This is a genomic window from Kitasatospora sp. NPDC058218 (assembly GCF_042882445.1).
Classification (GTDB): domain Bacteria; phylum Actinomycetota; class Actinomycetes; order Streptomycetales; family Streptomycetaceae; genus Kitasatospora.
Genome location: NZ_JBHVWC010000028.1, coordinates 3330 through 58997 on the forward strand (window position 1 = coordinate 3330; position 55668 = coordinate 58997).

Sequence of the window (55668 nt, forward strand, 5' to 3'; positions counted from 1 at the left end):
CGGCAGCGTCACCGCCGGCGCCACCGCCACCCTGAACATCACCACCACGGCCTCGGTCGCGGCAGGGACGTACCCGCTGACCGTCACCGGCAGCGCGGCGTCGGGCTCCCACACCAGCAGCTACTCGCTGAAGGTGACGAGCACCCAGCCCGGCAACGACTTCTCCGTCGCGGTGAACCCGAACTCCGGCACCGTGGCCGCCGGTTCATCCACCAGCGCGACGATCTCCACCGCCGTCACGGCCGGGTCCGCGCAGAGCGTCAACCTCACCGTCACCGGCGCCCCGGCCGGCGTCACCGCCACCGTCACCCCCGGCAGCGTCACCGCCGGCGCCACCGCCACCCTGAACATCACCACCACGGCCTCGGTCGCGGCAGGGACGTACCCGCTGACCGTCACCGGCAGCGCCACCTCCGGCAGCCACACCGGCGGTTACACCCTGACGGTCACCGGGGTCACCCCGCCCGGCGGCCTGGTGAACGGCGGCCTGGAGACCGGCAGCCTCGCCCCCTGGACCTGCCAGAGCGGCGGCGCGGTGGTCGCCACCCCGGCCCACTCGGGCTCCCACGCCCTGCAGGCCGCGGCGACGGCCGGCCAGACCGGCCAGTGCGCGCAGACCGTGACGCTGTCGCCCAACACCTCGTACACGCTGAGCGGCTGGGTCCAGGGCAACTACGCCTACCTCGGTGTGAGCGGCGGTGCCACCGCCAGCACCTGGACGAACGCCTCCGGCTGGACCAAGCTGACCGTCCCGTTCACCACCGGCGCCTCCGGCACCGTGACGGTGTACCTGCACGGCTGGTACGGCCAGGGCAACGTCTTCGGCGACGACTTCAGCATCGCCTGACCCCGTCCGCGACACCCGACCGTCCCGCCGGGGGCGGCGCGACCTCCCGTCGCGCCGCCCCCGGCGGCCGTTCACGCGGGGTGGGGCGGTGGCGTCGCACCGGTCACTTCCGCCCCATCGGTCATGTCATAGGATCACCGACCATGACGGACGGGGCGGGGACGACGGGCAACACAAGGGCACCTGACGGGGCATCCGCCCCACCACCGGTCGGGACAGCGCCGGCCCCGCCGCCCGCCGGCCCGGCCGCCCACGCGCAGTACACCGGCGGCTCGCCCTACCTCACCGGGCCCGCCTCCCCGCACACGCCCGACTGGGCCACCATGGCCGAGCGGCACGAGGAGGAGATCCGACGCAGGAAGCGCCTGCGGGTGATCGGCGCCAGCGTGCTCGCGACCGCCCTGATCGGCGGGATGACGGCGACGGCCATCAAGGTGTCCGGCAGCGGCCGGGACGACCGCCCCACCGGCACCGTCACCCTCCAGCCCGGACCCACCACCGACGCGACCACCGCGACCACCGGCCCCGCCACCGACGGAACGCCCGCGCCCACCACCGCGCCGACCGGAACGCCCTCCCCCGGCGCCTCCGCCACCGGCAGCCCGTCCGCGACGCCCTCCCCCGGCAAGTCCGGCGCAAAGCCGAGCGGTACGGCCACCACCCCCGGCAAACCCGGGGCGAGCACCTCCCAAGGCGCTCCCCCGCCCGCCGTGCCGCCGGCCGCACCGCCCGCCGGTGCGCCCGCGCCGACCAGCAGCGCACCGCGCGATCCGCTGACGGTCATCTCCGAGGCCGCGACCGACACCGCCGCGCTCGACCCTGGCACCCTCTTCGCCGCCCCGAGCCTCACCATCGGCGGCCGCACCTGGACCCGGATCGCCACCGCCGCCACGGACACCTGCTGGCAGGCCACCACCGGCGGCCTGGGCGACGTGGTCAGTGGCCAGTCCTGCCGGAAGCTGCTGCGGGCGACGTACACCTCCGGCGACAGCGCGGTCACCGTCGGGGTGGCCGTCTTCGACCACAAACCGCAGGCGGACACCGCCGGCCAGGCCCACAAGGGCCAGGTCCAGGGCCTGACCACGCCCGACGGCATCGCCTGGTGCGTGACGGCCGGCTGCGCCAACACCCATACGACGATCGGCCGTTACGGCTACTACACGGTCTCGGGCACCTATCGCCCCGGCGGCACCACCCAGGACGCCGCCGCGACGGCCGCCGGCCCCGAGCTCGCCGCCTACGCCCGCGCCCGCCTGCTCGCCCGGGGCCAGGCCGCCGTCGGCGTCTGACAGCGACGCGATCGGCGACGCGCCCCTGCTTACCGCCTACACCCATCCCTCGTCGAGGTGGATCGTCCAGGTCCCTCCCACCGCCCTGTTCAGCTCGACCAGGGCCGCGACGTCCGCGATGACGGCCGGCGCGTCGGACAGCCGCAGGGGGGAGACCGGGACGCCGTGCCGGGTGTAGGTCGGCACCTCACCGCTGCAGTCGAAGGCGTGGAGCGGCAGGGGATCACGGCCGAACCATGCGGGGCGGTGTTCCTCCGCCCACGCGGCAGCCGCGTCGACGCGGTCCACATGTGCCAGCAGCTGTTCCGGGGCGGGCCCGCCGCAGAACTGTACGAGGAAGCCCTCGGCGTCGACGGCCCACCAGTCCCACGTGAATCCAGGTCGGGGGTGCCGCAGGATCGTCGCCATGGCACCACCGTATCCGGGCCGTCTCCGGGCCGTCTCCGGACCGGCGGCGGTGGGCAGCCTCAGGCGGCCCGGCCGACCGCGACGGGGCGCGCGGGGCGGCAGAGGGCGAGGTAGGAGACGGCGGACAGGACGGCACAGGCCAGGACGACCACCGCGAGGAGGACCGCCGACGGGCTGCCGCCGAGGCTGCTGAGCGGTGCGACCAGGGCGCCGCAGAGGAAGGTGCCGGTGCCGATCAGGGCGGAGGCGGAGCCGGCGGACCGCGGGGCGACCAGGCTGAGCGCCTGGGCGGCCGAGTTCGGGAGGATCACGCCGAGGCTGCCCATCAGGACGAAGAGCGCCGGGCAGACACCGGCCAGCCCGAGGTCCCAGACCGCCGTGAGCAGGACGAGCGCCACCCCCGCGGCGACCGCCGTGCCGAGGCCGGCCAGCATCAGCGCGCGGGCCGTGAACCGGCGGGCGAGCACCCGTCCGTTCAGCTGGGTGACGCCCACGATGGCGAGCGAGTTGAGGCCGAACAGCAGGCTGTAGGTCTGCGGCGAGACGTGGTAGACGTGCTGGAGCACCACCGACGAGCCGCTGATGTAGCCGAACAGCGCACCGAAGGCGAAGGTGCTGGTCAGGACGAGGCCGAGGAACGGCAGGTCGCGCAGGAGTCCGTTCATCGTGCGCAGGGTGGCGACGAGCCCGCCGCCGTGGCGGGCGGTGGGCGGCAGGGTCTCGCGCAGGGCGGCGAAGGCGACCAGGGTGAGCAGCAGGCCGAGCGCGGTGAGGGCGCCGAAGGTGCCGCGCCAGGAGGTGACGCGGAGCAGCTGGGCACCGACGATCGGGGCGAGGATCGGGGCGAGGCCGGATATCAGGCTGATCGAGGCGAGGAAGCGGAGCATCGCGACGCCCTCGAAGCGGTCCCGGGCGACGGCCCGGCCGATGACCAGGCCGGCCGCACCGGCGGCGCCCTGCACGAAGCGGGCCGCGATCAGGACCGGCAGGGTGGGGGCGAGGACGCACAGGACGCTCGCCAGGGTGTAGACGACCAGGCCGACGAGCAGCGGCGGGCGGCGGCCGAAGCGGTCGCTGAGCGGTCCGAAGATCAGCTGGCCGGCGGCGACCCCGAACATCGAGAAGGTCAGGGTGAGCTGGACCGCGGCCGGTTCGGCGGCGAGGTCGTCGGCGATCGCCGGCAGGCCGGGCAGGTAGAGGTCGGTGGTGAGCGGGCCGAGGGCGACCAGACCGCCGAGCACGGCGACGGTGCTGCGGCCCGGGGCGGCTCCGGTCCGACCGGAGCCGGCGGCCGGGGCGGGGGCGGTCGACGTCTCGCCGGCGGGACCGGCGGTCGGACCAGGCATGGGGCTCCTCACGGGACGGGCGCTGGGTTTGTCCACGCTCCGTCCTACCCCAGCGGCCCGCCCGGGCGATACCCGGGGTGGGCCGCGCGGCCCACTCCGGCCGGTGTGGGCCGCCCGCTACGCGGCCGCCCGGCGGCTCAGTGCCTGGCGGCCGACTGCGCCCGCAGGGCGGCCTGGACGGCGGCCCCGTCCTGCCAGGCGTAGAGCTGGTTGCCCGTCAGGGTCACGTCGTAGTGCCCGCACGAGCCGCTGATCTTCGAGGAGACGCCCTCGGGGAACCAGCCGGCCTTCATGGTGGCCGGCACCGGGTGGACGCCCCTGCCCGGCTGGGCGGTGACGCAGCCGGCGGGCAGCCGCCCGTCCGGCAGGGTGGCGCGCAGCAGTCGGTCGTCGCCGGTGGTGGACATCAGGTAGTGGACGCCGGAGGCGTTGTCGGGCAGCCAGGACGGTACCGCGTGGCGGTCGGCCTTGGCGGCGCTGCCGGTGGCGTAGGTGGCCTGCTCCTGGTGGCGTCCGTCGTACCACTCGGAGACCCGCGGGCCGACCGCCACGGCGGCGACGGCGACGGCCATGCCCGTGCCCGCGACTCCGAGTACGACCTTGCTCAGGATGCCGTTCATGCCCGCCCTGCCCTCTCCCTGTTCGGTCCCGTCCCCGGTGCCCGGCGCCGCGCGAACGGCGCCCGGTCCACCGGGGTGTCTCCATCCTGACCCGTCGTGGGCTGCCGCGGCGTCACCACGAGGTCGCGACCGCACCTGCGACCTTGGGGGTACGGTCTCCACCTTCAGGGGTACACGGGGCGCCGCCGTCTCGGGGTTCACCCCCGGTACGGCGGTGCGGGCGGGCCGTTCGCGGGCCCGACGGGCGTCAGCGGCCCGCCGGAACGGGTGCGGCGACCGGGAACGGCCGGCCGTCCAGAGTCCAGTGCGGGTCGATGGGCCGCCCGAGGGAGGCGTACACCTGGGCGGCGACGTCCGGGTGGCGGATCTCCCCGGTGGGCGGGGCGGCGGGGATGCCGGGACCGGCGCAGGCGACCCAGGCGGTGCGCTCCTCGGGGGTGCGGCCGCCGTGCCCGCCGGCGTCGACATGGCCGTGGTCGGTGACGACGATGACGGTCCACGCCTCGTCGGCGTGGCCGGGCCGGCCGCGCACCGCGTCGAGCAGCCGGCCGAGGCGCTCGTCGGCGGTGCGCATCGAGGCCCGGTACTCCGCGCCGCAGCCGAGGAAGTGGGCGGTCTCGTCGACGGCGCCGAGGTAGACGAAGGAGGCCTCCGGGTCGGCCGTGGCGAGGACGTGGACGGCCTCCCGGGTGACCTCCTCGTCGACGGCCTCCCAGGCCTCGGGGGTGTCCTCGGCGGGGGCGACGTAGCAGAGCCGGCCGGGGGCGCGGAACAGCGGGCCGCCGGACTCGTTGATCACCAGCGGGTCCCAGCCGGCGGCCACGAAGGTGCGGCGGCGGTCGCCGCGCGCGAGGCGGGTGGCGAAGTCGGGGAAGACGTCGAGCCGGTTGCCGCCCAGGTGGTTGCCCCAGACGCCGTGCTTGGCGGGCTCGACGCCGGTGACGATGGTGGCCCAGCAGGGGCCGGACATGGTGGGCGTGGACTCCGCGACCGTGACGGGCGCCAGGAACCCGGCCCCGGACACCTCCGCGAGCCGGGGCATCGGGACCTCCTCCAGCAGGTCGAACCGGACGCCGTCGATGCCGACGACGAGGACCCTGGGCCGGGGCGGCAGAGCTGTGGACATGGTGGGGGCGGTTCCTTTCACGGTGCGTCCCGGTGGCGCCCGCGCGGGCGCCACCGGTCGCGTCATGCTGCCCGGCCCGCCGGACCGGCCGGTGTCGCCGGGTGGAACGGCGGGTGGCCGGGCCGTGTCGGGCCGACGGCCGGGCTCACCCCGGAGCGCCCCCGTGCGGGCCGTCCGACCCGCCGCCACCTCGGACGAACCGCCGGTCGGCCGGGCGCAGCGCGGCGGCCGGGCCCGCCGCGCGCAGCACGACGTCCAGCGCCCGGGCCGGGTCGGCGGCGTAGCAGTGGGCGAACCACGGCAGGTTCGCCTCGACGACGGCCCAGCGCTCGCCCGGGTCGTACGGGTCGAGCAGCGGGCCGACGTCCAGCACCACGGCGCTGGGCAGGGTGTCGCCGACGGCGGTGAGCAGGCGGCGGGCGAAGCCGGTGGCCTCGTCGGTGAGCGGCCCGGGGTCGAGCCGGCCGAAGCGGGCGTAGCGGCTGCCGGTGACCACCTCGCCGTCCAGGACGAACAGCCGGTACTCGGCGCCGAACGTCACCGGGTCGCTGACCAGGACGGGCGTGTCGGGCCCGATCCGCTCGCCGTGCCGGGGCAGCCGGGAGCCGTCGGAGTAGACGGCCGGCGGGAGGGACTTGTCGGCGGGCGGCTTCACGAAGGCCGGTCGGCGCAGCGTCCAGGCCTCGGCGAGGGTGGTCAGCTCGATCCGCCGGCCGGTGAACTCCTCCGGCAGCCGGGCCGGCCAGTCGTCCGCCGGTTCCAGCAGGGCGAGGCCGAGCCGGTCGGCGATCCGGGCGGCGGCGAGCGGGCCGCCGTACCAGTGGACGGGACGCCCGGCGAGGCGGTCGAGGACGGCGGGGCCGGTGAGTTCGGCGGTCGCCAGGCCGCGTGCGGCGGCGGCCCCGGCGAGCAGGACGGTGGTGCCGGTCCGCTGGGCCGAGGTGAGCAGGACGGGGCCGGCGGCGTCGCGGACGGCCGTCACGGCTGCGGCCGGAACGTGTGGACGACCTCGATGCGGCCGACGATGTGCCGGTTGAACTCCTCCAGCTCCTCGGCGGGTACCCAGAGTTCGAGGATGGTGCGGCCGCCGGCCTGTCGGACGGGGTAGCGGGCCAGGAAGGCCGCGTCGACCTCGAACCGGGTGACGTGGCCGACGCCGGAGGCGGGGACGTTCCAGTCCCGGGCGATCCGGATCGCGTAGTCCTCGTTGAGCACCGGGTAGAAGATCGGCTGGTCGGGCAGTCGGGGCGGCCAGGCCCGGTGCCCCGACGCCTCGACCAGGGCCAGCTCCTCGGGACCGGTGGGGCGCCAGAGGGTGGTGGTCGCGGGGGTGGGGGTCGGGCTGTTCATGGGAGCCGACGGTAGCCGGGCCGCCGCCGGCCCGGCCACCGGATTTCGGGGCGGGCCGGCGGCGCCGCGGTGGCCCGGCCCGCCCCGCCCCGGGAGTCCGTCAGCGGTAGGCCGACTCCCCGGTGATGGCCTCGCCGAGGACCAGGGTGTGGATCTCGCTCGTCCCCTCGTAGGTGAGCACCGACTCCAGGTTGTTGGCGTGCCGCAGCACCGGGTACTCGGTGGTGATGCCGTTGGCGCCGAGGACCGTCCGGGCGCTGCGGGCGATCTCCAGCGCGGTGCGCACGTTGTTGAGCTTGCCGAAGCTGATGTGCGCCGGGCGGGCCGCTCCCTCGTCCTTGAGCCGGCCGATCCGCAGGGCGACCAGGTAGGCCTTCTCCACCTCCAACATCATCTCGACGAGCTTCTGCTGGGTGAGCTGGAAGCCGGCGATCGGCCGGTCGAACTGGATCCGGCTCCGGGCGTAGTCGAGGGCGGTGGTGTAGCAGTCGCGGGCGGCGCCGACGGTGCCCCAGAGGATCCCGTACCGGGCCTCGCCGAGGGAGGAGAGCGGCCCCCGCAGGCCGGTGACGCCGGGCAGGACGGCGTCGGCGGGCAGCACGACCTCGTCGAAGGCCAGCTCGCTGGTGACCGAGGCGCGCAGCGACAGCTTGCCGTGCACGTCGGTGGCGGTGAAGCCGGGGGTGCCGGGCTCGACCAGGAAGCCCCGGACGCCCTCCTCCGTCTGCGCCCAGACGACGGCGACGTCGGAGATGCTGCCGTTGGTGATCCACATCTTGGAGCCGGAGAGCACCCAGTCGCCGCCCCTGCGGCGGGCCCTGGTCCGCATGTTGGCCGGGTCGGAGCCGAAGTCCGGTTCGGTGAGGCCGAAGCAGCCGATGAGTTCGCCGGCGGCCATGCCCGGCAGCCAGCGCTCCTTCTGCTCCTCGGAGCCGTAGGCGTGGATCGAGCGCATCGCGAGCGAGCCCTGGACGGAGACGAAGGAGCGCAGCCCGGAGTCGGCGGCCTCCAGTTCCATGCAGGCGACCCCGTAGGCGACGGCGGTGGAGCCGGTGCAGCCGTAGCCGTCGAGGTGCATGCCGAGCACGCCGAGGGCGCCCAGTTCCGGGGCGAGTTCGCGGGCCGGGAAGACGCCGCGTTCGAACCAGTCGCCGATGTGCGGGCGGATCCGCTCGTCGGCGAACTTCCGTACGGTGTCGCGGATCAGCCGCTCCTCGTCGGTCAGCAGGTCACCGACGGCGAGCAGGTCGGCCGGGTCGATCCGGGTCGGCTTCGCCATGGAAGCTCCTTGTAGTCTCGGCGGGCACCGGTCCGGGCCGGTACGGGTACCGGCCGCGCGCGGGTACCGGCGAGTATGGCGCACGGAACCGGGCTCCGGACGAGGACGAAGGAGTGAGCATGTACACAGTTGCGCGGCTGACGGCGGACGGGCTGGCCGACGCGGTGGAGCAGTTGGCCGGGCTGCTGGTGGACACCGTCGAGGCCGGCGCCTCGCTGGGTTTCCTCGCTCCGCTCGACCCCGCCGACGCGACCGCCTGGTGGCAGGCGCTGGCCCCCGACGTCGCGGCCGGGCGGCTGCTGCTGTGGGCGGCCCGCGCGGACGCGGACGGCCGGATCGCCGGGACGGTCCAGCTGCGCCCGGCGGTGACCGCCAACGGCCGGCACCGGGGCGAGGTGGCCAAGTTGATGGTCGGTCGGGCGGACCGGGGGCAGCGGCTGGCCGGGCGGCTGCTGGCGGCGCTCGAAGCGGCGGGCGCCGAACAGGGCCTGCGGCTGCTGGTACTGGACACCGAGACGGGCAGCCCCGCCGAGCGGATGTACGAGGCGGCGGGCTGGACCAGGGTGGGCACCGTACCCGACTACGCGACGGACCCGGCGGGCGTACCGCGCCCGACCACCCTCTTCTTCAAGACCCTCCCGCCGCGGGCGGGGGCGACCCCGGCGCTAGGGTGATCGTTTGATCGTTTCCGGAAGACCGGACGAGAATCCGAACGAGGGGTGGAGCATGGCGCGCTGGGCACTGGTCGTCCAGGAGACCGAAGGCGTCGGCAACGACCGGATCTGGGGCACCAAGGTGCTGGCCGAGATCGAGGGCGACCGTGAGGAGGCGCTCGCCGAGCTCCGGCGGCTCGTCCCCACCTACACCCCGCAGCACCCGTTCAACAGTCGCCGGCGCACCCTGCTGCGGGACGGCGACACCTATCTGCTGATCTCCCAGGGCAGCATGCGGGACTACCACTGCGTGTTCCGGGTGTGGGAGCTGCTCTGGGACAGCGAGCGGCCCGAGATCCAGCAGGAGCGCCTGGTCAACCGCGCCCGGGGCTGAGCCCGGCCTGCGGGCGCGTCCCGGCCGGCCGGGTCAGGTGGGCAGGTCGGCGTCGCCGCCGAGGTTGGCGACCATGCGGCGCAGCACGTTGAGCGCGGCGGCCCATTCGCCGGCCGGGATGCCGTCGTGGATCCGCTCGTGGGCGGCGGCGAGGCGGTGCCGGGCCCGCTGCCGGCCGGCCTCGCCGGCCTCGGTGAGGGTGAGGCCGTTCGCGTCCTCGGTGAGCCAGCCCCGGTCGAGCAGATCGTCGAGGACCAGGTCGAAGTCGACGGCGGGAACGATGCCGACGGCGTACGGGCGGAGCTTGTCGGCCAGGGCGGCGCGCTGCCAGCCGCCGGGCTCGCCGGCCACGTGGTTGAGGGTCCACCAGTGGGGCTGGGCGAGCCGCTCCTCGGCGAGTTCGCCCCTGATCCGGGCGAGGACGAGCCGGGCGGTGACGTCGCTCCAGTAGCCGATCGGCTGGGCGGCGAGCCGGGCCTCGGGGTAGTCGCGCAGGTGAATGGTCATGGCGGGCGGACCTCCGGTGAGTGGACTCGGACGACGCCGCCCACGCTAGGAGCTGAAGTCCGCTTGAGGTCAAGCCCGGCCGCTCCCGTGACGAGCCGTCGGCCACCGGGGCGCACGGGCGGCCGGACCGCCTCAGGCGACTCCGCAGAGCCGCAGGACGGCGGTGGTCGCGGCGCCCGCCACCACCACGACCGGGAACGGCGCGCGGCGCAGCGCGAGCAGCCCGGCGACCAGGACGCCGGCCGGCCGGGCCCAGCCGGCGAAGCCGTGCCCCTGGGTGAGGGCGCCGGTGGCGACGAGCGCGACCAGCAGCACGGCGGCGGCCACGGCGAGCAGGTGGCGCAGCCGGTCGGAGAGGGTGAACCGGTGGCCGAGGGCCGGGCCGGCGAGGCGGAACGCGTAGGTGCCGGCGGCCAGCAGGAGGACGGCGAGCAGGGGCATCAGCGGACTCCCTCGGTGGCGGCTGCGGGGCTCGGGTCGACGACGGCGGGCGCGGCGGGGCCCCGCCCGGCGAGCAGCAGGCCGAGGAGGGCGAGCAGGACGGGCAGGCCGGCCGGCAGGTAGGGGGTGGTGGCGACGGCGACCACGGCGCCGGCCAGGGCGGCGGCCCGGGTGCGCCGGTCGGTGAGCGAGGGCAGGACGAGGGCGAGCAGGACGGCCGGGAAGGCGGCGTCCAGCCCGAGCGCGTCGGTGTCGCCGATGAGGCCGCCGGCCGCCGCGCCGACCACGACGGCGATGTTCCAGACCGCGAACAGGGCGACGCCGCAGAGCCAGAACGCGGCCCGGCGCCGGCGCCGGTCGGGCTGGAGCAGGGCGAAGGCGACCGACTCGTCGGTCATCAGCTGGGCACCGAGCAGCCGGCGCCACCGCGGGCCGTCGAGCACGTCGGCGACGGTGAAACCGAAGGGCAGCAGACGGGCGTTGAGTACCAGGCCGGTCGCGACGGCGGCGAGCGCGCCGCCGCCGGAGAGGACGACGCCGACGGCCGCGAACTGGGCGCCACCGGCGAAGACCAGCACCGACATGGCGATCGGCAGCCAGAGCGGCAGGCCGCCGGAGACACTGATGGCGCCGAAGGAGGCGCCGACCAGGGCGTCGGCGACACAGACCAGGGCGATGTCCCGCAGCGTGGCACGGTCGAGTGTTCGGAGGAGCGAACGCATGTCCAGTAGAGTGAACCCGATGGGTGTCGTTCGTCAAGGCGAACGCCTGGACCTGTGGAGCGAACGCGAATGAGTGCGAACACCGCCGGCGACAGCGACCGGCGCAGCGGGGCCGACCGGACCGCCGGCCCGGGCCCGACCGGCTCGGAGCTGATCGGGCTGATCGCCGCCTCCATCCGGCGCGAACGCGAGCGCGCCGACCTGTCCATGGCGGAGCTGGCCCGCCGGGCCGGGATCGCCAAGTCCACGCTCTCCCAGCTGGAGTCGGGCGCGGGCAATCCGAGCGTGGAGACCCTCTGGGCGCTCGGCGTCGCCCTGGACGTGCCGTTCAGCCGGCTGGTCGACCCGCCGCGGCCGGTGGTGCGGGTCATCCGGGCCGGCGAGGGGCCGGTCACCCACTCCGAGCGGGCCGACTACGCCGCCACCCTGCTGGCCTCCTGCCCGCCGAACGCGCGCCGCGACATCTACCGGATCGAGGCGCAGCCGGGCGAGCCCCGGGCCTCCGACCCGCACATGCCCGGCACGGTGGAGCACGTGGTGCTCAGCTCCGGCCGCGCCCTGGTCGGCCCGCCGGCGGACCCGGTCGAACTCCACCCGGGCGACTACATCAGCTACCCCGGCGACGCCCCGCACGTCTTCCGCGCCCTCGCCCCGGACACGGTGGCGGTCATGGTGATGGAGCACGTCTGACCCGCCGGGCGGCGCCGGGTCAGGACGTCAACAGCGTGTCCAGGAAGGGGTTGCCGAAGACCCGGTGCGGGTCGTGGCGGTCCAGCACGGTGATCGCCTCGTCCCAGCCGGGGCCGCCGCCGTCGCGCAGGCTGGCGGGGACCACCCGGCCGAGCACGTCCGGATCGGCCCAGGCGGCGTCCGCGGTGTACGCCCAGCCCTTGGACCACTCGACGCGCAGGCCGGCCCGGGTGCCGTCGAAGGCGCGCAGCAGGAACTGCTCCAGGTCGCGGGCGAAGCGGTGCAGGCCGGGGGTGCCGGGGAGGCTGAGGACGTCAAGCCAGACGGCGGTGTCCCACTCGGGACGGTCGGGGCGCGGGCGCAGCGCGGAGAGCAGCGGCGGCCGCGCGCCGGGGACGCCGCTGGCGGCCGGGTCGTCCAGGCCGGTGACCCGGATCTCCACCGCGCCGTTGATCGGGAACTCGCCGCGCGCCTGGTACTCGCCGAGCAACTGCCGGTAGTAGGAGGCGAACTCGGAGACCACCCACTGGAGGTCGGCGCGCCGGGCGAGTACGGCGTAGCCGTTGGCGGTGACCCGCAGGGTGGTGGGGCGGACGTACTGCAGCAGGGTGCGGGAGGGGCCCCAGAGGTCCGAGCGCAGGCCGCCGGCGAGCAGGTGGGTGAGCAGGTCGCCGGAGAGCAGCTCGCGGAGCAGGCCGCCGGAGAGCAGCACGTCGGTGATGTCCCCGGTGAGGGCCACCTTGGCGATGAGGTACTGGAGTTGGCCGAACAGCGGGGCCGATCCCCAGGCCCCGGCGACGAGTTGGCCGGCGAGCCGGGCGACCGGCTCCGGGATGCTGTCGGAGAAGGGGTAGTTGTAGGGCTCGTCGACGGCGCGGGAGCCGAACGGGCGCGACGGGGCGACGCTCCAGGTCTTCAGCCAGGGGCGGTCGGTGCAGGCGAACCAGATCGCCTCGGCGCGCCCCTCGCGGTCGACGAAGTCGGCGAAGGTGCGCGGGCGGCCCAGGACACCGCCCGAGCTGCCCGGACGGGCGAAGAGCTCGGTGGCCGGGATGTCCAGCCGGCTGACGCAGCGCAGCGGCACGTCGGGGCCGGCCCGGAGCACCACCTCGGTGACGAAGGCCCGGCCGAGGTGGACCAGGAACGCGGCGCTGTCGGCCTCGGAGCGGTCGAACGTGCGCAGGGCGTAGCGGCCGGTGGCCGGGTCGTGGACGACGGCGGTGAGCCGGGTGACCTGGTTGCTGACCGAGCCGTAGCCGTGGCCGTCGGGGCGGATCTCGCCGGTGGCCGGGACGGCGGTGCCGTGGCCGCCGATGGCGAGCACGCCGCCGACGGTGAGCTCACCGGGCGCGGGGCAGTTGGCGACGCCGAGGCCGCGGTCGGCCAGGTGGGCGAGCAGGCTCTCCATGGTGGCGCCGGTCTGCACCCGGACGGTGGTCGGCGAGTCGGCGGCCAGGGCGGTGAGGTGGCGGGTGGTGTCCAGCAGCAGGACCCGGGCGGACTCGGGGGTGGCGTCGGCGACGGTGAGCGGCGCCCAGGTGTGCCGGTACCCCTGGGCGCGCAGCCGCCAGCCGTGGGCGTGCGCCCAGTCGGCGAGCAGCGGGACCTCCTCGGGCGTGCGCGGGGCGCAGGTCCAGAGCTGGTCGGTGCGGACCTCGCCGGACCAGTTCTGGTAGACCCGCTGGTACAGCTCGGTGCCGGCGGGCAGGCCGGGCGGTGCCGGGGTGGCGGCCTGCGCGCCGTCCGGTCCGATCGTGCCGCGCAGCAGCCAGGCGGCCGTGCCGAGGGCCGCCGAGGCCCCGAGCAACTCCCGCCTGCTCAGACCGTCCCCGTCGCGCCGCGCTGTCGCCATGTCCGCCCCCTGCTCGGTGATCGTCTCCCCCGGTGCGTGCACGAGCGTACGAAGCGGGCGGGCGCGATCGGGCGAGCACGTCGTGATCTTCACTCTTTCGAGTGAAGCTCGTCCGGTTCGCCCGTCACACGCGGAAATACCGGGGGCCCGCGCGCGGCTGTCGTGTGCGCAGACCGTACCCGGCCCGGGGAACCGACCCGACCGGGGCCGACCAGGAGGTGCAGCGCGCGATGGGTGAGCAGGAGTTCCGGACCGAGCACGATTCGATGGGCGAGGTCCGGGTACCGGCCGCCGCCAAGTGGCAGGCGCAGACGCAGCGGGCGGTGGAGAACTTCCCGGTGTCGGGCCAGCGGCTGGAGCGGGCCCACATCGCGGCGCTGGCCCGGATCAAGGCCGCCGCGGCCCGGGTGAACGCCCGGCTCGGGGTGCTGGACGAGGAGACGGCGGAGGCCGTCGTGGCCGCCGCCGAGGAGGTCGCCCAGGGGCAGTGGGACGACGAGTTCCCGGTGGACGTGTTCCAGACCGGCTCGGGCACCTCCTCCAACATGAACGCCAACGAGGTGATCGCGACGCTGGCCGGCGAGCGGCTCGGCCGGCCGGTCCACCCCAACGACCACGTCAACGCCAGCCAGTCCTCCAACGACGTGTTCCCGTCCTCGATCCACATCGCGGCCACCACCGCCGTCACCCACGACCTGATCCCGGCCCTGGAGCACCTGGCGGAGGCCCTGGAGCGGAAGGCCGCGGAGTTCTCCCAGGTGGTGAAGTCCGGCCGGACGCACCTGATGGACGCCACCCCCGTCACCCTCGGCCAGGAGTTCGCCGGCTACGCGGCGCAGGTCCGGCACGGGCGGGAGCGGCTGCTGGCGACGCTCCCCCGGGTCGCCGAACTGCCCCTCGGCGGCACGGCGGTGGGGACGGGCATCAACACCCCGCCCGGGTTCGCCGCCGCCGTGATCGAGGAGGTGGCCCGGGCCACCGACCTGCCGCTGACCGAGGCCCGCGACCACTTCGAGGCGCAGGGCGCACGGGACGGCCTGGTCGAGCTGAGCGGCCAGCTCCGCACCGTCGCGGTCGGCTTCACCAAGATCGCCAACGATCTGCGGTGGATGGGCTCCGGTCCGCGCACCGGCCTCGGCGAGATCAACCTGCCGGACCTCCAGCCGGGTTCGTCGATCATGCCCGGCAAGGTCAACCCGGTGCTGCCCGAGGTGGTGCTGATGGTCTCGGCCCAGGTGATCGGCAACGACGCCACCATCACGGTGGCCGGCGCGAGCGGCAACTTCGAGCTGAACGTGATGCTCCCGGTGATCGCCCGCAATGTGCTGGAGTCGATCCGGCTGCTCGCCAACAGCGCCCGGCTGCTCGCCGACCGCACGGTGGACGGCATCACCGCCAACGTCGAACGGGCCCGCGAGTACGCCGAGTCCTCGCCCTCGGTGGTCACCCCGCTGAACCGCTACATCGGCTACGAGGAGGCCGCCAAGGTCGCCAAGCAGGCACTGGCCGAACGGAAGACGATCCGTCAGGTGGTACTGGAGCGCGGCTACCTGGAGCAGGGCAGGCTCACCCGGGAGCAGCTGGACGAGGCCCTCGACGTGCTGCGGATGACGCACCCGTAGCAGGCCCGCCCCGGCGGGACCGGCCCCCGGCCGTAGCCGGCTCCCACCCGCAGCCGGCTGCGGCGGCCCCCCGCGGCCACCCCCGGCGCACCTCGCGTACGACGCGCGGGGGCCCGCGCCGCGCACCACGTGCGCCGGGGCGCGGAGGGCGACCTCACCGCTCCGCGCCCCGGCTCGGGGCTGCCGTGTGGCGTCAGCCCTTGGACCGCCCGGCCCGGCCGCGTCGCATCGACGCGCCGTTCGACGTCATGGTGGCCATGGAGATCGCGGCGAGCCCCAGCAGGAACATCACGGCGCCCGTGATCAGGCAGGTCACGATGTTCTTCCCGCGGTCGACCTCTCCGGACACCACCCAGGGGGAGGCGATCGTCCAGGCACCGAGCAGGGTCGCCGCCCAGGCCCGTGCGTGGGTGCGCTCGTACGCCGAGCCGTACCCGGCCATCAGCACGCAGTAGGCGAGACCCACGATCAGGCAGGTGACGGTCAGCGTGCTGAAAGCGGTGAAGCCGACGATCCATGGCGAGGCCGCCAGGAACAGACCGGCAAGAACGGCCAGGGCCTCGACGGCCTGGGCCCGCGGGGTCAGGGTGACCCGCTCGTAGTGCTCCCGTAGTTCGACGATGTCCGGATGGTGCTCCATGCCCATCGGAATCTGGGTAGACACCGATACCACCTCCTCGGTCCGGCACGTGGAAGGTGCCGGCCAAGTTCTATTTTGGCGCCGATCTGCCGTTTTGCACCTTTTCTCCCCGGAAGTTACCCTGGCGCACCCTCGCCGACGCCCAGGTCCTCGCCGGCGCCCACCGGCGACGCCCGCCGCCACGGCGCGCCACGGTGAGCTGCGTCTCACCCGCGCGGGGCGCCCTTGCCTATGCAACTCGTTGCATAGCAGGATTCCGCCCATGGCACTGGAGCACGCGATCCTCGTCTCACTGCTGGAGCAGCCCGGCTCCGGCTACGAGCTGGCCCGGCGGTTCGACCGCTCGATCGGACGCTTCTGGACCGCCACCCACCAGCAGATCTACCGGGTGCTGCGGCGGATGGAGGCGGACGGCTGGATCTCGTCCGAGGAGGTCGCCCAGGACGGCCGGCCGGACAAGAAGGTCTACTCCGCGGCCGACCCCGGCCGGGTGGCGCTGGCGGGCTGGCTGCGCGAACCGGTCGAGCCGGAGACCGTCCGGCACGAGCTGGCGGTCAAGATCCGCGCGGCGGCCTTCGACGACCCGGCCGCCCTGATCTCCGAGGTCGCGCGGCACCGCGAGGGCCACGCCGCCCTGCTCGCCCGCTACCTGCACGGCGAGCAGCGCGACTTCCCCGACCCGGCCGTCCTCGACGCCCGGCAGCAGTTGCAGCACGTGGTGCTGCGCGGCGGCATCGAGTACGAGCGGATGACCCTCGCCTGGCTGGACGACGTGCTCGCCACCCTGCACCGCCTCGCCGCCGACCGGACCGGGCACTGACCCCGCTCCGCCGACGGCCGAGAACCCACGCCCCACCCGATCGCCACCCTCGACCCCCCGGGAGCCCGTGATGCTCTTCAACCCGCGCACGTACGACCCCACCCAGTTCGACGAGCCGACCCGCCGGCTGCTGCGCGCGACCGTGGACTGGTTCGAGTCCCGCGGCAAGAAGGCGCTGATCGACACCTACATCGACCGCACCTGGTACGCCGACTTCCTCGAATTCGCCGCGAAGGAAGGCCTGTTCGCGGAGTTCCTGACGCCCTCCTCGGCCGACCCGGACAAGCGCTGGGACACCGCCCGGATCGCCGAGCTGAACGAGATCCTCGGCTTCTACGGGCTGGGCTACTGGTACACCTGGCAGGTCACCGTCCTCGGCCTCGGGCCGGTCTGGCAGAGCGAGAACGAGGCCGTCCGGGCCCGCGCCGCACAGCTCCTGGCGGACGGTCACGTGATGGCGTTCGGACTCTCCGAGCGCAGCCACGGCGCCGACATCTACTCCACCGACATGATCCTCACCCCGGACGGCGAGGGCGGCTTCACCGCCACCGGCCCCAAGTACTACATCGGCAACGGCAACGTCGCCGGCCTGGTCTCGGTGTTCGGCCGCCGCTCGGACGTCGAGGGCCCGGAGGGCTACGTCTTCTTCGCCGCCGACAGCCGCCACGAGGCGTACCACCTGGTCAAGAACGTCGTGAACGCCCAGATGTACGTCAGCGAGTTCCGCCTGGAGAACTACCCGGTGCGCGCCGAGGACGTGCTGCACACCGGCAAGGCCGCCTTCGACGCCGCGCTGAACACCGTCAACGTCGGCAAGTTCAACCTCTGCACGGCCTCGGTCGGCATCTGCGAGCACGCGATGTACGAGGCCGTCACGCACGCCCGCAACCGGGTGCTGTACGGCAAGAACGTCACCGACTTCCCGCACGTGCGGCGCGAGTTGACCGACGCCTACGCCCGCCTGGTGGCGATGAAGCTGTTCTCCGACCGCGCGGTGGACTACTTCCGCAGCGCCTCGCCCGAGGACCGTCGCTACCTGCTCTTCAACCCGATGACCAAGATGAAGGTCACCACCGAGGGCGAGAAGGTCATCGACCTGATGTGGGACGTCATCGCGGCCAAGGGCTTCGAGGCGGACACCTACTTCGACAAGGCGGCGAAGGACATCCGCGGTCTGCCGAAGCTGGAGGGCACCGTCCACGTCAACCTGGCGCTGATCCTCAAGTTCATGGGCAACTACCTGTTCAACCCGGCCGACTACGCGCCGGTGCCCACCCGGCTGGACGCGGCCGACGACGAGTTCCTGTTCCGCCAGGGCCCGGCCCGCGGCCTCGGCGCGATCCGCTTCCACGACTGGCGCACCGCGTACGACGCGTTCGCGCACCTGCCGAACGTGGCCCGCTTCCGCGAGCAGGCCGACGGGTTCTGCGACCTGCTGCTGACCGACGCGCCGAGCGAGGAGCAGCAGGCCGACCTGGACTTCCTGCTGGAGATCGGCCAGCTCTTCGCGCTCATCGTCTACGGCCAGCTGGTGCTGGAGCAGGCCGAGCTGACCGGGCTGGACGCGGACCTGCTGGACCAGGTCTTCGACGCGCTGGTGCGGGACTTCTCGAAGCACGCCACCGAGCTGCACGGGAAGGCCTCGACCACCGAGGCGCAGGCGGCGTGGGCCCTGGCCAACGTCCGCCGCCCGGTCGCGGACGGCGAGCGGGCCGCGAAGGTGTGGGCCATGGTCGAGGCGCTGTCGGGCGCGTACGAGATGCGTCCGTAGCGGCGCGGGGGAACGGAGCCGTTGCGGCCCCACCGGGGCGGGGCCGCGGCGGCTCCACCCGGGCGGGGCCGCGGCGGGCTCACGGAGCGGGGGGTGCCGGCGGCGGCCGGCACCCCCTTCCTACGCGTTTCGCCCGCCCGGGTGGGGCGCCCGGGTCAGAAGGTGAGCTTCCAGCTGTCGATGTAGCCGGTGTCCTGCTGCCCCACGTCCTGGACCTTCAACTTCCAGGTGCCGTTGGCGGGCACCGCGGAGGCGTTGACGGTGTAGGTGGTCTGCACGTTGGGCGCGGAGTCGCTGCCGCTGGAGTTCTTCAGCCGGAAGGCGGTGCCGTTCGGCGCGACCAGGTCGATCACCAGGTCGCCGCGATAGGTGTGCTTGATGTCGACCGCGACCTGGAGGGCGGCGGGCGCGTTGCCGGTCCGGCCGGTGACGGCGAGGTCGGAGGTCACCGCCGCGCCGTAGTCCGGGATCTGCACGTCGGCGGTGGTCTCGAAGACGGTGCCGGTGGGCGGCGTGGTGGTGCCGGCCGAGAGGGTCCAGATCGCGTAGGCGATGGCGTCGCTCATCCGGTCCAGCGCGGTGTCGTTGATGTTGGCGCTGGTGTCGCACGAGGAGTGGTAGCAGCGGTCGAACGCCTGGCCCGCCGTGCCGCCCCACTTGGCCGCCTGGGCACTGGTCTTGGTGTAGTCGGCACCGCTGAACAGGCCGCCGACCCGGATGCCGGCGTCCTGGAACGGGGCGTGGTCGGAGCGGCCGTCGCCCTCGAAGTCCTGCTCGGTGCTGATGCCGATACCCGCGAAGTAGTCGCGGAACAGCGCGTCCAGCGCGGTGTCGTAGCGGTACGTGAAGTAGCCCGGGTTGGGGGAGCCGATCATGTCGAAGTTCAGATACGTCTCGATCTTCGAACGCTCGGCGGCGGGAAGGCTGTTGACGTAGTTCTTGGAGCCGACCATGCCGTACTCCTCGGCGCCCCACCAGCCGAACCGCAGGTGCTTGGTGGGCTGGAGCCCGGCCCGGGAGACGGCCAGCGCGGTCTCCAGGATGCCGGCCGAGCCGGAGCCGTTGTCGTTGATCCCCGGACCGCCGGTGACGGAGTCCAGGTGGGCGCCGGCCATCACGACGTGCGAGGTGTCGCCGCCCGGCCAGTCGGCGATGAGGTTGTAGCCGGTCGAACCGTTGTAGGTGAAGGTCTTCAGCGAGGTGGTGAAGCCCGCCGCGTCCAACTTGCCCTTCACGTAGTCGATCGACGCCTTGTAGCCGGTGCGGCCGTGGGCGCGGTTGCCGCCGTTGGCGGTGGCTATCGACTGCAGCTGGGCCAGGTGCGCCTTGACGTTGGCGACCGGGATGTCGGGGGCGGCGGCAGCGGCCCGGGGGGCCGCGGGGGCCACCGGGGCGGCGGGGGCCGCGACGGCGGCCGGGGCGAACAGGGCGGCGGCGAGTGTGACGACCGCCCCGGTCGACAGGGCGGATCGGCGCAGGCGGGATCGCCGCGAGGCGCGCTCGGTCAATGGAGGCTCCAGATTCTGGTGGGGCAGAACGGAAGCGCACAGCCTCGCGGGTGGCCGTCGGGTCGAAGGGGCGGCCGGGTTGGGGTCCGGCCGGGAGCGGGACCGACCGGGACAGCCCGGCCGGAATGCGGTGACAACGGGGGCACGGCCGCGAAGTTGACGCGACCATGATGATTGGGCCAACCCCGGCTGCCGTCAAGGGGCCCGCCGGGGGCGGTCCGCTCCGTCCGTGGTCGGAGCCACCACTTCGGGCACGACCGGCATGCGCGGCAGCACCGCCCGGACGAGGGCGCCGCCGGGGTGGTTCACGGCCGCGAAGCCGCCGCCCAACTCCTCGGCCCGCTCGGCCATCGAGCGCAGCCCGAGCCCCGAGCCGGACCGGTCGACGCCGCCGTGGCCACGGCCGACGGCACCACCGGTGGCACCTCCACCGGCACCGCCGTCACCGGTGAACTCCGGGAAGCCCCGGCCGTCGTCCCGGGCCTCGATCACCACCTCGTGCGGGCGGACCCGCAGCGTCAACCGGGCCTCGGTGGCGCCCGAATGGCGCAGGACGTTGTTCAGCGCCTCGCCGCCGATCCGCAGCACCGCCACCTCGACCGCGGCCGGCAGGGCGGGCGGCGGGTCCGGGTCGAGCTCCAGGCTCAGCCTCACCCGCTCCCCGTCCAGCCCGGCGACCAGGCGCCGCAGGGCCTGCGCCAGCCCCTCCCCGGCCAGCGTCGCGGGCGCCAACCCCTCGGTGATCCGCCGCAGTTCGACGATCGCCTGACCGATCCCGGCCGACACCGCGCGCAGCGAGCGGGCGGCCGGCGAGTCCGCGGGGACGGCGGCCCGCGCGGTGTCGATGCCGAGCCGCAGCCCGGACAGGGTCGGCCCGAGCCCGTCGTGCAGGTCGTGCCGCAGCCGGCGCCGCTCCTCCTCCCGAGCCAGCACGATCTGCCGCCGCCCGGACTGGACTTCCTCGTACATCCGCAGCGAGGCGATGGCGGGCGCGGCCTGATCGGCGAGGAAGCGCAGCACCTCGTGGTCCTGGGCGTCCAGCACGGGCTGCCCGGCCCGCGGTGGCGCATAGAGGTCGCCGATCACCGACCCCTCGTAACTGAGCGGGAACACCTGGCTGTTGGGACCGATGACGCCGACCGAGGCGAGTTCGTGCGGACCACTGCTGGTGTGCAGGACCACCCTCGCCCCGGGCAGACCGAGGGCGTCGACCACGGTGTCGCACAGCAGCGGCGGCGCATCGGCGGGGCTGACGGCCCGGCTGAGCCGCTCGGCGAGCGCGCGCACCACCTGGTAGGGCCTGGCCCGGTCGCCGTAGTAGAAGCGGTCGACGGCGCGGACCACCCAGCGGGTGGTCGGACCGAGCAGCCCGCCGATGGCGAGCGCCCCGGCCGCCAGGAGCTGGGCGCCGGCGGTACTGGCCTGGGGCAGCGCGCGGCGCAGCAGCAGCGCGATGCCGAGGTAGCCGGCGATCAGCACGGCGGTGAGGGCCAGGACGCTGAGCATCCGCCTGGTCGCACGGTCCAGGTAGCGCGAGCGGTCCCGGGTGAAGGCGTAGCCGACCGCACCGAGCATCCACAGGGCCGAGCCGGTGAAGTAGGCCACCGCCGCGATGCTCTCGGAACTCCCCAGCCTGAGCGCGATATTGGTGGTGACCAGCCAGATCAGATAGGGGACGAGCACCGCCGCGACCGTCCGGTGCGGGCGGTCCGAGCGGTGCCAGCGCACCGCGGCCACCGTCAGGCTGACCACGACGAGCGCCCAGGAGACCAGGGTGACCCGCCACTCGTCGAGCGGCAGCCCCTCCCCCCGCGGCACCAGGACGTCGCCGAAGTAGGGCAGCGGCACCCCGAGCCGGACCACGCACGCATGGCAGGCGCTCCAGAGCGCCACCACGACCACGAAGCCCCGGCCCGCGGGGCCGCCGGGCAGCCGGCCGCCCGGGAGCCAGAGCGGCAGGGCGATGGCCAGGAAGACGAACAGGGTGACGGAGGCCAGCAGCAGGGCCGCGCCGACGGCCTCCGCCACCGGGCCGGCGCCGGCCGCGGCGGCGGCGAGCAGCACGAAGCGGGAGAGGCAGCCGCCGAACCCGGCGGCCAGCAGGACCAGTCCGAGGCTGAGCCCGGGCGGCCCGACGGCCCGATCGATACCCGCACCGGGGCCGGGGCCGGTGCGACCGGTGGGGCCGACAGGGCGGGCAGGGCGGGCAGGGCCGTCGAGGCCCGGCGGGGAGGCGTCGGGCCCGGCCCGGTGGGCGAGGACGAGCAACCCGGAGAGCGCGAAGCCGAAGCCGAGCAGCACCGTCTCACCGTCGTGCAGGAAGAACGCCTCGGCCCACGGGGCGTCCTGGTGGACGAGGGCCAGCAGCACCCAGCCGAGGCCGCAGAGCAGCGTCCCGGCACAGACCCAGTACGCCCGGATCAGGCCGGCCTGCCGGGTGGTGGTGACCGGGGCCGGTTCGCTCATGTGGGCCTCCTCCCCCGCATCCTCGGCTTCCTGGCGTCCCGGGCGCGCGGGACGGCGGTCCGGTCCCTGCCCCGGCTGCCGCGCCGGCCCGGTCGCGGCCCCCCGCGCGGCGGGCAGGGCCCGACGGCGGTCGGCTCAGCCGTCGCCCAGGCCCATGTCCCGCGCCCGGGCCACCGCCTCGGCGCGGGTCGCGACGTGCAGCTTCTCGAAGATGTGCGTCACGTGGTTGCGGACCGTCTTCTCCGCCACCACCAGCTCCCGGGCGATCCGGCGGTTGTCCAGCCCGCGCGCCACCAGGTCGAGCACCTCCGCCTCGCGCGCGGTGAGCGCGGGGAACAGCTGCCCCGCCTCGCGCAGTCGGGCCCCCGCCAGCAGGGCGGTGATCCGGCCGGCCACGTCCGCGCCGAACACCGCGCCGCCCGCCGCGACCGTCCGCACCGCGTGCAGCACCTCCTCCCGGCCGGCGCCCTTGACCAGGTAGCCGCGGGCGCCCGCCTGGAGCGCGGCGAGCAGGCTGCCGTCGTCGTCGGCCATGGTCAGCATCAGCACCGGCGGGGACGGCTGCTGCTCGGAGAGCCGGCGCGCGGCCTCCAGCCCGGAGCCGTCGGGCAGGGAGAGGTCCATCACGACCACGTCCGGACGGCTCCGGGCGACGGCGGCCGACACCTCGCCGACCCGCTCCGCCTCCGCCACCACGGCGATCCCCTCGGCGCTCTCCAACGCGGCTCTCAGGCCCTCCCGGAACAGCGGGTGGTCGTCGACGATCAGCACCCGGACCGGGGAGGCGTCCCGCTGCTCGCCCGGGACGCCGGCGACGTCCGGGGCCCCCGAGGCGCCCGGGGCCCCTGAGGTGTCCAGGGATCCCGAGATGCCCGCGGGGCGCGAGGTGTCCGCATCGCCCGGGTCGCCCGGGCCGCCGAAGGGGCCGCCCGCGCCCGACGGCGCGGCCCGGGGCCGATCGTCCGGCTGCGGGGCTGGCGGTACGACGGGGTGCTGTTGGTCCACCCGGCCGACACTACCAGCGATGCCGCAGTGACTTTCCGTGACATGCGCAGATCGCCGCCCCGGCGGCGGCCGGTCGTGCGCAGGACGAGACCGCTGCCCCATGCGCCCGGGACGGCGGGCGGCCGAGACTGGAACGGTGCCCGGCGAGCGGCTGTCGACGGACCACACCCCCAGCCCGTTTCGAGGCGGTGCCATGATCACGGTGATCCCTCCCCGGCCCCGGACGCCCGCCCGGCCCACCCCCCGCCGGACGCCCGCCCAACGCCAGCTCACCGGCGCCGCGATCTGCACGGCCCTCTGTCTGGCCGTCGCCACCCTCTGGACCTGCTACGTGCTCGTCCACCTCGGCGCGCCCGGCGTGGACCGCCCCCGGGACCAACTCGCCATCCTGCTCTACGCGCTGCCCACCGCCGGCGCCGGGATGCTGCTGCACGCCCACCGCCCGGGCAGCCCGCTCGGCTGGGTGATGCTGGCCTACGCCCTCACCTCGATGCTGCCCAGCGCCGCCGGGGCGCCCGTCTGGGTGGAGGTCTCCGACCCGGGCATCGTCGGGGCGGTCGCGGTGCTGCGGTCGGTCTGCGACACGATCAGCCAGACGCTGTTCTACGTCCTGCCGCTCTGGCTCCCTTACGGACGGCTCACCGACCGCCGGTGGTGGCTCTACATCGGCGCCGTCGCGCTCTGGGAGATCCCGGACGGCCTGTCGTTCCTGAGCCGTCCGACCGCCTACGGCCGGCCCGATCCGCTCGCCGACAGCGCGCCCGCCCACGTCCTCGGGTCGGTCTCGGACCATCTGGACGGTCTCTACGACCCGGTGAACTACCTTCTGGTCGGCATCGCGGCCGCCGTCCTGCTGTCCCGGCTGCTCCGCCCCTCCCCCCGCCCCGAGCGGGACCGCAGCGGTGCGCCCCGGCCGCAGCACCCGGCCCACCGGGCGCACGTGGCGGGCATGCTGGGCGCGTACCTGCTCTGGGCCGGCCTGCAGGACTACTACGCCCGCAGCTTCCAGGACGACTACTGGCTCAGCTACTCGCTGTTCACCGCCGCCGGCGCGGTCTGGGCGGTCGCCGTCGCCCGCCTGGTGATCCGGGACGGCGGCTGGCGGCTCGACCGGGCGGCCCGGTCGGTCCTGACCGGGCTGCTCCTGGCCACCGGACTGACCACGCTGTTCGTGGTGTCGGCCGCCGTGCTGTCCGGCTGGCTGGTCCCGGGCCGGAGCGCGGCCGGACTGACGCTGATCGCCCTGGTGTTCGGGCTCGGCGCCGCGCTGCCCCGGGCCGCCCGGTGGGCGGTCGGGCTGGTCGACCGCCTCTACTACGGCGACCGCGCCCAGCCCTACCAGGTCCTGCGCACCCTGGCCGGACGGGTCCGGCAGGTGGTGGACCCGGAACGGCTGCCGGCCGTGCTGTGCGGCACCGTCGCGGAGGAGTTGCGGCTGCCCGGGGTCGCACTGAGCGTCACCACCCGGGCCGGGCCGCGCCCGCTGGCCGCCGTGGGCCGGACGGACGGCCCCGGCCGGTCCTTCGCCCTGGTCCACCGCGGCACCACGATCGGGGAGTTGACGGTCGGGCTGCGCGAGGGCGAGGAGCGGCTGGAGGCCGGCGACGTCGACATCCTGCGCTCGCTCGCCGACCAGGTCTCCCCCGCCGTCGCCTCGCTGCGGTTGCAGGAGGACCTGCAGGCGAGCCGGGAGCAGATCGTCGCGGCCCGGGAGGAGGAGCGGCGCTGGCTGCGCCGGGACATCCACGACGGCCTCGGTCCCGCGCTGGCGGGGTTGCGGCTGCGGGTGGACAACGCCGCGTCGGCGGCCGCGGCCGGGTCGGCGGACCCCGGGGCGGCGGGAGACGCACGGGAGGCCGGGGAGGCGGGGCGGGTACGGGGCGGGGCCGCGGCGTGCACCGGTGCGGACGTGGCACGGGCGCTGGTCGGGATCTCGGGGGACCTCGCGATGGCGATCAAGGAGGTCCGGCGGATCACCGACCGGCTCGGGCCCGCCCCGCTCGGCGAGTTCGGGCTGGCACGGGCGGTCCAGCAGCTCGCCCTCACCTTCAGCGGTGCCGGACTCGCCGTCACCGCCGCGCTGACCCCGGACCCGCTGCCCGCCCTGCCGGCCGCCGTCGAGGTGGCGGTCTACCGGATCACCGCCGAGGCACTGAACAACGTCCTGCACCATGCCCGGGCCGGTCGCGCCGAGGTGGTGGTCCGGGTGGACGACGAGACGCTGACGCTGACCGTGCAGGACGACGGGGTCGGCTACCGGCGGGCGGACGGCGACGACTCGCGCGCGCCCTCCGGCGGCGAGGGGAACGGGGTCGGGATCCGGTCGATGGCCGACCGGGCGGCGGAGATCGGCGGCAACTGCACGATCGGACCGCTGCCGCTGGAGCACGGGACGCGGGTGAGGGCGGTGCTCCCCCGCTTCCCGTCGCGGGGCGGGCCCGGGGCGGTGTGAGGAGCGCCGGCGGGGGGCGGTGGCCGCCGGCGTCGCGACGGTCTCCGCCCCCGGTGCCGAAAGCACCGGGGGCGGAGGCGGGATCGGGGGTTCGGAGTTCGACGGGGGACGGGGGACGGGGGACGGGGGACGGACAGCAGGTTCAGCGTTTGCAGTCCTTCTCGCCGGGCTTGCACCGCTTGGTCGTACCGCCGGCCTCGGGCGCCGGACCGGACGTGGCCGGCACGCCGACGACGGCGTTCCTGCACACGACGGTCGCCGCGGCGAAGCCGACGAGTACGGACGCGACGCAGAGCGTCTTCGTTGCCGTGTTCGTTGCCATGAGTGGTGCTCCAGATTCTTCGTCTTCCGAGCGGTTCGAGCCGATCGGCCGCTCTGCCTCCACCCTGCGCGGGCCCCCGCCCCGGACGCATGGGCCCGCCGTCCCGTTCCGGTCCCACGGCCCACGACCCACGACCCACGACCCACGACGGGCCCGCCGGTCGAGCCGACGGGAGTCCGCACGGGTCGGGGTGGGAAACAGGGCGACGGAGCGATGCGGAGCTGTGCGGTACGGCGAGCGGGCTCGGTCATGACCCCGCTGCCCGGCGGGTGCACCGCCGGGCAGCGGGGTCGGGGTGGTTCACGGGCGGGTACGTCGCCCGGTGCGTCGCCGGGCCGGGGCCTCTCGGGCGGCGGCGGCGCGGCGGGGTACGGCGAGGGTGAGGCAGAGCAGCTCGGCGCCCAGCGGTCCGGCCTCCAGGTGGAGCGGGCTGCCCCGGCGGGCCAGCAGGAGGTCCCCGTCGACCGCCAGGTGGTCCGGTTCGTCGGCGGCCTGCCCCACGAGGAAGGAGCCGCGCAGCACATGGAGGACGATCTCGGCCTCGGCCCGCCCCGGCAGCGTGTGGTGGGCGCCGGGGCTCAGCCGCAGGTGGTCGAAGGACTCGCAGGCGCTGGCGATCATGGACCGCCGGGCCAGGCAGCGCAGGCGGATCCGTTCGCCGTTCGGGCCGAGGATGACGGCGGCGGAGCCCGCGGCGGTGGTGACGATCACCGTGCCTCGCCTCCCTTCGGGTGTTCGGGGTCCTCGGAGCTCTCGGGGTCCTCGGAGTTCTGGAGGTCCTCGGAGTTCTGGAGGTCCTCGGAGCGCCGGGATCGCGCGGGGTGCTCGGGGCTCGGACGGGGGTCGGGGCGGGGCCCGAGGTGGCCCTCGGTGCGCTGCCGGCCGGCCGGCGGACCGGACGGCCCGGAACCGGCGGGGCGCCCGACGACGGCGAGGACGGCCTGGAAGAACTCCAGCCCGGCCGTACCGGCGGTGAGCACGGTCCGCGCGCCGAGCGGCAGCGTCAGCGCGGTGCCCTCGACCAGCGGGATCCCGGCGTCGGGCGCCTCCGGCGCCTCGGCCTCCGGGCCGGTGGCCGTGCCCGAACCGGCGGTGACGTAGAGGGCGTGCTCGACGCCCTCGGCGGCGACCTCGGTGCGGTGGCCCGGGTCGAGCCACCGCAGCCCGACCGCGCGCAGCGGCCCGCTCAGCACGCGGCCGGGGTCGACGGCGCCGCGTCGGCGGAGATCGGTGATGACGGTGCCCGTCATGACGGTGACTCCTTCTGGTCTGCGGCGGTCCGTTCCGGTCCGCCCTGCCTCTCCACGGTGTGGCGCCCGTCGTCCCGGTCGCACGGTGACGGTGTCCTGTCCTGCTCCCGCACGGCGCCCGAGCCCGGCCCGGGGCTCACCCGGCCGCGGGCTGGGGCTCCGGGACCCGGCCGTGCGGGACGGCGACCGGGCCCAGGCCCTCGGTGGTGGCGATCGGGCCGAGGCCCTCGGCAGCGGCCCGCAGCAGCGCGGCGTCGACCGGGGTGAGCAGCCGGCCCTGCGCGCAGTACGGGCGGCCGAGGCCGGCGAGCAGCAGCAGGCCGGGCCACGGGGTGGCGCCGACGGCGTCGGCGAAGGCCGCCGCGTCCGGGACGCCGGGCAGTCCGGTCACCGAGCCGTTGCGGGCGACCAGTTCGCGGTGCGCCCAGGCTCCGGCCGCGTCCAGCAGGCCGAGCCGGACGGCGATGCGGGCGGCGAGCAGGAGCCCCAGGGCCTCGGCGTCGCCGGGTGCGAGCGGGCGGTCGGCCAGGCTCCGCACCAGCGCGGCGAGGCGCCGCCCGTACCCCAGGGCGAGGGCGGGGCCGGTCTCGAACGGGTCGAAGCAGACCAGCGCGGCCCGGGCGTCCGCGCAGACGGCGAGGAAGGCGGCGATGGCGCCGGCGCCGTAGCGGGCCTCGGGGTCGAGGGAGTCGGCGAGCGCCTCGTACTGCGCCGGGCAGACGGCGAGGACGTGGCGGATCACGCCGATCATGCCGGCCCTGGTCTCCGGGGCGGGCCGGGCGGCCAGCAGGTCGCTGCGGACCCAGACCAGCGCCGGGGCCGTCCGGGCGGGCAGTGCGCGGGCGTCCGGCGGCGGTCGCCGCAGTGCGAGTGCGGGCCCGACGGCGGCCGCCAGGGTGGTCGGCACCCGAAGGTCGGCCGCGACGGCGCAGGCCTGCTCGCCACCGAGGGCGATCACCACGGTCCGGCCGCCGGTGCGCCGACCTTCGGGGGTCGGCCGCGCGGGCGCCGCGTGGTCCGGCATCGTGCGCTCGGGCATCGTGCGGTCGGGCGGCGGGGCGGACCGCAGGTCGAGCACGGTGCACGGCGCGTACCCGGCAGCCATCGCGTTCACGCGGCCGAGAAGGTCGGCGGGTGCCGCACCGTCGGCCACCAGGAGGAAGCGATCGGCCTCGAACGCGGCCGTCCGCTCGGCGAGTTCCGCCCAGGAGCCCTCGCCCCGGCGCACCGCCAGCGGGATGTTCGCCGGTCCGGCCTGGATCCGCCGGTCGAATACCGTGGTGCTGCCCATCGCCGTCCACCTCCTGCTCCATCTCCGACCTCGACGATGGGCCGCCCGACGCCCCGGGCACCTGAGCCGCCCTGCCCCTCCCGGCCCGGGCGGGGCGCGGGACGGGACCGGGGCGGGGCGGGACCGGGACGGGGCGGGACCGGGACGGGGCGGGACCGGGCGGGAATCGGCGCAGGACAGCGCGGAACGGAGCGGCGAGAGGGCGGGACGGAGGCGGGACCGGCCCGGCCGACCCCGCGCGAACAACGGACGACACGAGCAACGGACCGCGCGAGCAACGGACCGCGCTACGAACGGACCGCACACTCCTCGCGGACCCGTGCGGCGGCCGACCAGGTACGCAACCAACCTGCCGCATCGGCCAGTTCACGGACCGTCAGATCCTCGACGAACACCGCGGCGCCGATCCCGGCCGGCAGCGGCAGTGGCCGCCGGTCGTCGCCGCGCCGGCCGGTGTCGGCGAGCGCCTCCGCGAGCGTGAACGGCTCCAGCAGCGGGTGCCAGACGGGCAGTTCGAGCCGGCGCATCAGTCGCAGGATCCGCTCGCACTGCTCCGGGCCGAGCAGTGCGCGCCGCCGGGCGACCACGGTGGTGAGCGCCATGTCGACGCAGACCGCCTCGCCGTGCAGCAGTTCGGGCAGCGCACGCCGCTCGACGGTCGGGCTGAACGCGTGGCCGTAGTCCGCCGGCCGCTCCGGGCGGTCCCGGCGGTCGGGCCGCAGCTCCCGCAGGGCCCCCCGCACGGCCCGGCCGAGGACGGCGGCGGGGGTGACCGGGCCCTGGAAGCGCTCGTCCAGCAGGTCCCGGCCGTGCCGCTCCAGCAGGTCGAACAGCCGGGCGTCCTCGACCAGCGCCACCTTGAGGATCTCGGCGAACCCGTTGCCCAACTGCCGCCGGTCCAGGGTGGCGAGGAAGGCCGGATCGAGCAGGGTGTCGACGGCCGGGCGGTAGCCGCCGAGCAGGTGCCGGTGCCGGCCGTGGGCGACGCCGGCACGGGCTCCGGCGCCCGCGTCGACCAGACCGATCAGTGTGGTGGGCACCCGGACGAACGGTGTGGAGCGCCGGTAGAGGCTGCAGGCGAGGCCGACGACGTCGGTGAGCACCCCGCCGCCGATCGCGATGACGGGCCCGCCCTGCCGGGAGATGCCGAAGGCGTCCATCCCGTCCGCGACCCGGAACACCGCGTCCATGGTCTTCACCTGCTCGTGCACGGGCAGGACCAGCGTCTCGCACGCGATGTCCCGGGCCGCCAGGTAGCGGCCCAGCCGGTCGCCGTACAGCTCGTGCACCCGCGCCTCGACCACCACCAACCGACGCCCGGGCGGACCGCCGGCCCGGGCCAGGGCCGGGTTGGCCGGGTCGAGGACGCCGGGCTCGAAGCGGACCGGGTACCGGGCGGCCGCCGACCGGCCCGCGGTCGGACCGCCGGCGGCGCGCAGGTCGAGGGAGGTGCGGTCGTCGTCCCGGCCACGGGCACGCCCGTCGACGGCGGGAGCTGCGACGGCGGGAGCTGCGACGGCGGACGCGGCACGCGGGCGGTGCGGGTGGGAGGAGGCCACGGGACGACTCCTTCGGGGGCGGGCGCCCGGTTCACGGGCCGGTCTGCCCCCACGCTCCGGCACCCGGTGTCCCGGACGCACGGGCGACCGGGCCCATCCCCGTCCCGCCTGGGCCCGGGACCACGCCCGCCCGGGGCGACCCGGCACCACCGCGGACCGGCTCCCGCGCCCCGCCCGCCGACGTACCGTGGAACGCGGAGGCCGCGCCATGCACGTCACCGGAACCCACTTCACCGACCGCACCGACGCGGGCCGCCGGCTGGCCGCACTGCTCGGCCACCTGCGCGGCCCCGGCACCGTCGTCGTCGCCCTCCCGCGCGGCGGGGTCCCGGTGGCCGCCGAGGTCGCGGCCGCGCTCGGCGCCCCGCTGGACATCTGCGTGATCCGCAAGCTCGGCGTGCCCCACCAGCCGGAGCTGGGCATGGGCGCGATCGGCGAGGACGACGTCCGGGTGCTCAACGACCAGGTGATCCGGCTGGCCGGCGTCACACCCGGGCAGCTCGCCGAGGTCGAGGTGCGCGAGCGCGCGGAGCTGGAGCGCCGGGCCCGTCGCTACCGGGGCGGGCGCCCGCCCGCCGACCTGCGCGGACGCACCGTGGTCGTGGTGGACGACGGCATCGCCACCGGCTCCACGGCCCGGGCGGCCTGCCGGATCGTCCGGGCCCGGGGGGCGGCCACGGTCGTGCTGGCCGTTCCGGTGGCGCCCGACGACTGGACCGACCGCCTGGCCGGGGTCGCCGACGAGCTGGTCTGCGTCGGCACGCCGTCCCCGTTCTTCGCGATCGGCGAGTTCTACGGCGACTTCAGCCAGACCGGTGACGAGGAGGTGCTGCGCCACCTCGCCGAGGCCCGGGCCGAGCCCGCACCGGACCCCGCCGGGGTGGACCGCGAGCTGAGCCTGCCGGTCACCGGCGTCCGGCTGGCGGGCCGGCTGACCGTCCCGGCGGGTGCGGCGGGCGTGGTGGTGTTCGCCCACGGCAGCGGGAGCGGGCGGCGCAGCCCGCGCAACCGCCGGGTGGCCGCGGCCCTCAACCGGGCGGGCCTGGCCACCCTGCTGTTCGACCTGCTCACCGAGGACGAGGAGCCGGACCGGCGGAAGGTGTTCGACGTCGACCTGCTCGGAGCCCGCCTGACCGCCGTGGCCCGGCTCCTCCCCGAGCTGTCGCGGGCCGGGGAGCGGGACCTCCCGCTCGGACTGTTCGGCGCCAGCACCGGCGCGGCCGCCGCGCTCTGGACGGCCGCCCGGCTGGGCGAGGGCGTGCGGGCCGTGGTCTCCCGGGGCGGGCGGCCCGATCTCACCGACCCCGAACGGCTCGCCGAGGTCAGCGCGCCGACGCTGCTGGTCGTCGGCGGCCGGGACGGCCGGGTGATCGACCTGAACCGGCAGGCGCGGGCCCGGCTGCGCTGCGAGAGTGAACTGGCGGTGGTGCCGCACGCCGGCCACCTCTTCGAGGAACCGGGCACGCTGGACAAGGTGGCCGAGCTGGCCCGGGACTGGTTCCTGCGGTACCTGCCGCCCGGCTCGCCCCCCTGACCTTCCCGCGTCCGACCGTCCGACCTCTCGACCCGCCCGACCTGGTGGGCCCGCCCCGGCCACGCCGTACAGACCTCGCGCGAACCACCCCGAACTGCCATGCATTTTGTGCAGCCGGATCCGCCATTTCCTGATCAGCTTGTACACATTGAACAGTGAATTCCCGACCTGTTGCCCAACCACCCCGACAGGAGCAAGCTCTCCGCTCAGCCGCACCGCCCACCCCGCGGCGTGGCCGCCTCAAGCGGATGCCTCAATGCCGAGGCCTCAATGTGGAGGAACGACCGATGACCCCGCAGTCCCACGCCCTTGAGCTGACCCCCGAGGAACGCGAGGCCGGTCTCGACGCCGAGCAGCTCCGCCGCCTCGTCGGCCTCGTCGAGCACGACCCCGCCACGGACCCGTTCCCTGTCACCGCGCAGGACGCCATCGTGTTCGTGGTGGGCAACGCCACCCAGACGGCCCACTTCTACCAGGCCGTCTTCGGCATGGAGCTGGTCGCCTACTCCGGCCCGGAGACCGGCCGCCGCGACCGCAAGGCCTTCGTGCTGCGCTCCGGCTCCTGCCGCTTCGTGATCAAGGGCGGCGTCTCCCCGGACAGCCCGCTGCTGGACCACCACCGCCGGCACGGCGACGGCGTCGTCGACCTGGCCCTGGAGGTGCCGGACGTCGACAAGTGCATCGAGCACGCCCGCGCCCAGGGCGCCACCGTGCTGGAGGAGCCGAACGACGTCTCCGACGAGAACGGCACCGTGCGCCGCGCGGCCATCGCCACCTACGGCGAGACCCGGCACACCCTGATCGACCGCTCCCGCTACCACGGCCCCTACCTGCCGGGCTTCGTGGCCGCCGCGACCAGGGTGACCCGCCCCGCCGGGGCCCCGAAGCGGCTGTTCCAGGCGCTGGACCACGCGGTCGGCAACGTCGAGCTCGGCCGGATGGACGAGTGGGTGGGGTTCTACAACCGCGTCATGGGCTTCGTGAACATGGCCGAGTTCGTCGGTGACGACATCGCCACCGAGTACTCGGCACTGATGTCCAAGGTCGTGGCCAGCGGCAACCACCGGGTGAAGTTCCCGCTCAACGAGCCGGCCATCGCCAAGAAGAAGTCGCAGATCGACGAGTACCTGGAGTTCTACGGCGGCCCGGGCTGCCAGCACCTGGCGCTCGCCACCAACGACATCCTCTCCACCGTCGACATCCTGCGCGCCAACGGCGTGGAGTTCCTCTCCACCCCCGACTCGTACTACGACGACCCGGAGCTGCGCGCCCGGATCGGCAAGGTCCGGGTCGAGGTCGAGGAGCTGAAGAAGCGCGGCATCCTGGTCGACCGCGACGAGGACGGCTACCTGCTGCAGATCTTCACCAAGCCGCAGGGCGACCGGCCGACCGTGTTCTTCGAGTTCATCGAGCGGCATGGCTCGCTCGGGTTCGGGAAGGGCAACTTCAAGGCGCTCTTCGAATCCCTGGAGCGCGAGCAGGACCGCCGCGGCAACCTCTGATCAGCACCCCCGATCGGAGCACGAGCGGCGAACGGGCCAGTCGGCGAACGGGCCAGGAGGAGCAGGACGATGGCGTACTACCGGCAGCTGGGCAGCATCCCGCCCAAGCGGCACACCCAGCACCGCACCCCCGAAGGCGGGCTGTACTACGAGGAGTTGATGGGCGAGGAGGGGTTCTCCTCGGACTCCTCACTGCTCTACCACCGGGGAATCCCCTCGGCCGTCGTGGACGCCGTGCCGTGGGAGCTGCCGGACCAGTCGACGGTGCCCAACCACCCCCTGCTCCCCCGGCACCTCAAGCTGCACGAGCTGTTCGCGGGCCAGGAGTGGAAGTCCGCCGACGTCGTGGGCAGCCGCCGGCTCGTCCTCGGCAACGGCGACGTGCGGATCTCGTACGTCGCCGCCGGGGCCCCCAGCGAGCTGTACCGCAACGGGCTCGGTGACGAGTGCGTGTACGTGGAGTCCGGCACCGGCACGGTGGAGACGGTCTTCGGCACGCTGGAGGTCGGCCAGGGCGACTACGTGGTCATCCCCCGGGCGACCACCCACCGCTGGGTGCCCACCGGAGACGAACCGCTGCGCGCCTACTGCATCGAGGCGAACAGCCACATCTCCCCGGTGAAGCGCTACCTCTCCAAGTACGGCCAGCTGCTGGAGCACGCGCCGTACTGCGAGCGGGACCTGCGCGGCCCGTCCGGCCCGCTGCTCGTCGACGGCGAGGACGTCGACGTGCTGGTCAAGCACCGCGGCCCGAACGGCGTCGCGGGCACCCGGTACACCGTGCCGCACCACCCGTTCGACGTGGTCGGCTGGGACGGCTGCCTGTACCCCTACGTCCTCAACGTCCGGGACTACGAGCCGATCACCGGCCGGATCCACCAACCGCCGCCCGCGCACCAGGTGTTCGAGGGCAACGGCTTCGTGATCTGCAACTTCGTTCCCCGCAAGGTGGACTACCACCCGCTCTCGATCCCCGTCCCCTACTACCACTCCAACGTGGACAGCGACGAGGTCATGTTCTACTGCGGCGGCGACTACGCGGCCCGCAAGGGCTCGGGCATCGCGCAGGGTTCGATCTCGCTGCACCCGGGCGGCCACACCCACGGCCCGCAGCCGGGGGCGTACGAGCGCAGCATCGGCGTGGAGTTCTTCGACGAGCTCGCGGTGATGGTGGACACCTTCCGGCCACTGGAGCTGGGCGAGGGCGGCCGGGCCACTGAGGACGGCAACTACGCGTGGACCTGGGCGGGCCGGGGGCCGGCCCGGTGAGCGCGATCCCCGAGCTGTTCCAGGGCCTCTTCGACGACGCGGCCGTGTTCCCGCCGGGGAACCTGCCGCTCGCCGAGGCGGTGCCGGCCCACCGGGCGCACCGGCTGGCGTGGTACGCCGCCGCGGTCGGACCCCTGCTGTGCGGGGCGGGCCGGCTGGGCGAGTTGGCGGCCGTACCGGACCCGGCCCGGCAGACCGGGCCGTTGCGGGTCGGGCTCGTACTGCCGGGGGGCAGTGCGGAGCTCGGCCCGGCCCTCGCCGCCGCCGCGCCGTTCGAGGTGGCCGGCGTCGAGCTGGCCGCCAGGGACGCCGGCGAGGCGGTCGCCGCACTCGACCTGCTGCTGCCGCCGGACGTCCCGGCCGCCGTCGAGCTGCCGCGCGAACTGCTGCGCGGCGACGGTCTGGGCGACGCCCTGGACGTGCTGGTCGACAGCCCGTACCGGGCGAAGTTCCGCACCGGCGGGGTGGTGGCCGAGGCCTTCCCCGGCGAGGAGGAGCTGGCTGACTTCCTCACCGGCTGCGCGCAGCGCGGCCTGCCCTACAAGTGCACCGCCGGGCTGCACCACGCCGTCCGGCACACCGATCCGGCCACCGGCTTCGAGCACCACGGCTTCCTGAACGTGCTGCTGGCCGCGCAGGAGACCGACCGGACGGCCGCCGCCGAGGTGCTGGCGGAGCGCTCCGGCGCCGTGCTGGCCAAGGCGATCGGCGCTCTGACCGACCGTCAGGTTACCGTGATCAGGAACTCGTTCACCGCGTTCGGCACCTGCAGCATCGCCGAACCCCTGGACGACCTGGCCGGGCTCGGCCTGCTGTCGCCCAGTCCCATGCCCCAGGAGGACCGTTGAGCACCCCCCGCAGCTGGCTCGCCAGCGCCCAGGACTCGCCGTTCGGCGTGCACAACCTGCCGTACGGCGTCTTCACCGCCGCCGACCGGCCGGGTCGGCGGCGGATCGGCGTACGCGTCGGGGAGTTCGTCCTCGACGCCGGAGCCGCCGCGCGCGCCGCCGGGGCGCCGTCCGTCCTGCTGGACGCCGAGAGCCTCAACCCGCTGCTGGGCGCGGGCCGCCCGGTCTGGACCGAGGTGCGCGCCTCGCTGACCGACTGGCTCACCGACGAGTCGTACCGGGAGGCGCTCTCGCCGCTGCTGCTGCCGCTGGCCGAGGTGGAGCTGCACCTGCCGTTCGAGGTCGCCGACTACGTCGACTTCTACGCCTCCGAGCACCACGCCACCAACCTGGGCCGGATCTTCCGCCCCGGCTCGGATCCGCTCACCCCCAACTGGAAGCACCTGCCGATCGGTTACCACGGCCGGGCCGGCACGGTGGTGGTCTCGGGCACCGAGGTGGTCCGCCCGCACGGGCAGCGCAAGGCACCGGCCGACCCGGCGCCCTCCTTCGGCCCGACCCGCCGGCTGGACATCGAGGCGGAGGTCGGCTTCGTGGTCGGCACGCCGTCCGCGCAGGGCACGCCCGTCACCCTGGACGGCTTCCGCGAGCACGTGTTCGGCGTCTGCCTGGTCAACGACTGGTCCGCGCGGGACATCCAGGCCTGGGAGTACGTGCCGCTCGGCCCGTTCCTGGGCAAGTCCTTCAGCACCTCGGTCTCGCCGTGGATCGTGCCGCTGGACGCCCTGGAGCACGCCCGGGTCACCCCGCCGGCCCGGGACGTCGAGCCGCTGCCCTACCTGGACGACCGGGGCGGCGAGCCCTGGGGCCTGGACCTCGCGCTGGAGGTCCGGCTGAACGGGCACCCGGTCTCCCGCCCGCCGTTCGCCTCGATGTACTGGACGGCCGCGCAGCAGCTCGCCCACATGACGGCCAACGGCGCCTCGCTGCGCACCGGGGACCTCTTCGCCTCGGGCACCGTCAGCGGCCCCGAGCCGCAGACCCGGGGCGCCCTGATCGAGCTGACCTGGAACGGCGAACAGCCGCTCAAGCTCCCGGACGGCACCACCCGCACCTTCCTGGAGGACGGTGACGAGGTCGCCATCACCGCGACCGCCCCGGGCCGCGACGGCGCCCTGGTCGGCTTCGGCGAGGTGACCGGCCGGATCGTGCCGTAGCACCACCGCGGAAGCACCCGTCGAGGAGGCGGCGCCGAACCCCCGGCGCCGCCTCCGGCGCGTCCCGGCCGGACGGGTGCCTAGTACGGTGGCGGTGGGATCTTCACGACGGACAGCGACGACGAACGGGAGCGGGCCCGATGAGCGCAGAGGTACAGGCCTACCGGGACGGCGGCGTCGGGCGGATCGTGCTCGACCGGCCGAGGGCCATCAACTCGCTGACCCACGACATGATCACGGCCGTCCGGGCCGCGCTGGACGGCTGGGCGGCGGACGACGCCGTGCGCGCCGTGGTGCTGACGGGCACGGGCGAGCGCGGCCTCTGCGCGGGGGCGGACATCCGGGCCCTGCACGACGACGCCAAGGCGGGCGGCGCCGGCGCCCGGGCGTTCTTCCGCGACGAGTACCGGCTCAACGCGCTGATCGCCCGCTACCCGAAGCCGTACCTCGCGGTGATGGACGGCATCACCATGGGCGGCGGGGTCGGCCTCTCCGCGCACGGCGCCGTGCGGATCGTCACCGAGCGGTCCGTCGTGGCGATGCCGGAGACCAGGATCGGCCTCGTCCCGGACGTCGGCGGCAGCCTCCTGCTGGCCCGCGCCCCCGGCGAGTCGGGCACCCACCTCGGCCTCACCTCGGGCTCGATGGGCCCCGGCGACGCCCTGTTCTGCGGCTTCGCCGACCACTTCGTGCCCGCGGCGCGGATCCCGGCGCTGCTCGACGCCCTGACGGGCGCCGCCGACCTCACCGGCGCCGGCCTCACCGCCGCCGTGGCCGCCCACGCCACGCCCGCCCCGCCCGCCGCCCTGGCCGCGCGGCGGGAGTGGATCGACTCCTGCTACGCCGCCGACACCGTCGAGGAGATCGTCGAGCGGCTGCTCGCCTGTGGCGTCCCGGAGGCCAAGGAGGCCGCCGAGCAGCTGCTCGGCAACGCGCCGACCGCCGTCAAGGTCACCCTGGCCGCACTGCGCCGGGCCCGCGCCCTGCCCTCGCTGGAGGCGGCGCTCGATCAGGAGTACCGCGTCTCCTGCCACGCCCTGACCACGCCGGACCTGGTCGAGGGCATCCGCGCCCAGGTGGTCGACAAGGACCGCAACCCGCGCTGGTCCCCCGCGGCGCCGGCCGACGTCACCGCGGCGGACGTCGACCGGTACTTCGCCCCGCGCGAGGGCGACGAACTCGGCCTGGCCTGACCGGGGTCGGCACGGATCCCGCGGCCCGACCCGCCCGACGCGCCGGGCCGCCGAGCTGCCCGGCGGACTCGTGACGACCGTCTCGCATGGCAAGACTGGCGCGGGACGGTGCACGTCGGAGATCGTTGGGTGGTCAGGACGCACCCGGTGTGGTGCCGAGCAGCGGAATGGGAGTCAACGGCGATGACCGAGACCTACGAGACGATCCTGGTCGAGCGCAAGGGGCGGGTCGGGCTGATCACGCTCAACCGGCCGAAGGCGCTGAACGCGCTCAACACGCAGCTGATGAACGAGGTCGTCGCGGCCGCCACCGCCTTCGACCGGGATCCGGGGATCGGCGCTCTGGTGATCACCGGCTCGGAGAAGGCCTTCGCGGCGGGCGCCGACATCAAGGAGATGCAGGGCAACCGGTTCCCCGACGTCTACCTGGACGACTGGCTCGGCCCCTGGGACCGGCTCGGTGAGCTGCGCAAGCCGGTGATCGCGGCGGTGGCCGGCTTCGCCCTGGGCGGGGGCTGCGAGTTGGCGATGCTCTGCGACATCCTGCTGGCCGCCGACACGGCGAAGTTCGGGCAGCCGGAGATCAAGCTCGGTGTCATCCCCGGGATCGGCGGCTCGCAGCGGCTGACCCGCGCCGTCGGCAAGGCCAAGGCCATGGACCTCTGTCTGACCGGCCGGATGATGGGAGCCGAGGAGGCCGAGCGCGCGGGCCTGGTCTCCCGGATCGTCCCGGCCGAGGAGCTGCTCACCGAGGCACTGGCCACCGCCGAGAAGGTCGCCGAGATGTCCGCCCCGGCCGCGATCATGATGAAGGAGAGCGTCAACCGCGCCTTCGAGACCACCCTGGCCGAAGGCGTCCGCTTCGAACGCCGGCTGTTCCACGCGACGTTCGCCACCGCGGACCAGAAGGAGGGCATGGCCGCCTTCGCCGAGAAGCGCCCGGCGAACTTCACCCACCGCTGACCCGGCACGGGCGGGGGTGGCGGCCGCCACCCCCGGCCCGACTGGTTCGGCGTCCCGTCAACTCTCGGCCACCACCGCGGTGTTGAGACGGGCGAGACCGCTGCGACTGGCGGCGACCACGATCCGGTCGCCCGGTTCGAGACGGCGGGTGCGGTCGGCGTAGTTCCAGGTGTAGAGGTTCGGCCTGTCGGCGAGTCGGACGGCGATCACCCGGACGCCGCCCGGGTCCTCCAGGTCGTGCCGGTTCATGCCGGCCAGACCGCCGCCCTCCTCCACCCGCAGCTCCGCGATCAGCAGCACGTGCCGGAACACCGAGAGGGTGCCCAGCACTTCACGCCCCATCAGGGCGGCGGCGAAGGCCGGTGCGGACAGGTAGGAGACCGAGCGGGACGCCGCGTTGTCCAGCGTCGCGTACACGTGCCGGGCGAAGTTGTCGTCGAACAGCCGGACCACCACGCGGACGTCCGGCCTGCCGGCCCGCGCCTCCAGGGCCGCCTCCAGGTTGGTGGCGTCGTCCCCGCTGACCGCGACCACCGCACGGCTGTGCTTGAGCCGGGCCCGGCGCAGCTGCTCCTCCAGCGGGCCGTCGTCGACCACCACCGGCACGCCCAGCGCCCGGACGGCGGAGATGCCGCGGGCCTGCGGGTCGCGCTCCAGTCCGACCACCGGCACACCCAGACCGTGCAGTTGGGCCACGACGCGGGTACCGAGGTTGCCCAGTCCGGCCACGATGACGTGGTCCCGGGTGCCGGCGCCGGGGTTGCGGGGCTGGCCACGGCGGCCGGAGCCGAGCACCTCGACCATGATCGCGGTGGCGACCGGGGCGAAGGTGATCCCGCAGAAGGTGATCACCACCTGGGCGACCCGCTGCCAGGTGCCGCCGGTACCCGTCCCGGCGGCCGCGTCGGCGTGCTGGTCGGGCTGGGCCGCGCCGGCCAGGTCGAGCAGCGAGACGTAGAGCGACCAGCCGAAGTCCCGGTTGAGGTACCAGAGCAGGCCGAAGGCCATCAGTACCGCCGCCAGCGCGGTGATCAGCACCAGCCGGAGCCGGGCGCTGGTGAAGTAGCGCAGGGTGTCGAGCAGGCGCCAGCGCAGCCGGCGTGACCAGCCGATCCGGATCGGCGGTTCGCTCGGCAGCGCCTGCAGGGCGGCCACCCCGCCGGGCTCCTGCCCGGGTCGCCGCTCCGGGGCCCCGTCCGGCCGGGCCCGAGCGGCCCGGTCCGGCTGCGCCGCCGGCTCCTGGGCCGGGTCGGCCGACTGCTCCGGCTCCCGCCCCGCGCCCCCGGCACCCCCCGTACCGTCGGCGTCTCCCGCACCCCCGGCACCCCCCGTGCCGTCGGCGTCTCCCGCACCCCCGGCGCCGGCGCCCGGAGCGCCGACCCGGTGGCGGCGTACCGGCCCGTCGTCGCCGAACGCGCTGGCCAGCCGGACGAAGGGCGCCGAGTCCCCCTCCTGCTCGGGCAGCAGCCGGATCCGGCTGAGGTCCTGCCGGTCGATCCGGTCGGCGACGACGCAGATCCGGCTGGAGTCGATGTCCTCGTCGTAGGCGATGTGCAGGAAGCGGTCGCCGACCTGGACGGAGTTGGGCCGGGACAGTGCGGCGGCGGCGAAGGCGGGCGCGGCGGTGGCCGAGCCGGAGAGCGCGGTGCCGTTCTTCAGCAGCCGCTCGATGTTGTCGCCGAGCCGCTGGTTGAACATCCGCAGCACGATGCGGATGTCGGGATTGCGGTCCTGGGCGCTGAGCGCGGTGTGGATGTTCCCCTGGTCGCTGCCGTCGACCAGGGCGATCCCGCGCGCGGTCTCGACCCGGACGGCCCGCAGCGCCTCCTCGGTGACACTGCTGTACTCGACCACGGCGGCCACCCCGGGCAGCTGCTCGATCTGCGGCGCGTGGTCACGGGTGCGGTCCGGGACCAGCACCACCACCGGTACTTCGTAGTGTTCGACGAGTTCGACGGCCAGTCGGTGGGCGAGTGCGTTGCCGCCGCACACGATGTAGTGCTGGCTGATCGGCTCGACCGGAGGGGTCCCCCACCCTTCAGAAGTCATATCGCCGGATCATATCTACGGCGAGTGATCGGGAGGTGTCGTTCCGGTGTCCGAGGGGCGATCAGTTCCGTCCCCCGAACGGGCGAACCCGACAGGCGGCGGACGGCCCCCGCGACGATCGTCAGGAGTGTCCTCCGCCCTCCCAAGCCGCCAGGAGTACGCCGCCGTGGTCTCCCCGATCATCACCCCCAACGGTTCCCCGGTCCAAGGCCCGCTCGGGCTGCTCGCCAAGGCCGCCTGGCAGGTGCTGCTGCTCGCCGGGCTCGTCTCGCTCGCCCTCGGGATCATCGTCTTCGCCTGGCCGGAGCAGACCCTCAGGGTGGTGGGCATCCTCTTCGGCCTCTACCTGCTGGTCATCGGCATCGTCCAGCTGGTCGCCGCCTTCGGCACCCACGTCACCACCGCGATGCGGGTCCTGGCCTTCATCAGCGGCGCGATCTGCGTCCTGCTCGGCCTGCTCTGCTTCCGCAGCGCGGTGCAGTCGCTCCTGCTGCTGGCGATCTGGATCGGCATCGGCTGGCTGTTCCGGGGCATCACCCAGCTCGTCGCCGCGATCTCGGACGCCGACATGCCCGCGCGCGGCTGGCAGGCCTTCGCCGGTGCGGCCAACACCGTGGCCGGTGTGCTGCTGATGGTCTGGCCGGTCGGCTCGATCACCGCCCTGACCGTCCTCGCCGGGTGCTGGCTGCTGATCCTCGGCCTGATCGAGATCGTGACGGCCTTCCAGATCCGCAGCCGGTCCAAGCAGATCCCGTCCGGCGTCTGACGCCCCGCCCCCGCCCCCGGCCCTGGCCCGGGCCCGGGCCCGGGCCTACGGCGCGGGGGCGTAGCCGATCACGAACTCCGCCGTCCGCAGCCGCTCCGGGGTCAGCCACAGACCGGTGAGCTCCTCGCCGAGGGCGAAGGCCGCGGTGGTGGTCCGCTCGATGTCCCGGTCGTCGGCCGCGCTGACGTCGAAGCCGACCTTCGCCAGCACCTCCGCCATCGCGTCCGCGTCGCTGCCGTCGCGGTCCGCCGGGAAGAGCGGCTCGAAGTGCAGCCGGTTGCGCTCGCCCTCCTGCCAGTGGAAGTGGTCCACGGCGTTGACGTTGCGGAAGTGCGAGACCAGCCTGGTGCCCTCGGCGAGGCCGGGCAGCAGCTCCCAGGTGGTCCCGAGGTAGCCGTTGACCTCCAGCGCCACCGCCCAGCCGTCGAGTTCGGCGACCGCGACGACCATCAGCTCCTCGTCCTCGCGCCCGTGGAGCGCCTCGTCCGCGTCGCAGTCGCCGTCCTCGTACTGCTCCCAGGCCTCCAGGACCTCCTGGACGCCGGTGACCCGCCGGCCGGGGGCGGCCCCGAGCCGGCGGAGCAGCTCGCCGCCGGAGATCCCCTCGACCATGGTCAGGCAGTACGCCTCGGCGATCGGGGCGAACTCCTCGGTTTCGAGCCAGGCGTAGTCGGTCGCGTGTGCGGTCATGCCGGAGATCCTGCCACCCGCCTCCGACAGCGCCCGCCGGCTGCTCCCCGGGCGCCTGCCGCCGGGAGCCGGTCAGCGCCAGGCCGGCGCGTCCGTGCCCCAGCGGCCCGGCGGGCGGGACCAGTCGGCGGGGCCGCCCTCGTAGGCGAGCGGCGGGAGCGCGTGACGCAGTCGGCCGTACGGGGAGTCGGTCTCGGCGAGCCAGTGCTTCGGGTCGTCCGGCTCCGCCCCCGCCGGGCCGGGGGCGGCGGGGGCGATGCCGTGCTGCAGCCAGGAGGCGGTGCCGGCCAGCGAGTAGCGCAGGTGGCGGCCGCCGGGGCGGCCGGTGCGCTGGTCGGTGAGGGCCCGCAGGACACCGGCGGCGATCAGGTAGCCCGTTCCGTGGTCGAGCGCCTGGGCGGGCAGCACGCCGGGGCGGCCGTCGGCACCGGCCTCGGTGGCGGCGATGCCGACGCCGGCCTGGACCAGGCTGTCGAAGCCCCGGCGTCCGGCCCAGGGGCCGGTCCAGCCCCAGGCGCAGAGCTGGGCGACGACCAGGTCGGGGCGCCGTTCGAGCAGATCGGCGGGCGCCAGGCCGAAGGCGTCCAGGGCGCCGGGGCGGTAGCCGGTCACCACGACGTCGGCCGTGGCCAGCAGGTCCTCGAAGGCCGCGCGGTCGCCGGGGGCGGCGAGGTCCAACCGGGTGGAGCGCTTGCCGAACCCGGTGTCGACGTGCGCGTCCTCGGCCTCGGGCAGCCGGGGCGAGTCGACCCGCAGGACGTCGGCGCCGAGCAGCGCGAGAGAGCGGGTGGCGACGGGACCGGCGATCACCCGGGTGAGGTCGAGGACGCGCACGCCCTCGGCGGGCAGGCCGCCGGGCCCGAGCGGGCGGGCGGCGGCGCTGCCGACCACCCGGGTCTCGACCAGCGGGTGCGTGGCGCCGCTCGCCGGTGCGACCGCCACCGCGAGCGCGCCGGCCTCGTGGGCCCGCTCCTGGACCCACTCGGCCGGGCGGAGGCGCAGCGTCCCGGCCAACTGCTCGGGACCGGCGTCGGCGGGCAGTCCGAGGGCGGCGAGCAGCCGGGCCCGGTGGTGCGGGTAGTTGGCGTGGGTGCGGACCCAGCCGTCGGCGCTCTGCCAGAAGCCGGAGAGCGGGGCGAAGCTGACGGGGGTCCGGCCGTCGATCCGCAGGTGGCGCTCGCCGACGAAGGCGGTGGCGACCGCGCCCTGGTCGATCCGGACCGCCGGCACCCCGCCCCCGGACCGCAGCGCGGAGAGTTCCCCGGCGGCCAGCGAACAGGCGGCGACGGTGGCGCGGGCCAGCTGCCGGACCGGGAGCCGGGCGGGCAGGACGCCGTCGGGCCCGTGGAAGGAGACCCGCTCCAGCAGGTCGGCGGGCCCTCCCAGCGCGGCCCAGGCGTGCGCGGTCGGGCCGTCGTGCACGGTGGATCCGTCGTGCGCGGTGGCGTCGTCGTGCGGGGCGGACCGGTGGGCGGCGGGCTGCGGACTCTCTGTCATGCCCGCATTCTGCTCCCGATCTCAGGCGCTCGCCGTGACGCCCGCCACCAGCATCAGCAGCACCGCAGAGACCACCGTCATCCGCCGGGCGGCCTGCGGGGTGGCACCGAACCGGCCGCCGAGGCGACCGCTGGCGTGCGCCACCAGTCCGTAGACGACCGCGCAGGCCAGGACGTTGAGCGAGCCGAGGGCGAGCACCTGGCCCCCGACCGGCAGCGGGGCGGCCGGGTCGACGAACTGCGGTACCAGGGAGAGGTAGAGCAGCAGGCCCTTGGGGTTGAGCAGGGCGGTGAGCATGCTCTGGCGCAGCACAGTGGCGGTGGGCTGCGGCGGGGCCTGCGCGAACGCGGTGGCCCCGCCGCGGCGCAGGGCGAGGAGCATGCCGGCGGCCAGCACCAGCAGGTAGGCCGCGCCGGTCAGGCGCAGCACGGGCAGGGCGGCGGGTACCGCCCGCAGTGCGGCGGCGAGGCCGGCACTGGAGAGCAGGGTGTGCACGGCGTATCCGGCGCAGACACCGGCGACCGCGACGAGCGCGGCGCGGCGGCCCTGGCCGAGGCCCCGGGCGGCGATGTAGAGCCAGTCGGGGCCGGGGGTGCAGACCAGGAGCAGGTCGACCCCCAGGAAGAGGAGGAGGGCGTGCGTGTCCATGGCGGTGACCTGTCGTGTGCGTTCCGGCGGCTCGGTCACTGAAGGTAGCCGGATTGGGCCGGCACACGATGGCCAGTTCGTGCCCCTCTATGCCGCAATTTGGCAGAATATTGCGCCATGGACCGTATCGACCGCAGAATCCTCCAGGAGCTCCAGCAGGAGGGCCGCCTCACCAACGCCGAACTGGCCGCCCGGGTGGACCTCACCCCCTCGCCGTGCCTGCGCCGGGTCCGGCAGCTGGAGCAGGACGGTGTGATCCGCGGCTACCGGGCGCTGCTGGACGGCGCGGCGGTCGGCCGCGGCTTCCAGCCCTTCGTGTCGATCACCATGCGGCACGAGGACCGGGCGACGGTGGCCGAGTTCGAACGCCGGGTTGCGGAGCTGCCGGAGGTGGTGGAGGCGCACCGGCTCTTCGGCGAACCGGACTACCTGTTGCGGATCGCGGTGGCGGACATCGCGGCCTACGAGCGGTTCATCACCGATGTGCTCTCCGGGCTGCCGGGCATCGCGCAGGTGAACTCGCACCTGACGATGAAGCAGGTGAAGGCCGACCGCGGCATCCCGACCGGCGGGTAGGGTCGGCACAGGAGGCCCCGCGGGCAGCGGGGCCGGAGCGGCGAGGGGGCCGGGGTGTCCGTGATCCACCGTCTCGATCTCGGCTACTTCGTCCGCCCGGCGGCCGAGGCGGGCGGACCCGAACCGCGCGTCGAGCCGGTGCTGGCCTACCTGGTGCGGCGGCCCGAGGGGCTGCTGCTGTTCGACACCGGAATCGGCGGCGGCGATCCGGAGACCGAGGCGCACTACCGCCCGGTCCGGCGGCCGCTGTCGCAGGCGCTCGCAGCGGTCGGCGTCGCGCCCTCCGACATCGACCTGGTCGTCAACTGCCACCTGCACTTCGACCACTGCGGCGGCAATCCGCTGCTGGCCGGCACCCCGGTGCTGGTGCAGGCCGCGGAGCTGGCGGCGGTTCGGCGCGGCGGCCACACCATCGACACGCTGGTGGACTTCCCCGGCGCCGCCCACCACGAGCTGGCCGGCGAGGCGGAGGTCTGGCCCGGCGTGCGGGTGGTGCCGACCCCCGGTCACACCGAGGGGCACCAGTCGCTCGTGGTGGAACGGCCGGCGGGCGGCTCGGTGGTGCTGGCCGGTCAGGCGTACGACTTCGCCCATGAGTACGGCTCGGCGCTGCTGGCCCGGCGGGCGGCCCGCGAGGGCGTCGAACCGCCGCTGCCCGGCGGCCCGGCCTGGCTGGACCGGCTCGCGGAGTTCACCCCGAGCCGGGTGCTGTTCGCCCACGACAACGCGGTGTGGGAGCCGGCCGACGGGGCCCTGGACCTGGCCGACCCCGCCCGGTAGCGGGCCTGCCGACGGGGCCCGGGGCCTGGCCGACCCGGCTCGACAGCGGGCCGGGCGGCTTCGGCGCGGGGCCTCAGAACGTGAAGCGCAGCGCCCGCACCCGGTGGTCGAAGCTGGACGGGACCAGCTCCGGCTCGCCCACCGAGCGCACCTCGGGCAGCCGGGTGAACAGCTCCCGGAAGAGCACCTTCATCTCCTGCCGGGCGAGGTGCGCACCGAGGCAGTAGTGCGGCCCGCCGCCGCCGAAGCCGAGGTGCGGGTTGGGCGTGCGGGTGACGTCGAAGGCGTCCGGGTCGGTGAAGACGGTCTCGTCGCGGTTGGCGGAGCCGAAGAAGAGCACCACCTTCTCCCCCGCCCGCAGCAGGGTGCCGTCGGGACCGCCCAGCCGGTGGTCGACGGCCAGGGTGCGGCGGAACTGGATGATCGGCGTCGAGTGGCGGACGATCTCGTCCACCGCGCCGCCGAGATGGCGGTCGAGGTCGCCGAGCAGCAGGGCGCGCTGCTCGGGGTGGACGGTGAGCAGGTGCAGTCCGTGCGCCAGCGCGTTGCGGGTGGTCTCGACGCCGGCGACCAGCAACAGCGAGAAGAACGCGCCGAGCTCGCGCCCGGTCAGCCGGCGACCGTCGACGTCGGCGGTGACCAGGGCGGAGATCAGGTCGTCGGTGGGCCGGCGGCGCCGCTCGCGGCCGAGTTCGGCGACCATGCCCTGCATCCGGGCGAGCGCCCGAAGGCCCCGGCCGGGCACCCGGATCCGGCTGCGCAACGGGCGGGCGACACCGGTGTTCTCGGAGGCGTGGTCGACCTGGTCGAGGATCGCGCGGCGGGGCTCCTCCGGGATGCCCATCATGTTGCAGATCACCTGGAAGGGGAGTTCGGCGGCCACCGAGGTGACGAAGTCCGCCGGCCGGTGCCGCTCCACCTGGTCGACCAGGCGGGCGGCGACCCGGCGGATGTCGTCCTCGACCCGGGTGATCAGGCGCGGGGTGAACGCCCGGGAGACGATCCGGCGCAGCTGGGCGTGGCGGGGATCGTCCAGGTTGACCATCGAGTCGCCGAACAGCAGCCGGACCCAGCGGGCGGGTTCGGGGGTGGTGACGCCGGGACCGCTCAGGAACACCGCGGGGGTGCGACTGGCCTCGACCACGTCGGCGTGCCGGACCAGGGCGTGGTAGCCCTTGGCGGGGCGGTCGGCCGACCGGTCGCCCGACCTCTCACGCGACCTCTCGCCGACGAAGACCGGGGCGGGCAGCCGGCGCAGTTCGGCGAAGGCGGCGGCGCGGGCCGGCGCGGGCAGCTGCCAGAACCCGGGGTCGGCGAGGTCGACGGCGGGGGCGTCGGATTCGGCCACTGTGCCCATGCCGGGCCTCCTGTCCTGTCGGTGCCCACATTTAGTCAGCACCGACAGGCAGGCTGTCAAACCACAACTACCATGCGATTGGCTGATATTCAGACTCGCGCATGCGAGGTGATGTCCGCGCCGAACTCCTCGATCATCGCCGGGGTGACGGTCGGCCGGGCCTGGGCGATGGCCGCCAGGTAGTCGGCCGTGCTCGCGCCGTCGGCGGTGTCCCGTCCGGGAGCGCCGCCTCCCACGACGGTGGCCCCGGCAACGCCCGCACCCGCGGAGCCCGCACCCGCGAGGTCCCGTTCGAAGGCCGCCTGGGCGGCCACCCGGGCGGCGTGCTCGATGTCCGCCGGGGTGAACAGCTCGCTCGCGCCCACCAGCGCGTCGAGGTCCACGTCCGGCCGGCCGGCCGCGTACCGGGACCAGATGGCGGAGCGGGCGGCCGCGTCCGGGGTGCCGATCGGGATCAGGTAGTCGAAGCGGCCCGGGCGCAGGAACGCCGGGTCCAGCGAGCGGATCGAGTTGGTGGCGCAGACCAGCAGCCGTTCCTCGCCCTCCCGGAAGCCCGGGATGAGCTTGAGCAGCTCGTTGGTGACGCCGTGCATGCCGCCCCGGACACCCTCGGTGCGCAGCGGCGCGATCTCCTCCACCTCGTCGATGAAGACCAGGGCCCGCTCCAGCCGGCCGATCCGGGCGAAGGCGTCGCGCAGCGCGGCCGCCAGGTTGCCCTCGTCGGCCAGCCGGGACGGCAGCAGTTCGACGAACGGCCAGCCGAGCCGGGAGGCGATCGCCCTGGCGAAGGTGGTCTTGCCGGTGCCGGGCGGTCCGAACAGGGCGATCGCACGCGGCGGGCGCACGCCGTGCCGGGCCGCCCGCTCGGGTTCGGCCAGCGGCGCCACCACCCGGCGCTCGATCAGGGTCTTCTCCGTCTCCATCCCGGCCACCTTGGCCCAGAGGTCGCCGGGCAGCAGCCGGCCGCCCAGCTCCTCCAACAGACCGCTCGCCGCGCCCGCCTGCGGCTCGTCCTTCTCGAAGTAGGCGGCGGCCGGGCGGCGGGTGTAGCCGGCGTTGTGCAGGCCCTCGCCGAGCAGTTCCTCCTCCGGCAGCACGTACGCGATGCGGCGCACCCGGCAGGCCACCAGCCGGCGCTCCAGCTCCCGCAGCAGCGAGCTGGCCAGGCCCCGGCCGCGCCAGGCCGGTGCGATCGCGATCCGCATCACCCAGGCCCGCTCGCCCGCGACGCAGGCGAGCGCGGCACCGATCGGCGCGCCCTGGTGCACCGCGACCACGGCCGGCTGGCGGGAGGTCAGCGCGCTGATGCACTCCGCCAGGGAGAACACCGACTCCTGGCCGAGCTCCGCCGTGGTGTCGATCAAGTGGACCACCGCCGCGAGGTCGTCCTCTCGATAGTCGTGAACCAGCCAGTACATCGGCCCGCCCGCCTCTCCGTGCTCACCGGCCCCGTGCCGTCCTCCGACCGGCGGCGCAGCGCCGCGCGGTGCCCGAACGGTACGGGCGGGCCCGGGCGGCGGTCCCGTGCCGGAACGGACAAGCCGGGCCCGGACAACCGTACGAACCGCCTCTACCGCACGAACCCGCACGCGCCGGTGCCGCCCGCGCTCCGGTCCGGTCAGGTCCGGTCAGGTCCGCTCCCCGGGGGAGCCCGGGTCCGGGCGGCGCACCGGCCCGACCGCCCTCCCGAACAGCCCGGACCCGGACGGCCGGGCATGCTCTCACGGGGGTGGAACCGGCCAATACCCGAGGGGGCGGTACAGCCCGGCGAGGGCGAATGCGACGATGAGTGCCATCGTGATGACCGACCGGATCCGCGCACTGCGCGCCGTGGTCTTCGCCGCGCTCTGCGTGGCGCTGGCCGCCACGGCGCACGTCGCCATGGCCGGCGCCGGGGTCTCCCCGCCGGTACTGGCGGGCGCCTTCGGTCTCACCCTCGGCTTCGGCTGGCTGCTCGCCGGCAAGCGGCGCGGACTCGGCCCGATCAGCGTCTGGATGGTCGCCGCGCAGAGCGCGCTGCACCTGATGTTCGAACAGGCCGGGGCGCTGACCGCCGATCGCGCGGGGATCGGCCGGCTCGCCACGACGGACTGGGCCGACCTGCTGCTCTGCAATCCGGACCGGGCACCCGTCGGGATCTCGCCGGCCGACCTGGCCCGGATGGCCGGCATCGACCCCGACGTCCCGCCCACCGCGGGCGTCCGCGCCCTGACCGGGGCTCACCACCTCGGCACGGCGACCGCCGCGGGTCCGTCCTCGGCCTCCCCGGGCCACGGGATGGCGGGCACGGGCGGCGGGCCCGCCCTGTCCGGCGACGCGGCGGCGTCCGGCCTGCCGGCGACCTCCGGGCTGTCCGGCCACGACATGGCGGCGCACTCCATGTCGGCCGGGATGATCGCCGCCCACGTGCTCGCCGCGCTCGCCTGCGCGCTGCTGCTCTGGCGCGGCGAGACGGCGCTGGCCCGACTGTTCGAGCTGCTCGGTGCACTGGGCACCGTGCTGGCGGGGGTCCTGCTGCTCCCGCTGCTGGCCCTGTTCGCCCGGCCGCGCGGGTTCGAACCGCCGGTCCCGCCCCGGCCGGCCGACCGCCGGGCCAGGTTGCCCCGGCTGGTGCTGCTCTCGCACGCCCTCGTCCGGCGCGGCCCGCCCTCCTTCGCTCCCGCCTGCTGACGCGCCCACCGCCCGACGCCGTCGCGGCGTCCGCCTCGCGGTGGGCAGGTCGCCCCGTGCCGTGGCCGAACGGCCGCGCCGGGGCCCGGGCCCGCACGCCCCGCCGCCCCCTGCCGGGACCCGGCGACCCGTGCGCGTCCCACCGACGACGAGCGCTCCGCCCGCAGCGGCCGGCGCTCCCGAGCTATCCCCTCAGGACCTCTTCATGCCTGACTACGACGGCGCACCGGCCTCGCCCGGCGCCACCGTCCTACCGCTCCGGCGCCGACCCGCCGTCCCCCTGCCCGGGACCGCCCGTCGCGCCGAGCCCGTCCACAGCCGTTCCGGTGTCACCCGGTCCGTCCGCGCCCGGTCCGTCCTCACCTGCCCGGTCCGCACCGGACGCAGCGGTCCCGGGCTCGGCGCAGTCGGACGCGCCACCGCCGGACGCACCACTGCCGGGCGCCGCGCTGCCCGGTCCGCGCTGTCCGAGGCTCGCGAGCAACTTCGCCGACCAGTCCGCCGAGGGCCCGTCCGCGCCGCCCGCCGCCACCCGGCCGCGCAGCCCCTCCGCCCGCTCCAGCCACTCCCGACACGCTTCGCAGCGCGCGAGGTGCTTGTCCAGCCGCCGGTCCGGCAGACCGGTCGGCTCGCCGTCGAGACGGGCGGACAGAGCGGTACGGAAGTGGGCGCATCTCATGCGACCATCGTCGCGCACCCGACTCCGTACCGGACCGTCCGGGTGGGGGGCCGGCATGGATGACGAGCAGGTGACCGCCCTGGCCCTCGCCGCCCGCGCGGGCCGGCCGGCCGACGTCGAGGCCTTCGTCCGGGTCACCCAGCGGGACGTCTGGCGGTTCGTCGCCCATCTGACCGATGTGCAGTCCGCCGACGACCTCGCCCAGGAGACCTTCCTGCGCGCCCTGCGGAGCCTGCCCGGGTTCGCCGGCCGCTCCTCCGCCCGCACCTGGCTGCTGTCGATCGCCCGGCGCACCGTCATCGACCGCTACCGGACGGCCGCCGCCCGCCCGCGCTGCGCCGCGCTGCCGGACTGGCAGGAGGCCGCCGAACGGCAGGCCGCCCCGCCTGCCGCCGGGTTCGAGGACGGTATCGCGCTCGACGACCTGCTCGACCGGGTGCCCGCGCAGCGCCGCGAGGCCTTCGTGCTCACCCAGGTGGTCGGTCTGAGCTACGCCGAGGCCGCCGAAGTGGCCGGCTGCCCGGTCGGCACCGTCCGGTCCCGGGTGGCCCGGGCCCGGGAGGAGCTGATAGCCCGCCTCCGGGCGGCCGAGGGCGGCGAGCCGGCCGCCCCGGCGCCGGCCACCGCACTGGCCGCCGCCTGCTGACGTCTCCTGCTGACACCGCGCACCGATCCGCCCGGGCCCGCGGGAGCACCGCAGGCCCGGGCGCCCCGCCCCCTCCTCCCCCGTCAGTGGGAGGAGGGGGGCCGGGCGCCGCCGCTCCGTCGCCCGCGGCCCTCAGACCTGGGCCCGGAACGACGCGGGCCGCTCGGGCGACGCCTCCGCCAGCGCCTTGACGACCGCGTCGACACCCTCCCGCAGGCCGTAGACGGGGGTGTCGGGCTGCTGGCGCCAGGACTCGTCCAGGCCGCCGGCGTCCACACTGTCGAAGCCCAACTCGTCGATCAGGGCGCGGACGACGCGCTTGGCCGCGGCGTCGTCCCCGGCCACCGGGAGGGCGAGGCGCTCCGGATCCCCCTGCGGGCGGGGCCGGTCGAGGAGGTCCTGGGCGTACGTCCCGTTGAAGGCCTTCACCACCGGGTGCCCGAGGTGCTGCTCCGTCCAGCGGCTCTCGGTCTGCCCCTCCTCGATGGCCGCGATCCGCCCGTCCCGCTGCTGCGGGTAGTAGTTGCCGGTGTCGATCACGACGAAGCCCTCGGCGGCTTCGTCGAACAGGCCCGACGGCAGGTCCGGCACGTTCTTCAGCGGCACCGTCACCACCACGACCTCGGCGCCGCGCGCCGCCTCCGTCGCGGTGACCGCCGTGGCACCGGTCTCCTCGGCGAGCGCGGCCAGGGTCTGCGGGCCGCGCGAGTTGGCCACGGACACCGCGTGCCCGAGGGAGGTGAGCCGGCGGGTGAGGTTGCCGCCGATGTTGCCCGCGCCGATGATGCCGATCTTCATGATGATCCTTTCGGTCCTGCCGCAACCGTGCGTCGTGCCTGGCTGCAACCCCGGATCGGGCACCGCTATTTCCACCGGAGCGCCACGACCGGTCTTGATCGGGTCAGCTGCGGTCGGGACCGCTTGCGATCGACCACGACCGGCCACCGCCACCACAATCCGGCCAACCGGGAAATTCCCCCAGGTGTTCGGAACCGGAGCCCCCGCACCTCCGACTGCTGTACCGGACCCCGCCGCCGTGGCGGTGTCCGGTACGGCACCGGGAAGCGGAGGAGGACCATGGCAGCGCGACAGGCGCCGGCCGCCGGTGGGCGGGGCGACGGTCCGGCACAGCCGCAGGACAGATGGATCCTGGTCGTGGCGGCCGGGCTGCTCTCGTTCGTGGCGATGCTCGACATGAACGTCGTCAACCTGGCCCTCACCGACATCGCCGAGGGACTGCACGTCTCCTCGACCACCGCCCAGTGGGCCGTCCTCGGGTACCAACTCCCGCTGGTGGCCCTGCTGCTGCCGGCCGGCCGGTGGCTCGACCAGGTCGGCACCCGGTCCGCCCTGCTGCTCGCGGTGAGCTGCTTCGCGCTCTGCAGCGTGCTCGCCGCCGTCGCTCCGTGGGCGGGCTGGCTGGTGGCCGCGCGACTCGCCCAGGGCGCCTTCGGTGCCGTGCTGTTCGTGCTGATGCCGGTGCTGGCCGCCACCGCCGTCCGGCCGCAGCTGCGCGGCCGGGCGATGAGCGTGCCCGCCACCCTCGGCCCGCTCGGCGCCGTGACCGGGCCGGTGATCGGCGGCCTGCTGCTCGACCACGTCGGCTGGCGGGCCATCTTCCTGGTCAAACTGCCGGTCTGTCTGGCCGCGCTGGTGATCGCCCACCGGCACGCCCCGCGCGGCGGGCGGCTGCGGCTGCCCGACCGGGGCTCGCTCGGTGACGCCGCGCTGATCGGCTCCGCGGTGGCCGCCGTCCTGCTCGGGCTCACCCTCGCCCCCGACGCGCCCGGCTGGCTGCTGCTCGCCCTGCCCGCCGCCCCGCTGGTCGCCCGCTGGCTGCGCCGGCCCGGCGGGCGGCCGGTCGCGGCCGTGCTGCGCGCCTCCGGCACCGCCGCCGTGAACGGCTCGGTGCTGGCGCTGGCCGCCGGCTTCGCCGCCACCCACTACCTGCTCGCCCAGCACCTGCGCCGGAACGACGGGATCAGCGCCACCACCACCGCGCTGACCATGCTGGCGTTCCCGCTCGGCATGGTGCTGGCCGGTCGCTTCGGCGGGCGGCTGGCCGACCGGTGGGGGGCGAGGCCCACCGCGCTCACCGGCGCCACCGTCACCGCGACCGGCCTGCTGCTGCTCGTCCCGCTGGACACCGACTGGACGCCGGCCGACATCTCCTGGCGGCTCGCACTCGCCGGAGCCGGCATGGGCTTCAACGGCGGCCCGGTGCAGGCCATGGTGATGAGCGCCGCCGCGCCGAAGCAACTGGCCACCGCCGGCTCCGCCGTCCAGCTCGCCCGCAGCCTCGGCTTCGCCCTCGGACCGGCCCTCGCCACCGCCGCCGCACTCGTCGGCACCGGCACCACGGCCGTCCGGGCCGGGCTCGTCCTCGCCACGCTGGCGGCCACCACCGCCGTGGCCCTCCTCGCCCTGCACCACCGCACCAACCGCACCAAGAGCCCCACCGGCTCCGCGAGCACCGACAGCACTACGGGCAACGACAGTGCAGACGGCACAGCCAGGACCGACAGCACCGACGGCGCCACGAGCTCCAGGGCTTGACGAAGCGCCGTCGAGCGCGCACCACAGACCCCGACCGGAGGACCACCGCATGACCGACACCGTCCACGATCCGACCGCGGGCAGCCCGGCGGACACCCCGCGCTGCCCGTTCGGACACGACGAACTCCCGGACCCGGTACCGCTGTACGGGCCCGAGTACAAGAGCGACCCCTATCCGCTCTACCGGCGGATGCGTGAGGCCGGACCGGTCCACCGGGTGCGGTTCCCGAGCGGGATCGCCGCCTGGCTGGTGACCGGCTACCGGGCCGCCCACGAGACCCTCAACGACCCCCGGCTAGGCAAGAACCACGCCCTGGGCAACGAGGGCTGGCGCCGGCTCGCCTCGATCATGCCCGAGCCGCAGCACTCCCAGCTCCAGGTCCACCTGCTGCACCAGGACCCGCCGAAGCACACCCGGATGCGCCGGCTCGTCCTGGACGCCTTCGCGCCCCGCCGGGTGGAGTCCCTGCGCCCGCGCGTCCAGGAGCTCGCCGACGCCCTGGTCGACGAACTGCCCGACACCGGGGGCGCCGACCTGGTGGCCGGCTTCGCGGCCCACTACCCCTTCCGGGTGCTCGCCGAAGTCATCGGACTGCCGCAGGAGTTGGCCGAGCGTTTCGACCGCGACTGGGGCAAGGTCGTCCAGCCGGTCGGCCCGCAGGACCCCGGCCGACCGGCCTACGAGGGCCGGCTGCGCGGGCTCCAGGGGTACATCGCCGACGTGGTGGCCCACAAGCGCGCCCATCACGACCCCGCCGGCCCCGACGTGGACCTGCTCGGCCGGCTCGTCGCCGCCTGCGACGCGGGCGAGTTGACCCCCGAGGAGCGCGACTCGATCGTGTTCCAGCTGCTGGTGGCCGGCCAGGAGCCCGTCACCAACCAGATCACCACCATGCTGGTCACCCTGCTGCGCCACCCCGACCAGCTCGCCCGGCTGCGCGAGGGCATCGCCGCCGACCCGGGCCTGCTCACCCGCGCGGTGGAGGAACTGCTGCGCCACGACGCCGCGTTCGAGCTCACCACCTGGCGCTTCTTCGCCGAGGACAGCGACCTGTACGGGACGACCGTCCCGGCCGGCGACTCCGTGATCGTTTCGCTCTGCGCCGCCAACCGCGACGGCGATCAGTTCCCGGACGCCGACGTCCTCGACTTCGACCGCACCCCCAACGCCCACCTGGCCTTCGGCCACGGCATCCACTACTGCCCCGGCGCCGCCCTGGCCCGGCTCGAACTCCAGATCGCCGTCGCCACCCTGCTCGCCCGGCTGCCCGGGCTGCGCCCGTCCGCCGAGGACGGCGAGGGGATCGACTCGCTCACCTGGGTGCCCGCCGTCCTGGCCAGAGGCGTGAACCGCCTTCCGGTCGCCTACGACAAGCGGGTCTGACCGCACCACGGCTCCCCGGCACTCCCGCTCACCGCCCCGGCGACCGCCGCCGGGGCGTGGCTCCCGCCTGCCCCGAAGCCCGCACACCGAACGTTTCCGTGGAGGACCACCATGCCGCCCGCCGGCGTCGCCACCGATTCCCCGACCACTTCCGCCGCCCCGCCCGCCGCCACCGCACAACCGGCCACCGCGTCACCCGGCACCGCCCGGGCCACCAACGCCCAGGCCGCCACCGCCCGGGCCGGCGTCGTCCGGCGGCCCGCCGCCCCGGACCCCCGGTCCGTGCCGCGGATCTGCGCCGCGATCCTGGACCTGCTGCTGCCGCACCGCCGCGCCTCCGACCCCGCGCCGGACGCCACGGCCGCCGACTTCCCGCTCCAGCTGGAGCAGTTGGCCGACTTCGTGGCCGCCGGCGACCCGATCGTGTTCACCCTGCCAGGATTCCCCTGCAAGTCACCCAACCCCGCCAAGGTGCTCAGCCACCTGCCCGACGAGGGCGAACGGCTCTCACTCACCTTCCTCGACCGGCTCTGCGAGGAGATCGGCGCACTCTACGAGCCCGGCGCGCAGATCCTCATCTGCTCCGACGGGCACATCTTCGGCGATCTGATCCA

Annotated in this window: 52 protein-coding genes (1 of these 52 cut by a window edge); 24 read left to right on the forward strand and 28 right to left on the reverse strand. The window is 75.0% G+C overall.

All coding sequences use genetic code 11. The features are described from left to right. Positions 1 to 847, forward strand: an 847-nt coding sequence (locus tag ACFVYI_RS19140; RefSeq protein ID WP_387886893.1) for a carbohydrate binding domain-containing protein, incomplete at its 5' end; no start/stop codon positions are given. 143 nt (positions 848 to 990) lie between these two features. Then, positions 991 to 2136 (forward strand): hypothetical protein, encoded by a 1146-nt coding sequence (locus tag ACFVYI_RS19145; protein ID WP_387886895.1) that lies wholly within the window; start codon positions 991 to 993, stop codon positions 2134 to 2136. A gap of 36 nt (positions 2137 to 2172) precedes the next feature. Here ACFVYI_RS19145 and ACFVYI_RS19150 read toward each other — a convergent pair whose 3' ends face one another. From ACFVYI_RS19150 to ACFVYI_RS19180, 7 genes are all read right to left on the reverse strand, one after another. Next, complete coding sequence (locus ACFVYI_RS19150; protein WP_387886897.1) at positions 2173 to 2544, reverse strand: hypothetical protein; 372 nt, start codon at positions 2542 to 2544, stop codon at positions 2173 to 2175. A 59-nt stretch (positions 2545 to 2603) separates the two neighbouring features. Then, complete coding sequence (locus ACFVYI_RS19155; RefSeq protein ID WP_387886899.1) at positions 2604 to 3890, reverse strand: multidrug effflux MFS transporter; 1287 nt, start codon at positions 3888 to 3890, stop codon at positions 2604 to 2606. Between the two features lie 137 nt (positions 3891 to 4027). Continuing rightward, on the reverse strand, positions 4028 to 4510 hold the full coding sequence (locus ACFVYI_RS19160) for a hypothetical protein (RefSeq protein WP_387886901.1): 483 nt from the start codon (positions 4508 to 4510) through the stop codon (positions 4028 to 4030). Positions 4511 to 4757: 247 nt separating this feature from the next. After that, complete coding sequence (locus tag ACFVYI_RS19165; protein ID WP_387886902.1) at positions 4758 to 5636, reverse strand: alkaline phosphatase family protein; 879 nt, start codon at positions 5634 to 5636, stop codon at positions 4758 to 4760. 145 nt (positions 5637 to 5781) lie between these two features. Then, a complete protein-coding gene (locus ACFVYI_RS19170) occupies positions 5782 to 6618 on the reverse strand; it encodes an ATP-grasp domain-containing protein (RefSeq protein WP_387886905.1) in 837 nt (278 codons plus the stop codon). Further along, a complete protein-coding gene (locus tag ACFVYI_RS19175) occupies positions 6615 to 6986 on the reverse strand; it encodes an ADP-ribosylation/crystallin J1 (protein ID WP_387886907.1) in 372 nt (123 codons plus the stop codon). The genes ACFVYI_RS19170 and ACFVYI_RS19175 overlap by 4 nt, the downstream gene beginning before the upstream one ends. A gap of 100 nt (positions 6987 to 7086) precedes the next feature. Continuing rightward, positions 7087 to 8265 (reverse strand): acyl-CoA dehydrogenase family protein, encoded by a 1179-nt coding sequence (locus ACFVYI_RS19180; protein ID WP_387886909.1) that lies wholly within the window; start codon positions 8263 to 8265, stop codon positions 7087 to 7089. A 119-nt stretch (positions 8266 to 8384) separates the two neighbouring features. Between ACFVYI_RS19180 and ACFVYI_RS19185 the strand changes: the two genes are divergently transcribed. Then, positions 8385 to 8939 (forward strand): GNAT family N-acetyltransferase, encoded by a 555-nt coding sequence (locus ACFVYI_RS19185; protein WP_387886912.1) that lies wholly within the window; start codon positions 8385 to 8387, stop codon positions 8937 to 8939. Positions 8940 to 8991: 52 nt separating this feature from the next. Continuing rightward, positions 8992 to 9312 (forward strand): hypothetical protein, encoded by a 321-nt coding sequence (locus ACFVYI_RS19190; protein WP_387886915.1) that lies wholly within the window; start codon positions 8992 to 8994, stop codon positions 9310 to 9312. A gap of 33 nt (positions 9313 to 9345) precedes the next feature. On the opposite strand, the gene ACFVYI_RS19195 is transcribed toward ACFVYI_RS19190, so the two are convergent. From ACFVYI_RS19195 to ACFVYI_RS19205, 3 genes are all read right to left on the reverse strand, one after another. Further along, complete coding sequence (locus tag ACFVYI_RS19195) at positions 9346 to 9819, reverse strand: MarR family transcriptional regulator (protein WP_387886917.1); 474 nt, start codon at positions 9817 to 9819, stop codon at positions 9346 to 9348. 132 nt (positions 9820 to 9951) lie between these two features. Then, positions 9952 to 10260, reverse strand: a complete 309-nt coding sequence (locus ACFVYI_RS19200) for an AzlD domain-containing protein (protein WP_360631035.1) — start codon at positions 10258 to 10260, stop codon at positions 9952 to 9954. Next, positions 10260 to 10982 carry an AzlC family ABC transporter permease gene (locus ACFVYI_RS19205; RefSeq protein WP_387886920.1) on the reverse strand — a complete coding sequence of 241 codons (723 nt, stop codon included), beginning with the start codon at positions 10980 to 10982 and terminating at the stop codon, positions 10260 to 10262. Before ACFVYI_RS19205 ends, ACFVYI_RS19200 begins: the two co-directional genes overlap by 1 nt. Positions 10983 to 11189: 207 nt before the next feature. Here ACFVYI_RS19205 and ACFVYI_RS19210 point away from each other — a divergent pair, with 207 nt between their 5' ends. Continuing rightward, the gene (locus ACFVYI_RS19210; protein ID WP_387887072.1) at positions 11190 to 11672 is read left to right on the forward strand and encodes a helix-turn-helix domain-containing protein; all 483 of its coding nucleotides are present in this window, start codon (positions 11190 to 11192) and stop codon (positions 11670 to 11672) included. 19 nt (positions 11673 to 11691) lie between these two features. On the opposite strand, the gene ACFVYI_RS19215 is transcribed toward ACFVYI_RS19210, so the two are convergent. Continuing rightward, complete coding sequence (locus ACFVYI_RS19215) at positions 11692 to 13524, reverse strand: cholesterol oxidase substrate-binding domain-containing protein (RefSeq protein ID WP_387887075.1); 1833 nt, start codon at positions 13522 to 13524, stop codon at positions 11692 to 11694. A 230-nt stretch (positions 13525 to 13754) separates the two neighbouring features. Between ACFVYI_RS19215 and ACFVYI_RS19220 the strand changes: the two genes are divergently transcribed. Continuing rightward, positions 13755 to 15146, forward strand: coding sequence for a class II fumarate hydratase (locus ACFVYI_RS19220; protein ID WP_387886921.1), 1392 nt, complete (start codon positions 13755 to 13757; stop codon positions 15144 to 15146). Positions 15147 to 15339: 193 nt separating this feature from the next. Here the strand turns inward: ACFVYI_RS19220 and ACFVYI_RS19225 are convergent, their stop codons facing one another. Beyond that, positions 15340 to 15810 carry an SPW repeat protein gene (locus ACFVYI_RS19225; RefSeq protein WP_387886923.1) on the reverse strand — a complete coding sequence of 157 codons (471 nt, stop codon included), beginning with the start codon at positions 15808 to 15810 and terminating at the stop codon, positions 15340 to 15342. Between the two features lie 238 nt (positions 15811 to 16048). Between ACFVYI_RS19225 and ACFVYI_RS19230 the strand changes: the two genes are divergently transcribed. Further along, entirely contained in the window at positions 16049 to 16606 is a 558-nt protein-coding gene (locus ACFVYI_RS19230) for a PadR family transcriptional regulator (RefSeq protein ID WP_387886926.1), read from the forward strand. A gap of 70 nt (positions 16607 to 16676) precedes the next feature. Then, positions 16677 to 18377: an acyl-CoA dehydrogenase family protein gene (locus tag ACFVYI_RS19235; protein ID WP_387886929.1), complete on the forward strand. Its 1701-nt coding sequence runs from the start codon at positions 16677 to 16679 to the stop codon at positions 18375 to 18377. Between the two features lie 155 nt (positions 18378 to 18532). On the opposite strand, the gene ACFVYI_RS19240 is transcribed toward ACFVYI_RS19235, so the two are convergent. From ACFVYI_RS19240 to ACFVYI_RS19250, 3 genes are all read right to left on the reverse strand, one after another. Beyond that, the gene (locus tag ACFVYI_RS19240; protein ID WP_387887076.1) at positions 18533 to 19840 is read right to left on the reverse strand and encodes a M28 family metallopeptidase; all 1308 of its coding nucleotides are present in this window, start codon (positions 19838 to 19840) and stop codon (positions 18533 to 18535) included. A gap of 240 nt (positions 19841 to 20080) precedes the next feature. Beyond that, positions 20081 to 22351, reverse strand: coding sequence for a sensor histidine kinase (locus ACFVYI_RS19245; RefSeq protein WP_387886930.1), 2271 nt, complete (start codon positions 22349 to 22351; stop codon positions 20081 to 20083). Between the two features lie 135 nt (positions 22352 to 22486). Further along, entirely contained in the window at positions 22487 to 23122 is a 636-nt protein-coding gene (locus ACFVYI_RS19250; RefSeq protein WP_387887077.1) for a response regulator, read from the reverse strand. Between the two features lie 427 nt (positions 23123 to 23549). Here ACFVYI_RS19250 and ACFVYI_RS19255 point away from each other — a divergent pair, with 427 nt between their 5' ends. Then, complete coding sequence (locus ACFVYI_RS19255; protein WP_387886932.1) at positions 23550 to 25808, forward strand: ATP-binding protein; 2259 nt, start codon at positions 23550 to 23552, stop codon at positions 25806 to 25808. A gap of 142 nt (positions 25809 to 25950) precedes the next feature. On the opposite strand, the gene ACFVYI_RS19260 is transcribed toward ACFVYI_RS19255, so the two are convergent. The 5 genes from ACFVYI_RS19260 to ACFVYI_RS19280 form a co-directional block, all read right to left on the reverse strand. Continuing rightward, positions 25951 to 26130, reverse strand: coding sequence for a hypothetical protein (locus tag ACFVYI_RS19260; protein WP_387886935.1), 180 nt, complete (start codon positions 26128 to 26130; stop codon positions 25951 to 25953). A 300-nt stretch (positions 26131 to 26430) separates the two neighbouring features. After that, the gene (locus tag ACFVYI_RS19265; RefSeq protein ID WP_387886936.1) at positions 26431 to 26841 is read right to left on the reverse strand and encodes a hypothetical protein; all 411 of its coding nucleotides are present in this window, start codon (positions 26839 to 26841) and stop codon (positions 26431 to 26433) included. After that, entirely contained in the window at positions 26838 to 27380 is a 543-nt protein-coding gene (locus ACFVYI_RS19270; protein ID WP_387886937.1) for a hypothetical protein, read from the reverse strand. The genes ACFVYI_RS19265 and ACFVYI_RS19270 overlap by 4 nt, the downstream gene beginning before the upstream one ends. Before the next feature lie 136 nt (positions 27381 to 27516). After that, positions 27517 to 28671, reverse strand: a complete 1155-nt coding sequence (locus tag ACFVYI_RS19275) for a hypothetical protein (RefSeq protein WP_387886939.1) — start codon at positions 28669 to 28671, stop codon at positions 27517 to 27519. A gap of 287 nt (positions 28672 to 28958) precedes the next feature. Beyond that, positions 28959 to 30230 carry a sedoheptulose 7-phosphate cyclase gene (locus ACFVYI_RS19280; protein ID WP_387886941.1) on the reverse strand — a complete coding sequence of 424 codons (1272 nt, stop codon included), beginning with the start codon at positions 30228 to 30230 and terminating at the stop codon, positions 28959 to 28961. Positions 30231 to 30438: 208 nt separating this feature from the next. On the opposite strand from ACFVYI_RS19280, the gene ACFVYI_RS19285 reads away from it, so the two are divergent. The 7 genes from ACFVYI_RS19285 to ACFVYI_RS19315 all read left to right on the forward strand — a co-directional run bounded on the left by ACFVYI_RS19285 (position 30439) and on the right by ACFVYI_RS19315 (position 38756). Then, positions 30439 to 31764, forward strand: coding sequence for an alpha/beta family hydrolase (locus ACFVYI_RS19285; protein WP_387886943.1), 1326 nt, complete (start codon positions 30439 to 30441; stop codon positions 31762 to 31764). Between the two features lie 287 nt (positions 31765 to 32051). Continuing rightward, the gene (hppD, locus tag ACFVYI_RS19290; protein ID WP_387886948.1) at positions 32052 to 33266 is read left to right on the forward strand and encodes a 4-hydroxyphenylpyruvate dioxygenase; all 1215 of its coding nucleotides are present in this window, start codon (positions 32052 to 32054) and stop codon (positions 33264 to 33266) included. Positions 33267 to 33335: 69 nt separating this feature from the next. Then, positions 33336 to 34535: a homogentisate 1,2-dioxygenase gene (locus tag ACFVYI_RS19295; protein WP_387886950.1), complete on the forward strand. Its 1200-nt coding sequence runs from the start codon at positions 33336 to 33338 to the stop codon at positions 34533 to 34535. Beyond that, positions 34532 to 35383, forward strand: a complete 852-nt coding sequence (locus ACFVYI_RS19300) for a hypothetical protein (RefSeq protein ID WP_387886952.1) — start codon at positions 34532 to 34534, stop codon at positions 35381 to 35383. Before ACFVYI_RS19295 ends, ACFVYI_RS19300 begins: the two co-directional genes overlap by 4 nt. Then, positions 35380 to 36600: a fumarylacetoacetase gene (gene fahA, locus ACFVYI_RS19305; RefSeq protein ID WP_387886953.1), complete on the forward strand. Its 1221-nt coding sequence runs from the start codon at positions 35380 to 35382 to the stop codon at positions 36598 to 36600. Before ACFVYI_RS19300 ends, fahA begins: the two co-directional genes overlap by 4 nt. Before the next feature lie 140 nt (positions 36601 to 36740). Beyond that, a complete protein-coding gene (locus ACFVYI_RS19310) occupies positions 36741 to 37793 on the forward strand; it encodes an enoyl-CoA hydratase/isomerase family protein (RefSeq protein WP_387886955.1) in 1053 nt (350 codons plus the stop codon). Positions 37794 to 37976: 183 nt separating this feature from the next. After that, positions 37977 to 38756 (forward strand): enoyl-CoA hydratase, encoded by a 780-nt coding sequence (locus tag ACFVYI_RS19315; protein WP_387886957.1) that lies wholly within the window; start codon positions 37977 to 37979, stop codon positions 38754 to 38756. Positions 38757 to 38813: 57 nt separating this feature from the next. Here the strand turns inward: ACFVYI_RS19315 and ACFVYI_RS19320 are convergent, their stop codons facing one another. Then, positions 38814 to 40805 (reverse strand): NAD-binding protein, encoded by a 1992-nt coding sequence (locus ACFVYI_RS19320; protein ID WP_387886960.1) that lies wholly within the window; start codon positions 40803 to 40805, stop codon positions 38814 to 38816. Between the two features lie 127 nt (positions 40806 to 40932). Here ACFVYI_RS19320 and ACFVYI_RS19325 point away from each other — a divergent pair, with 127 nt between their 5' ends. Next, complete coding sequence (locus ACFVYI_RS19325; RefSeq protein WP_387886961.1) at positions 40933 to 41571, forward strand: HdeD family acid-resistance protein; 639 nt, start codon at positions 40933 to 40935, stop codon at positions 41569 to 41571. Positions 41572 to 41616: 45 nt separating this feature from the next. Here the strand turns inward: ACFVYI_RS19325 and ACFVYI_RS19330 are convergent, their stop codons facing one another. The 3 genes from ACFVYI_RS19330 to ACFVYI_RS19340 all read right to left on the reverse strand — a co-directional run bounded on the left by ACFVYI_RS19330 (position 41617) and on the right by ACFVYI_RS19340 (position 44406). Continuing rightward, positions 41617 to 42261, reverse strand: a complete 645-nt coding sequence (locus ACFVYI_RS19330) for a DUF6461 domain-containing protein (RefSeq protein WP_387886963.1) — start codon at positions 42259 to 42261, stop codon at positions 41617 to 41619. Between the two features lie 72 nt (positions 42262 to 42333). Beyond that, entirely contained in the window at positions 42334 to 43758 is a 1425-nt protein-coding gene (locus ACFVYI_RS19335; RefSeq protein WP_387886964.1) for a CoA transferase, read from the reverse strand. Positions 43759 to 43779: 21 nt separating this feature from the next. Beyond that, complete coding sequence (locus tag ACFVYI_RS19340; RefSeq protein WP_387886966.1) at positions 43780 to 44406, reverse strand: LysE family translocator; 627 nt, start codon at positions 44404 to 44406, stop codon at positions 43780 to 43782. Between the two features lie 117 nt (positions 44407 to 44523). On the opposite strand from ACFVYI_RS19340, the gene ACFVYI_RS19345 reads away from it, so the two are divergent. Together ACFVYI_RS19345 and ACFVYI_RS19350 are read left to right on the forward strand one after the other, a co-directional pair. After that, the gene (locus tag ACFVYI_RS19345) at positions 44524 to 44982 is read left to right on the forward strand and encodes an Lrp/AsnC family transcriptional regulator (protein WP_387886968.1); all 459 of its coding nucleotides are present in this window, start codon (positions 44524 to 44526) and stop codon (positions 44980 to 44982) included. A gap of 63 nt (positions 44983 to 45045) precedes the next feature. Beyond that, positions 45046 to 45762, forward strand: coding sequence for an N-acyl homoserine lactonase family protein (locus tag ACFVYI_RS19350; protein ID WP_387887080.1), 717 nt, complete (start codon positions 45046 to 45048; stop codon positions 45760 to 45762). Positions 45763 to 45835: 73 nt separating this feature from the next. Here ACFVYI_RS19350 and ACFVYI_RS19355 read toward each other — a convergent pair whose 3' ends face one another. Both ACFVYI_RS19355 and ACFVYI_RS19360 read right to left on the reverse strand, forming a co-directional pair. Further along, positions 45836 to 47119 carry a cytochrome P450 gene (locus tag ACFVYI_RS19355; protein WP_387886970.1) on the reverse strand — a complete coding sequence of 428 codons (1284 nt, stop codon included), beginning with the start codon at positions 47117 to 47119 and terminating at the stop codon, positions 45836 to 45838. Between the two features lie 89 nt (positions 47120 to 47208). Continuing rightward, positions 47209 to 48537: an ATP-binding protein gene (locus ACFVYI_RS19360; RefSeq protein WP_387886973.1), complete on the reverse strand. Its 1329-nt coding sequence runs from the start codon at positions 48535 to 48537 to the stop codon at positions 47209 to 47211. 367 nt (positions 48538 to 48904) lie between these two features. Between ACFVYI_RS19360 and ACFVYI_RS19365 the strand changes: the two genes are divergently transcribed. Beyond that, entirely contained in the window at positions 48905 to 49789 is an 885-nt protein-coding gene (locus tag ACFVYI_RS19365; protein ID WP_387886975.1) for a hypothetical protein, read from the forward strand. Between the two features lie 250 nt (positions 49790 to 50039). On the opposite strand, the gene ACFVYI_RS19370 is transcribed toward ACFVYI_RS19365, so the two are convergent. Further along, positions 50040 to 50468 carry a zf-HC2 domain-containing protein gene (locus tag ACFVYI_RS19370; protein ID WP_387886977.1) on the reverse strand — a complete coding sequence of 143 codons (429 nt, stop codon included), beginning with the start codon at positions 50466 to 50468 and terminating at the stop codon, positions 50040 to 50042. Positions 50469 to 50523: 55 nt separating this feature from the next. Here ACFVYI_RS19370 and ACFVYI_RS19375 point away from each other — a divergent pair, with 55 nt between their 5' ends. Further along, complete coding sequence (locus ACFVYI_RS19375; protein ID WP_387886979.1) at positions 50524 to 51114, forward strand: sigma-70 family RNA polymerase sigma factor; 591 nt, start codon at positions 50524 to 50526, stop codon at positions 51112 to 51114. A 132-nt stretch (positions 51115 to 51246) separates the two neighbouring features. On the opposite strand, the gene ACFVYI_RS19380 is transcribed toward ACFVYI_RS19375, so the two are convergent. After that, on the reverse strand, positions 51247 to 51912 hold the full coding sequence (locus ACFVYI_RS19380; protein ID WP_387886981.1) for an NADPH-dependent F420 reductase: 666 nt from the start codon (positions 51910 to 51912) through the stop codon (positions 51247 to 51249). Positions 51913 to 52191: 279 nt separating this feature from the next. Between ACFVYI_RS19380 and ACFVYI_RS19385 the strand changes: the two genes are divergently transcribed. From ACFVYI_RS19385 to ACFVYI_RS19395, 3 genes are all read left to right on the forward strand, one after another. Beyond that, complete coding sequence (locus ACFVYI_RS19385; RefSeq protein ID WP_387886983.1) at positions 52192 to 53670, forward strand: MFS transporter; 1479 nt, start codon at positions 52192 to 52194, stop codon at positions 53668 to 53670. A 49-nt stretch (positions 53671 to 53719) separates the two neighbouring features. Continuing rightward, positions 53720 to 55054, forward strand: a complete 1335-nt coding sequence (locus ACFVYI_RS19390) for a cytochrome P450 (RefSeq protein WP_387886985.1) — start codon at positions 53720 to 53722, stop codon at positions 55052 to 55054. Positions 55055 to 55165: 111 nt separating this feature from the next. Beyond that, positions 55166 to 55668, forward strand: partial view of an L-tyrosine/L-tryptophan isonitrile synthase family protein gene (locus ACFVYI_RS19395; RefSeq protein WP_387886987.1) — the 5' portion only. Its footprint extends 574 nt past the window's final position; only the first 503 of its 1077 coding nucleotides appear in the window; it begins with the start codon at positions 55166 to 55168; its stop codon lies off the right edge, out of view.

Bases quoted from the DNA above. Each gene is read 5' to 3' on its own strand.
- ACFVYI_RS19175 (WP_387886907.1), bottom strand. From the start codon at position 6,986: ATGAACAGCCCGACCCCCACCCCCGCGACCACCACCCTCTGGCGCCCC.
- ACFVYI_RS19355 (WP_387886970.1), bottom strand. From the start codon at position 47,119: ATGGGCACAGTGGCCGAATCCGACGCCCCCGCCGTCGACCTCGCCGAC.
- ACFVYI_RS19320 (WP_387886960.1), bottom strand. From the start codon at position 40,805: ATGACTTCTGAAGGGTGGGGGACCCCTCCGGTCGAGCCGATCAGCCAG.
- ACFVYI_RS19285 (WP_387886943.1), top strand. From the start codon at position 30,439: ATGCACGTCACCGGAACCCACTTCACCGACCGCACCGACGCGGGCCGC.
- ACFVYI_RS19335 (WP_387886964.1), bottom strand. From the start codon at position 43,758: ATGACAGAGAGTCCGCAGCCCGCCGCCCACCGGTCCGCCCCGCACGAC.
- ACFVYI_RS19200 (WP_360631035.1), bottom strand. From the start codon at position 10,260: ATGCCCCTGCTCGCCGTCCTCCTGCTGGCCGCCGGCACCTACGCGTTC.
- ACFVYI_RS19270 (WP_387886937.1), bottom strand. From the start codon at position 27,380: ATGACGGGCACCGTCATCACCGATCTCCGCCGACGCGGCGCCGTCGAC.
- ACFVYI_RS19340 (WP_387886966.1), bottom strand. From the start codon at position 44,406: ATGGACACGCACGCCCTCCTCCTCTTCCTGGGGGTCGACCTGCTCCTG.
- ACFVYI_RS19210 (WP_387887072.1), top strand. From the start codon at position 11,190: ATGGCGGAGCTGGCCCGCCGGGCCGGGATCGCCAAGTCCACGCTCTCC.
- ACFVYI_RS19375 (WP_387886979.1), top strand. From the start codon at position 50,524: ATGGATGACGAGCAGGTGACCGCCCTGGCCCTCGCCGCCCGCGCGGGC.
- ACFVYI_RS19180 (WP_387886909.1), bottom strand. From the start codon at position 8,265: ATGGCGAAGCCGACCCGGATCGACCCGGCCGACCTGCTCGCCGTCGGT.
- ACFVYI_RS19190 (WP_387886915.1), top strand. From the start codon at position 8,992: ATGGCGCGCTGGGCACTGGTCGTCCAGGAGACCGAAGGCGTCGGCAAC.
- ACFVYI_RS19315 (WP_387886957.1), top strand. From the start codon at position 37,977: ATGACCGAGACCTACGAGACGATCCTGGTCGAGCGCAAGGGGCGGGTC.
- ACFVYI_RS19145 (WP_387886895.1), top strand. From the start codon at position 991: ATGACGGACGGGGCGGGGACGACGGGCAACACAAGGGCACCTGACGGG.
- ACFVYI_RS19345 (WP_387886968.1), top strand. From the start codon at position 44,524: ATGGACCGTATCGACCGCAGAATCCTCCAGGAGCTCCAGCAGGAGGGC.
- ACFVYI_RS19365 (WP_387886975.1), top strand. From the start codon at position 48,905: ATGAGTGCCATCGTGATGACCGACCGGATCCGCGCACTGCGCGCCGTG.
- ACFVYI_RS19385 (WP_387886983.1), top strand. From the start codon at position 52,192: ATGGCAGCGCGACAGGCGCCGGCCGCCGGTGGGCGGGGCGACGGTCCG.
- ACFVYI_RS19235 (WP_387886929.1), top strand. From the start codon at position 16,677: ATGCTCTTCAACCCGCGCACGTACGACCCCACCCAGTTCGACGAGCCG.
- ACFVYI_RS19245 (WP_387886930.1), bottom strand. From the start codon at position 22,351: ATGAGCGAACCGGCCCCGGTCACCACCACCCGGCAGGCCGGCCTGATC.
- hppD (WP_387886948.1), top strand. From the start codon at position 32,052: ATGACCCCGCAGTCCCACGCCCTTGAGCTGACCCCCGAGGAACGCGAG.
- ACFVYI_RS19360 (WP_387886973.1), bottom strand. From the start codon at position 48,537: ATGTACTGGCTGGTTCACGACTATCGAGAGGACGACCTCGCGGCGGTG.
- ACFVYI_RS19165 (WP_387886902.1), bottom strand. From the start codon at position 5,636: ATGTCCACAGCTCTGCCGCCCCGGCCCAGGGTCCTCGTCGTCGGCATC.
- ACFVYI_RS19230 (WP_387886926.1), top strand. From the start codon at position 16,049: ATGGCACTGGAGCACGCGATCCTCGTCTCACTGCTGGAGCAGCCCGGC.
- ACFVYI_RS19150 (WP_387886897.1), bottom strand. From the start codon at position 2,544: ATGGCGACGATCCTGCGGCACCCCCGACCTGGATTCACGTGGGACTGG.
- ACFVYI_RS19370 (WP_387886977.1), bottom strand. From the start codon at position 50,468: ATGAGATGCGCCCACTTCCGTACCGCTCTGTCCGCCCGTCTCGACGGC.
- ACFVYI_RS19380 (WP_387886981.1), bottom strand. From the start codon at position 51,912: ATGAAGATCGGCATCATCGGCGCGGGCAACATCGGCGGCAACCTCACC.
- ACFVYI_RS19160 (WP_387886901.1), bottom strand. From the start codon at position 4,510: ATGAACGGCATCCTGAGCAAGGTCGTACTCGGAGTCGCGGGCACGGGC.
- ACFVYI_RS19205 (WP_387886920.1), bottom strand. From the start codon at position 10,982: ATGCGTTCGCTCCTCCGAACACTCGACCGTGCCACGCTGCGGGACATC.
- ACFVYI_RS19275 (WP_387886939.1), bottom strand. From the start codon at position 28,671: ATGGGCAGCACCACGGTATTCGACCGGCGGATCCAGGCCGGACCGGCG.
- ACFVYI_RS19195 (WP_387886917.1), bottom strand. From the start codon at position 9,819: ATGACCATTCACCTGCGCGACTACCCCGAGGCCCGGCTCGCCGCCCAG.
- ACFVYI_RS19255 (WP_387886932.1), top strand. From the start codon at position 23,550: ATGATCACGGTGATCCCTCCCCGGCCCCGGACGCCCGCCCGGCCCACC.
- ACFVYI_RS19220 (WP_387886921.1), top strand. From the start codon at position 13,755: ATGGGTGAGCAGGAGTTCCGGACCGAGCACGATTCGATGGGCGAGGTC.
- ACFVYI_RS19260 (WP_387886935.1), bottom strand. From the start codon at position 26,130: ATGGCAACGAACACGGCAACGAAGACGCTCTGCGTCGCGTCCGTACTC.
- ACFVYI_RS19310 (WP_387886955.1), top strand. From the start codon at position 36,741: ATGAGCGCAGAGGTACAGGCCTACCGGGACGGCGGCGTCGGGCGGATC.
- ACFVYI_RS19215 (WP_387887075.1), bottom strand. From the start codon at position 13,524: ATGGCGACAGCGCGGCGCGACGGGGACGGTCTGAGCAGGCGGGAGTTG.
- ACFVYI_RS19185 (WP_387886912.1), top strand. From the start codon at position 8,385: ATGTACACAGTTGCGCGGCTGACGGCGGACGGGCTGGCCGACGCGGTG.
- ACFVYI_RS19295 (WP_387886950.1), top strand. From the start codon at position 33,336: ATGGCGTACTACCGGCAGCTGGGCAGCATCCCGCCCAAGCGGCACACC.
- ACFVYI_RS19330 (WP_387886963.1), bottom strand. From the start codon at position 42,261: ATGACCGCACACGCGACCGACTACGCCTGGCTCGAAACCGAGGAGTTC.
- ACFVYI_RS19155 (WP_387886899.1), bottom strand. From the start codon at position 3,890: ATGCCTGGTCCGACCGCCGGTCCCGCCGGCGAGACGTCGACCGCCCCC.
- ACFVYI_RS19390 (WP_387886985.1), top strand. From the start codon at position 53,720: ATGACCGACACCGTCCACGATCCGACCGCGGGCAGCCCGGCGGACACC.